50 protein-coding genes and 1 pseudogene (2 of these 51 running past the window's edge) are annotated in these 57,319 nt (G+C 60.0%); 17 read left to right on the top strand and 34 right to left on the bottom strand.

Annotated elements, in window-relative coordinates; genetic code table 11:
• Positions 1-1,123 carry the 5' portion of an AAA family ATPase gene (locus tag ACIQY3_RS24390; RefSeq protein WP_403024659.1) on the bottom strand. 38 nt of this gene lie to the left of the window's left edge, so 1,123 of the gene's 1,161 nt are visible here — the first part of the coding sequence; the start codon lies at positions 1,121-1,123; its stop codon lies off the left edge, out of view.
• Between the two features lie 243 nt (positions 1,124-1,366).
• On the opposite strand from ACIQY3_RS24390, the gene ACIQY3_RS24385 reads away from it, so the two are divergent.
• Genes ACIQY3_RS24385 through ACIQY3_RS24375 form a run of 3 tightly spaced genes read left to right on the top strand, consistent with a single transcriptional unit; the run spans position 1,367 to position 6,584 of the window.
• Complete coding sequence (locus ACIQY3_RS24385; RefSeq protein WP_403024656.1) at positions 1,367-2,470, top strand: efflux RND transporter periplasmic adaptor subunit; 1,104 nt, start codon at positions 1,367-1,369, stop codon at positions 2,468-2,470.
• Positions 2,467-3,534, top strand: a complete 1,068-nt coding sequence (locus ACIQY3_RS24380; protein ID WP_403024653.1) for an efflux RND transporter periplasmic adaptor subunit — start codon at positions 2,467-2,469, stop codon at positions 3,532-3,534. The genes ACIQY3_RS24385 and ACIQY3_RS24380 overlap by 4 nt, the downstream gene beginning before the upstream one ends.
• Complete coding sequence (locus ACIQY3_RS24375; RefSeq protein ID WP_403024650.1) at positions 3,531-6,584, top strand: efflux RND transporter permease subunit; 3,054 nt, start codon at positions 3,531-3,533, stop codon at positions 6,582-6,584. Before ACIQY3_RS24380 ends, ACIQY3_RS24375 begins: the two co-directional genes overlap by 4 nt.
• Positions 6,585-6,708: 124 nt before the next feature.
• Here ACIQY3_RS24375 and ACIQY3_RS24370 read toward each other — a convergent pair whose 3' ends face one another.
• Entirely contained in the window at positions 6,709-7,338 is a 630-nt protein-coding gene (locus tag ACIQY3_RS24370) for a class I SAM-dependent methyltransferase (RefSeq protein ID WP_403024647.1), read from the bottom strand.
• Between the two features lie 150 nt (positions 7,339-7,488).
• Positions 7,489-7,831, bottom strand: a pseudogene (locus ACIQY3_RS24365) (DUF6124 family protein).
• A 459-nt stretch (positions 7,832-8,290) separates the two neighbouring features.
• Between ACIQY3_RS24365 and ACIQY3_RS24360 the strand changes: the two are divergent.
• Positions 8,291-9,013, top strand: coding sequence for a hypothetical protein (locus ACIQY3_RS24360; RefSeq protein WP_403024644.1), 723 nt, complete (start codon positions 8,291-8,293; stop codon positions 9,011-9,013).
• Between the two features lie 114 nt (positions 9,014-9,127).
• Complete coding sequence (locus ACIQY3_RS24355; protein ID WP_403024641.1) at positions 9,128-11,062, top strand: RHS repeat domain-containing protein; 1,935 nt, start codon at positions 9,128-9,130, stop codon at positions 11,060-11,062.
• 147 nt (positions 11,063-11,209) lie between these two features.
• Here ACIQY3_RS24355 and ACIQY3_RS24350 read toward each other — a convergent pair whose 3' ends face one another.
• The 11 genes from ACIQY3_RS24350 to ACIQY3_RS24300 all read right to left on the bottom strand — a co-directional run bounded on the left by ACIQY3_RS24350 (position 11,210) and on the right by ACIQY3_RS24300 (position 22,884).
• Entirely contained in the window at positions 11,210-11,854 is a 645-nt protein-coding gene (locus ACIQY3_RS24350; protein ID WP_054047844.1) for a methionine ABC transporter permease, read from the bottom strand.
• A complete protein-coding gene (locus ACIQY3_RS24345; protein WP_403024637.1) occupies positions 11,844-12,965 on the bottom strand; it encodes a methionine ABC transporter ATP-binding protein in 1,122 nt (373 codons plus the stop codon). Before ACIQY3_RS24345 ends, ACIQY3_RS24350 begins: the two co-directional genes overlap by 11 nt.
• A 2-nt stretch (positions 12,966-12,967) precedes the next feature.
• Complete coding sequence (locus tag ACIQY3_RS24340; RefSeq protein WP_403024634.1) at positions 12,968-13,777, bottom strand: MetQ/NlpA family ABC transporter substrate-binding protein; 810 nt, start codon at positions 13,775-13,777, stop codon at positions 12,968-12,970.
• Positions 13,778-13,896: 119 nt separating this feature from the next.
• Positions 13,897-15,255, bottom strand: coding sequence for an LLM class flavin-dependent oxidoreductase (locus ACIQY3_RS24335; protein ID WP_403024632.1), 1,359 nt, complete (start codon positions 15,253-15,255; stop codon positions 13,897-13,899).
• Complete coding sequence (locus ACIQY3_RS24330; RefSeq protein ID WP_403024629.1) at positions 15,255-16,448, bottom strand: SfnB family sulfur acquisition oxidoreductase; 1,194 nt, start codon at positions 16,446-16,448, stop codon at positions 15,255-15,257. The genes ACIQY3_RS24335 and ACIQY3_RS24330 overlap by 1 nt, the downstream gene beginning before the upstream one ends.
• 23 nt (positions 16,449-16,471) lie before the next feature.
• The gene (locus ACIQY3_RS24325) at positions 16,472-17,713 is read right to left on the bottom strand and encodes an SfnB family sulfur acquisition oxidoreductase (protein ID WP_403024626.1); all 1,242 of its coding nucleotides are present in this window, start codon (positions 17,711-17,713) and stop codon (positions 16,472-16,474) included.
• Positions 17,714-18,104: 391 nt separating this feature from the next.
• Positions 18,105-18,869, bottom strand: a complete 765-nt coding sequence (locus ACIQY3_RS24320; RefSeq protein ID WP_403024624.1) for a hypothetical protein — start codon at positions 18,867-18,869, stop codon at positions 18,105-18,107.
• A 477-nt stretch (positions 18,870-19,346) separates the two neighbouring features.
• Positions 19,347-20,102: an L-cystine ABC transporter ATP-binding protein TcyN gene (gene tcyN / locus ACIQY3_RS24315; RefSeq protein ID WP_403024622.1), complete on the bottom strand. Its 756-nt coding sequence runs from the start codon at positions 20,100-20,102 to the stop codon at positions 19,347-19,349.
• 4 nt (positions 20,103-20,106) lie between these two features.
• Complete coding sequence (gene tcyL / locus ACIQY3_RS24310; protein WP_403024619.1) at positions 20,107-20,772, bottom strand: cystine ABC transporter permease; 666 nt, start codon at positions 20,770-20,772, stop codon at positions 20,107-20,109.
• Positions 20,772-21,572, bottom strand: coding sequence for a cystine ABC transporter substrate-binding protein (tcyJ, locus tag ACIQY3_RS24305; protein WP_403024616.1), 801 nt, complete (start codon positions 21,570-21,572; stop codon positions 20,772-20,774). The genes tcyL and tcyJ overlap by 1 nt, the downstream gene beginning before the upstream one ends.
• A gap of 319 nt (positions 21,573-21,891) precedes the next feature.
• Positions 21,892-22,884: a D-cysteine desulfhydrase gene (locus ACIQY3_RS24300; protein ID WP_403024613.1), complete on the bottom strand. Its 993-nt coding sequence runs from the start codon at positions 22,882-22,884 to the stop codon at positions 21,892-21,894.
• A gap of 190 nt (positions 22,885-23,074) precedes the next feature.
• On the opposite strand from ACIQY3_RS24300, the gene epsC reads away from it, so the two are divergent.
• Positions 23,075-24,001: a serine O-acetyltransferase EpsC gene (epsC, locus tag ACIQY3_RS24295; RefSeq protein WP_403024610.1), complete on the top strand. Its 927-nt coding sequence runs from the start codon at positions 23,075-23,077 to the stop codon at positions 23,999-24,001.
• Between the two features lie 410 nt (positions 24,002-24,411).
• Entirely contained in the window at positions 24,412-26,367 is a 1,956-nt protein-coding gene (gene betT, locus ACIQY3_RS24290; protein WP_403024715.1) for a choline transporter BetT, read from the top strand.
• A gap of 17 nt (positions 26,368-26,384) precedes the next feature.
• On the opposite strand, the gene ACIQY3_RS24285 is transcribed toward betT, so the two are convergent.
• Genes ACIQY3_RS24285 through ACIQY3_RS24275 form a run of 3 tightly spaced genes read right to left on the bottom strand, consistent with a single transcriptional unit; the run spans position 26,385 to position 28,328 of the window.
• Positions 26,385-26,642, bottom strand: coding sequence for a hypothetical protein (locus ACIQY3_RS24285; protein ID WP_403024605.1), 258 nt, complete (start codon positions 26,640-26,642; stop codon positions 26,385-26,387).
• Between the two features lie 34 nt (positions 26,643-26,676).
• Positions 26,677-27,564 carry an SDR family oxidoreductase gene (locus ACIQY3_RS24280; protein WP_403024600.1) on the bottom strand — a complete coding sequence of 296 codons (888 nt, stop codon included), beginning with the start codon at positions 27,562-27,564 and terminating at the stop codon, positions 26,677-26,679.
• A gap of 23 nt (positions 27,565-27,587) precedes the next feature.
• Complete coding sequence (locus ACIQY3_RS24275; RefSeq protein WP_403024598.1) at positions 27,588-28,328, bottom strand: SDR family oxidoreductase; 741 nt, start codon at positions 28,326-28,328, stop codon at positions 27,588-27,590.
• 128 nt (positions 28,329-28,456) lie between these two features.
• Between ACIQY3_RS24275 and ACIQY3_RS24270 the strand changes: the two genes are divergently transcribed.
• Positions 28,457-29,347 (top strand): LysR family transcriptional regulator, encoded by an 891-nt coding sequence (locus ACIQY3_RS24270; protein ID WP_403024595.1) that lies wholly within the window; start codon positions 28,457-28,459, stop codon positions 29,345-29,347.
• A gap of 136 nt (positions 29,348-29,483) precedes the next feature.
• Here the strand turns inward: ACIQY3_RS24270 and ACIQY3_RS24265 are convergent, their stop codons facing one another.
• Entirely contained in the window at positions 29,484-30,524 is a 1,041-nt protein-coding gene (locus tag ACIQY3_RS24265) for a LacI family DNA-binding transcriptional regulator (protein ID WP_403024592.1), read from the bottom strand.
• Between the two features lie 206 nt (positions 30,525-30,730).
• Between ACIQY3_RS24265 and ACIQY3_RS24260 the strand changes: the two genes are divergently transcribed.
• The 3 genes from ACIQY3_RS24260 (at position 30,731) to mgrA (ending at position 35,446) form a co-directional block, all read left to right on the top strand.
• Complete coding sequence (locus tag ACIQY3_RS24260; RefSeq protein WP_403024589.1) at positions 30,731-32,977, top strand: TonB-dependent receptor; 2,247 nt, start codon at positions 30,731-30,733, stop codon at positions 32,975-32,977.
• 2 nt (positions 32,978-32,979) lie between these two features.
• Positions 32,980-34,299: an LLM class flavin-dependent oxidoreductase gene (locus tag ACIQY3_RS24255; protein WP_403024586.1), complete on the top strand. Its 1,320-nt coding sequence runs from the start codon at positions 32,980-32,982 to the stop codon at positions 34,297-34,299.
• Between the two features lie 109 nt (positions 34,300-34,408).
• Complete coding sequence (gene mgrA / locus ACIQY3_RS24250) at positions 34,409-35,446, top strand: L-glyceraldehyde 3-phosphate reductase (RefSeq protein ID WP_054047800.1); 1,038 nt, start codon at positions 34,409-34,411, stop codon at positions 35,444-35,446.
• Between the two features lie 136 nt (positions 35,447-35,582).
• On the opposite strand, the gene tauD is transcribed toward mgrA, so the two are convergent.
• From tauD to ACIQY3_RS24215, 7 genes are all read right to left on the bottom strand, one after another.
• A complete protein-coding gene (gene tauD, locus ACIQY3_RS24245) occupies positions 35,583-36,425 on the bottom strand; it encodes a taurine dioxygenase (protein ID WP_403024582.1) in 843 nt (280 codons plus the stop codon).
• 55 nt (positions 36,426-36,480) lie between these two features.
• On the bottom strand, positions 36,481-37,314 hold the full coding sequence (gene tauC / locus ACIQY3_RS24240) for a taurine ABC transporter permease TauC (protein WP_403024579.1): 834 nt from the start codon (positions 37,312-37,314) through the stop codon (positions 36,481-36,483).
• On the bottom strand, positions 37,311-38,105 hold the full coding sequence (tauB, locus tag ACIQY3_RS24235) for a taurine ABC transporter ATP-binding subunit (RefSeq protein WP_403024576.1): 795 nt from the start codon (positions 38,103-38,105) through the stop codon (positions 37,311-37,313). Before tauB ends, tauC begins: the two co-directional genes overlap by 4 nt.
• A 15-nt stretch (positions 38,106-38,120) precedes the next feature.
• The gene (tauA, locus tag ACIQY3_RS24230; protein ID WP_403024573.1) at positions 38,121-39,098 is read right to left on the bottom strand and encodes a taurine ABC transporter substrate-binding protein; all 978 of its coding nucleotides are present in this window, start codon (positions 39,096-39,098) and stop codon (positions 38,121-38,123) included.
• A gap of 246 nt (positions 39,099-39,344) precedes the next feature.
• Complete coding sequence (gshA, locus tag ACIQY3_RS24225; protein WP_403024570.1) at positions 39,345-40,928, bottom strand: glutamate--cysteine ligase; 1,584 nt, start codon at positions 40,926-40,928, stop codon at positions 39,345-39,347.
• Positions 40,929-41,186: 258 nt separating this feature from the next.
• The gene (locus tag ACIQY3_RS24220; RefSeq protein WP_123498192.1) at positions 41,187-41,570 is read right to left on the bottom strand and encodes a PaaI family thioesterase; all 384 of its coding nucleotides are present in this window, start codon (positions 41,568-41,570) and stop codon (positions 41,187-41,189) included.
• Positions 41,570-43,894 (bottom strand): Tex family protein, encoded by a 2,325-nt coding sequence (locus ACIQY3_RS24215; protein ID WP_403024566.1) that lies wholly within the window; start codon positions 43,892-43,894, stop codon positions 41,570-41,572. Before ACIQY3_RS24215 ends, ACIQY3_RS24220 begins: the two co-directional genes overlap by 1 nt.
• Before the next feature lie 360 nt (positions 43,895-44,254).
• Between ACIQY3_RS24215 and ompR the strand changes: the two genes are divergently transcribed.
• Positions 44,255-44,995, top strand: a complete 741-nt coding sequence (gene ompR / locus ACIQY3_RS24210; RefSeq protein WP_064675389.1) for a two-component system response regulator OmpR — start codon at positions 44,255-44,257, stop codon at positions 44,993-44,995.
• Positions 44,996-45,098: 103 nt separating this feature from the next.
• Complete coding sequence (locus ACIQY3_RS24205; protein WP_054047782.1) at positions 45,099-46,412, top strand: ATP-binding protein; 1,314 nt, start codon at positions 45,099-45,101, stop codon at positions 46,410-46,412.
• Positions 46,413-46,597: 185 nt separating this feature from the next.
• Here the strand turns inward: ACIQY3_RS24205 and rimK are convergent, their stop codons facing one another.
• Genes rimK through ACIQY3_RS24190 form a run of 3 tightly spaced genes read right to left on the bottom strand, consistent with a single transcriptional unit; the run spans position 46,598 to position 48,775 of the window.
• A complete protein-coding gene (gene rimK / locus ACIQY3_RS24200) occupies positions 46,598-47,503 on the bottom strand; it encodes a 30S ribosomal protein S6--L-glutamate ligase (protein ID WP_054047778.1) in 906 nt (301 codons plus the stop codon).
• Complete coding sequence (locus ACIQY3_RS24195) at positions 47,500-47,961, bottom strand: ATP-dependent zinc protease (RefSeq protein WP_177331474.1); 462 nt, start codon at positions 47,959-47,961, stop codon at positions 47,500-47,502. The genes rimK and ACIQY3_RS24195 overlap by 4 nt, the downstream gene beginning before the upstream one ends.
• A 34-nt stretch (positions 47,962-47,995) precedes the next feature.
• On the bottom strand, positions 47,996-48,775 hold the full coding sequence (locus ACIQY3_RS24190; protein WP_403024710.1) for an EAL domain-containing protein: 780 nt from the start codon (positions 48,773-48,775) through the stop codon (positions 47,996-47,998).
• Positions 48,776-48,891: 116 nt separating this feature from the next.
• Between ACIQY3_RS24190 and ACIQY3_RS24185 the strand changes: the two genes are divergently transcribed.
• A complete protein-coding gene (locus ACIQY3_RS24185; RefSeq protein WP_403024556.1) occupies positions 48,892-49,299 on the top strand; it encodes an RNA-binding S4 domain-containing protein in 408 nt (135 codons plus the stop codon).
• 106 nt (positions 49,300-49,405) lie between these two features.
• Here the strand turns inward: ACIQY3_RS24185 and ACIQY3_RS24180 are convergent, their stop codons facing one another.
• Positions 49,406-50,209 (bottom strand): phosphatase PAP2 family protein, encoded by an 804-nt coding sequence (locus tag ACIQY3_RS24180; RefSeq protein ID WP_403024553.1) that lies wholly within the window; start codon positions 50,207-50,209, stop codon positions 49,406-49,408.
• 103 nt (positions 50,210-50,312) lie between these two features.
• Here ACIQY3_RS24180 and hslO point away from each other — a divergent pair, with 103 nt between their 5' ends.
• Positions 50,313-51,215 (top strand): Hsp33 family molecular chaperone HslO, encoded by a 903-nt coding sequence (gene hslO / locus ACIQY3_RS24175; protein ID WP_403024550.1) that lies wholly within the window; start codon positions 50,313-50,315, stop codon positions 51,213-51,215.
• 182 nt (positions 51,216-51,397) lie between these two features.
• Positions 51,398-52,939, top strand: a complete 1,542-nt coding sequence (locus ACIQY3_RS24170) for a phosphoenolpyruvate carboxykinase (RefSeq protein WP_403024547.1) — start codon at positions 51,398-51,400, stop codon at positions 52,937-52,939.
• A gap of 192 nt (positions 52,940-53,131) precedes the next feature.
• Here the strand turns inward: ACIQY3_RS24170 and ACIQY3_RS24165 are convergent, their stop codons facing one another.
• From ACIQY3_RS24165 to ACIQY3_RS24145, 5 genes are all read right to left on the bottom strand, one after another.
• Positions 53,132-53,986 carry an EamA family transporter gene (locus ACIQY3_RS24165; RefSeq protein WP_403024707.1) on the bottom strand — a complete coding sequence of 285 codons (855 nt, stop codon included), beginning with the start codon at positions 53,984-53,986 and terminating at the stop codon, positions 53,132-53,134.
• A gap of 44 nt (positions 53,987-54,030) precedes the next feature.
• Entirely contained in the window at positions 54,031-54,384 is a 354-nt protein-coding gene (locus tag ACIQY3_RS24160; RefSeq protein WP_403024544.1) for a DUF1493 family protein, read from the bottom strand.
• Positions 54,385-54,633: 249 nt separating this feature from the next.
• Positions 54,634-54,951, bottom strand: coding sequence for a hypothetical protein (locus tag ACIQY3_RS24155; RefSeq protein ID WP_403024705.1), 318 nt, complete (start codon positions 54,949-54,951; stop codon positions 54,634-54,636).
• A 77-nt stretch (positions 54,952-55,028) separates the two neighbouring features.
• Positions 55,029-55,322 carry a hypothetical protein gene (locus ACIQY3_RS24150; RefSeq protein WP_403024541.1) on the bottom strand — a complete coding sequence of 98 codons (294 nt, stop codon included), beginning with the start codon at positions 55,320-55,322 and terminating at the stop codon, positions 55,029-55,031.
• A 372-nt stretch (positions 55,323-55,694) separates the two neighbouring features.
• Positions 55,695-55,820 carry a hypothetical protein gene (locus ACIQY3_RS24145; protein ID WP_403024539.1) on the bottom strand — a complete coding sequence of 42 codons (126 nt, stop codon included), beginning with the start codon at positions 55,818-55,820 and terminating at the stop codon, positions 55,695-55,697.
• Positions 55,821-56,086: 266 nt separating this feature from the next.
• On the opposite strand from ACIQY3_RS24145, the gene ACIQY3_RS24140 reads away from it, so the two are divergent.
• Positions 56,087-57,319, top strand: the 5' portion of a protein-coding gene (locus tag ACIQY3_RS24140; protein ID WP_403024536.1) for an ATP-dependent DNA helicase RecQ. 702 nt of this gene lie beyond the right edge of the window; the window shows 1,233 of its 1,935 coding nt (coding positions 1-1,233); its start codon is at positions 56,087-56,089; its stop codon lies off the right edge, out of view.

Below are 57,319 nucleotides of genomic sequence, written 5' to 3'. Positions count from 1 at the left end.
GCTGCCCGACGATCCCGGTCTGGCCCAGGGTCTTCTCCAGCACAATGCAATTGCACTCCGGGTCTTCCTGCAACGCCGAGATCAACCGCCGGGCATGGGACACCACCCATACCTGACACTGCCCGGACACACGGATAATCAACCGCGCCAATGCCGGCAACAGGTCCGGGTGCAGGCTGGTTTCCGGCTCGTTCAGCACCATCAGCGACGGTGGCCGCGGCGTCAGCAGCGCGGCGACCAACAGCAGATAACGCAACGTACCGTCCGACAACTCCGCCGCCGACAACGGCCGCAACAACCCTTCCTGATAAAACTCGATGGCAAACCGTCCACCCTGCAACGGCGCAATGTTCAGTCGTGCGCCGGGAAACGCATCGGTGATCGCCGCTTGCAAAGCTTCTGGATCGCCGATTTCACGAATCGTCTGCAACGCCGCCGCCAGGTCGCGGCCGTCGTGGTGCAGCACCGGCGTGCGCGTACCCAGTTGCGGCTGACGCACCGGGGCATCGGCGTCGCTGCGAAAGTGATCGTAGAAGCGCCAGCGGCGGATGAATTCGCGCAGGTGCATGACTTCCGGCGAGGTGCGAAAACTGCCAACCTGATCGAACAGACTGTCGAAATTCGGCGTGTGCTGGGCCAGCACGTCCCAGTTGCGCCCCTCGCGAGCACGAATCATCGGGCCTTCGCGGTCCACCAGCAGGCTGGCCGGGCGATAGAGCGGTCCGGCCCAGATGCATTCCTTTTTGATTTCCGGATCGAGGGCAAAGTAAGACTGCGTCGGCGCAGGCAACCCCAGGGCAATCGAATAGCTGAAGTCTTCCCCGGCAAATCCCAGGCGCAGACGTTTGACGCCGTGGCGCACGGTAGACTCGATCGGCACTTCACCGCTGCGCATGCGCCGGGTGTTGTTTTCCGGTCCGGCCCAGAACGTCGAATCCAGCCCGCCCTCACGGGCCAGCGCATTGACCACGCCACCCTGGGCGGTTTCCGCCAACAGGCGCAACGCGCGATAGAGGTTGGACTTTCCGCTGCCGTTGGGGCCGGTGATCAGGTTCAGCCGGCCCAGCGGGATCACCAATTTATTGATCGAGCGGTAATTGGCCACCGCGAGGGTTTTGAGCATAAGCGCTTCCTGCTGCATAGGCGGCCAGTTTGCCTTATTGTCGGCCACATGGAGATCCCTTGTGGGGGCGGGCTTGCTCGCGAAGGCGGTCTGTCAGTCGCATCGACATTGACTGACCCGGCCCCCTTCGCGAGCAAGCCCGCTCCCACAGGGTTTGCAGCAAACCCGTGCATGCGTGGAACCCTGTTCTAAGCTCACAGTCGTATCGTCACTTGCACGTTCGTACAACGAAAAGGAGTCTGCATGGCGGGTACCGGATTGAAAATTGTGGTGGGGCTGGGCGTGTTCGCGCTGCTGACCGCTTGCGGCGATAAGAAACCGGTCGAGAAAGACCTGCCGCGTGTCTTCGTGCAAGCGGTCAAACCCGCGGATTACGCCGCTTCGGTGACCCTCACCGGCGATGTCCAGGCCCGGGTGCAGACCGAGTTGTCGTTCCGCGTCGGCGGCAAGATCATCCAGCGCATGGTCGATGTCGGTGACCGGGTGTCCGCCAAACAGGTACTCGCCAAGCTCGATCCAAAGGATTTGCAGACCAACGTCGATTCGGCCCAGGCCCAGGTCGTCGCTGAACAAGCGCGGGTCAAGCAGACTGCCGCCGCGTTCGTGCGCCAGCAAAAACTCCTGCCCAAGGGCTACACCAGCCAAAGCGAATACGATGCGGCCCAGGCCGCATTGCGCAGCAGCCAGAGCGCCCTGACCGCCGCCCAGGCGCAACTGGCCAATGCCCGTGAACAACTGAGCTACACCTCGCTGATCTCCGAAGCACCGGGCGTGATTACCGCGCGCCAGGCCGAAGTCGGGCAGGTGGTACAAGCCACGGTGCCGATCTTCAGCCTGGCCCGGGACGGCGAGCGCGATGCGGTGTTCAACGTCTACGAGTCGCTGCTGGCCGAACCGCCCTCGGACAAATCTGTAGTGGTCAGCCTGCTCGACAACCCCGCGATCAAAACCACCGGCACCGTTCGGGAAATAACCCCGGCTGTGTCTGCGCAAACCGGCACCGTGCAAGTCAAAGTCACCCTCCATGGCCTGCCCGACGGCATGCAACTCGGCTCGGTGGTCAGCGCCACGGCGAAGACACCGGGCAAATCCGCAGTGGAACTACCCTGGTCAGCCCTGACCAAAAACCTCAGCGACCCGGCCGTGTGGCTGGTGGACGCCGACGGCAAGGCGCAACTGCACACCGTCACCGTCGGCCGTTACCTGACCGGCAAAGTCATCATCAGCGGCGGCCTGGACGGTGGCGAAAAAGTCATCATCGCTGGCGGCCAGTTACTGCACCCGGGAATGAAAGTGGAAATCGCCGAAAACACCTACAAGGATTTGGCACCGGGAGCCGACCAATGAAGCGCCTGATGCTGTTGTCCGCCGGCCTGCTGCTGGTCGCCTGCTCGAAAAAAGAACCACCGCCGGAGCCGGTGCGCCCGGTGCTGTCCATCGAGGTCAAATCCCTGAGTCAGGAAGACCTCGGGCGCTTCGCCGGTAGCATCCAGGCCCGCTACGAAAGCAATATCGGTTTCCGTGTGCCGGGCCGTATCGCCAGCCGTAATGTCGATGTCGGCGCCGAAGTCGAGAAGGGCGCCTTACTCGCGACCCTCGACCCCACCGATCAGCAGAACCAGTTGCGTTCCGCCGAGGGCGATCTGGCGCGCATTCAGGCGCAATTCATCAACGCCCAGGCCAACGCCCGCCGTCAGCAAGCCTTGTTTGATCGCGGGGTCGGCGCTCAGGCGCAACTGGACATTGCCCAGACCGACCTGAAAACCACCCAGGCGTCCCTTGATCAAGCCAAGGCGGCGGTCGATCAGTCCAAGGACCAACTCAACTACGTGCAATTACGCACCGATCACAAAGCCATCGTCACCGCGTGGAACGCCGAGGCCGGGCAAGTCGTCACCGCCGGCCAGCAAGTGGTGACCCTGGCGCAACCGGACATCAAGGAAGCGGTGATCGACCTGCCGGACACCCTGGTCGATCAACTGCCGACGGACGTGGTGTTCCAGGTCGCCTCGCAGCTGGACCCGAGCATCACCAGCACCGCGATCATCCGCGAAATCGAACCCCAGGCCCAAAGCGCAACCCGCACCCGTCGCGCCCGCCTGACTTTGACCGACACGCCGCCAGGCTTTCGCCTCGGCACAGCGATCAGCGTGACCCTCAGTTCGGCGATCAAACCGCGCCTGGAACTGCCGGTCAGCGCCCTGCAAGAGGTCGATGGCAAAACCCGTATCTGGGTGATCGATCCGCAAAACCAGACCGTTTCCCCACGGGACGTCAGCCTGATTAGCCGTACCGACGCAACGGTGGTGCTGGCCGACGGCGTGAAGTCCGGTGAGCGTGTGGTCAGCGCCGGTGTGAACAGCCTGAAACCCGGGCAAAAAGTCAAAATCGACGAGGAAAGCCCGCGATGAAAGGGAGTTTCAACTTATCCGACTGGGCCCTCAAACATCAGTCGTTCGTCTGGTATTTGATGTTCGTCGCGCTGCTGATGGGCGTGTTCTCGTACATGAACCTGGGCCGCGAGGAAGACCCTTCGTTCACCATCAAGACCATGGTGATCCAGACCCGCTGGCCGGGTGCGACCCAGGAAGAAACCCTCAAGCAGGTCACGGATCGTATCGAGAAAAAGCTCGAAGAACTCGATTCCCTCGACTACGTAAAAAGCTACACCCGGCCCGGCGAATCCACGGTGTTCGTCTACCTGCGCGACACCACCAGTGCCAAGGACATCCCGGAAATCTGGTACCAGGTGCGCAAGAAGATCAACGACATTCGCGGCGACTTCCCCAAAGGCCTGCAAGGGCCTGGGTTCAACGACGAATTCGGTGATGTGTTCGGCTCGGTGTATGCCTTTACCGCCGACGGCTTGTCGATGCGCCAGTTGCGCGATTACGTGGAGCAAGTGCGGGCGGCGATTCGCGAGGTGCCGGGGCTGGGCAAGGTCGAGATGGTCGGCGAGCAGGACGAAGTTCTGTACCTGAACTTCTCCACACGCAAACTCGCCGCGCTGGGCATTGATCAGCGCCAAGTGGTGCAGAGCCTGCAATCGCAGAACGCCGTGACCCCAGCGGGTGTGATCGAGGCCGGGCCAGAGCGGATTTCCGTGCGTACTTCCGGGCAGTTTGCCTCCGAGAAAGACCTGGCCAACGTCAACCTGCGGCTCAACGACCGCTTCTATCGCTTGGCCGACATCGCCGAAATCAGCCGTGGTTACGTCGACCCGGCCACCCCGGAGTTCCGCTTCAACGGTCACCCGGCCATCGGCCTCGCGATTGCGATGAAGAAGGGCGGCAACATCCAGGAATTCGGCAAGGCCCTGCACCAGCGCATGACCGACCTGACCGCCGACCTGCCGGTGGGCGTCGGCGTGCACAACGTGTCCGACCAGGCCGACGTGGTGGAAAAAGCCGTCGGCGGCTTCACCAGTGCATTGTTCGAAGCGGTGGTGATCGTGCTGATTGTCAGCTTCATCAGTCTCGGCGTGCGCGCCGGCCTGGTGGTGGCGTGCTCGATTCCGCTGGTGTTGGCGATGGTCTTCGTGTTCATGGAATACAGCGGCATCACCATGCAGCGGATTTCCCTCGGCGCACTGATCATCGCCCTCGGCCTGTTGGTGGACGACGCGATGATCACCGTCGAGATGATGGTCACGCGCCTGGAAATGGGCGAAACCAAGGAGCAGGCGGCCACATTCGCCTACACCTCCACCGCGTTCCCGATGCTCACGGGTACGCTGGTGACCGTGGCCGGGTTTGTGCCGATTGGCTTGAACGCCAGTTCCGCCGGTGAGTACACCTTCACGCTGTTTGCGGTAATCGCCGTGGCGATGCTGGTGTCGTGGGTGGTCGCGGTGCTGTTCGCCCCGGTGATCGCCGTACACATCCTCAGCACCAATGTGAAACCGCATTCCGCCGAGCCGGGTCGCATCGGCCGCGCGTTCAATGGTGGCATGTTCTGGGCCATGCGCAATCGCTGGTGGGCGATCGGCATCACCATCGCGTTGTTCGTGGCGTCGGTGTTTTCCATGCAGTTTGTGCAGAACCAATTCTTCCCGTCCTCGGACCGCCCGGAAATCCTCGTCGACCTCAACCTGCCGCAAAACGCCTCGATCGACGAAACCCGCAAAGCCGTGGACAAGCTCGAAGCGACGTTCAAGGACGACCCCGACATCGTGCGCTGGAGCACCTACATCGGCGAGGGCGCGATCCGTTTCTACCTGCCCCTCGACCAGCAATTGCAGAACCCGTACTACGCGCAATTGGTGATCGTCAGCAAAGGCCTGGAATCGCGCACCGCGCTCAGCCAGCGCTTGCGTGAGCGGCTGCGCAAGGATTTTGTCGGCATCGGCAGCTACGTCCAGGCGCTGGAAATGGGCCCGCCCGTGGGGCGGCCGATCCAGTACCGGGTCAGCGGCAAGGACATCGATCAGGTGCGCAAACACGCGATCGAACTGGCCACCGAACTCGACAAGAACTCACACATCGGCGAGATCATTTACGACTGGAACGAGCCGGGCAAAGTCCTGCGTATCGACATCGCCCAGGACAAGGCGCGACAACTGGGGCTGTCGTCCGAAGACGTGGCCAACCTGATGAACAGCATCGTCGTCGGTTCGCCGATTACTCAGGTGGACGATGATATTTACCTGATCAACGTTGTTGGCCGCGCCGAAGATGCAGAGCGCGGTACGCCGGAAACCTTGCAGAACCTGCAGATCGTCACGCCGGGCGGTACGTCGATTCCGTTGCTGGCCTTCGCCACGGTTCGGTATGAGCTTGAGCAACCGCTGGTGTGGCGCCGCGACCGCAAACCGACCATCACCATTAAGGCGGCGGTGCGCGACGAGATTCAGCCGACTGACCTGGTGAAACAGCTGCAACCGACCATCGACAAATTCGCTGCCGGTTTGCCGGTGGGTTACAAGGTCGCCACTGGCGGCACCGTCGAGGAAAGCGGCAAGGCCCAAGGGCCGATTGCCAAAGTTGTGCCGCTGATGCTGTTCTTGATGGCGACGTTCCTGATGATCCAGTTGCACAGCGTGCAGAAGCTGTTCCTGGTGGCCAGCGTCGCGCCGCTCGGCTTGATCGGCGTGGTGCTGGCGCTGATCCCGACCGGTACGCCGATGGGCTTCGTGGCGATCCTCGGGATCCTGGCGCTGATCGGCATCATCATTCGCAACTCGGTGATCCTGGTGACGCAGATCGATGCCTTGGAGAAAGAAGGGCTTGAACCGTGGGATGCGGTGGCGCAGGCGACGGAACATCGGCGTCGGCCGATCCTGCTGACGGCTGCGGCGGCGAGTCTGGGCATGATCCCGATTGCGAGGGAAGTGTTCTGGGGGCCGATGGCCTACGCGATGATTGGCGGGATTATCATCGCGACGCTGCTGACGTTGCTATTTTTGCCGGCGCTTTACGTCGCCTGGTACAAAATCCGCGAGCCGAAGAAAGAAGCACGGTAAAGCACAAACCCTGTAATGATCGTTCCCACGCTCTGCGTGGGAATGCCTCTCGGGACGCTCCGCGTCCCTTAGGCTGTGACGCAGAGCGTCACTGGCTGCATTCCCACGCAGAGCGTGGGAACGATCAGTCGGCGCGACGCCAAACACTCGCCAACCAAGGCTGCTGCTCCCGCGGCAACCCCGCCGGCCGGTAGTAATGCTCCAACTCGACAAACCCCGCCTCGGTCAGCAACGCCTGCCAAGCCTGCAAATCGTGATAAGCCCCATACCGCGGCCCATTCCAGCCTTCCTGATTCTCCCCGCGCGGATTGGAACTGAACAACACCCCGCCGGGCTTCAACGCCCCACGCAACTCCTTCAACACCCGAGGCAATTCCTGGCGCGGGATATGAAACAGCACTGCATTGGCAAAAATCCCGTCAAAGCGTTCAGCCGGCAAGTCCAGCTTCAGGAAATCCTGCTGCCAGACCTCGCAACCACTGTCCTCCCGGGCCATCTGTGCAAACTTCTCCGAGCCATCAAGGCCGACGGCGATGTGGCCCATGCGCGTGAACGTCTGCAAATCCCGCCCCGGCCCACAGCCGAAGTCGAGAATGCTGAACGGCGCGTCACCCCGGATATGCCGCATCAACGCATCAATATTCTGGCTGACATCGTGGTCACGAGTGCCTTCACGAAAACCTTCGGCCACCGAGTTGTAATGGCCCAGGGTGGTGGCGGTGATCTGCTGGAGGTCGTCGGGGGTTTGTTTCATGGCGGGCTGCGCAGGCAATGGGGATTTGCCGAATATACGCCATCAACCTTGGGGCTGCTTCGCAGCCATTCGCGAGCAAGCTCGCTCCCACAGGGGAATGCGGTCCACTGTGGGAGCGAGCTTGCTCGCGATGGCGGTGTCCCTGACGACTCAGGTTTGTTTCATCCCCAGACAATCAATGGAACGATCCACCATGGCTTTGGCAATCTCCAGCAAATGCCACACCGAAAACACCATGGCGCGCTCCGCCCCTTTGAGCTGGTCGCCGCACTGATATGCGGTGACTGAGGCGCAACGCAGCAAGCCAGCCACGTAGAGTTGCGTGTCTTCGAAGCTCATCGTCGCTGACGTTGTAGAACCGCAGTTCATCGGGGGCCGAAGGTTGTTCGCCAGTGAGGTAGAAATCGATTGCACGATAGAGCGCGGATCGGTCTCTGTGCGGGGCGTCGGTTTCAGGGGTGTTGGAGGGTGGATCGGGAACGGATCTTTTCATGGGCGTTGCTCCTATTGCTGCATTGGAGCCGTCACTCTTCGCCTACTAAACGTTGGGTGGCGGCTGTGCGCAGGTTAGTAGGCCGGTCAATAGGAAAACCGGTGCACCCGAAGATGCCCCACGCACAGCCACCATATTCAGCATCCAACAAAGTGCCGGACATGAGCATGAATGCTATGCGCCTATTGATCCGGGCTACTAAACCCGATCACGGATAAGCAGTGACGGGCCGAAGACTAGCCACCGGATTTGGCAGGCGCAAGCGAGCGAAATGATCTAGGAAATGTCCTGTAAATGAAAGGGAACGGGCCTGCTGGCACTCTGATTTTCTTGTGGGAAAACTTCCCTGTGCGTCGAAGAATTCACTGCGGTTAGCATCGCACCTGTTAGTTCTTACAGTTTCGAACCGACAAAAAAGCGCTCAGTCTTTACCTTCCAGTGCGAAGGACGCTCGTAACCATGAATCCCCGCCACGACACCGCCACACCCACCCTGTCGGTCATGGACCCGCGCATGCAGGTGATTCGCAACGTTGCTTATTACCGGCACCCGGACCAACCCGCCATCGAACCGCGTATCACTCGGCGGGCTTTCGATGCCGCGGGGCGTTTGGTTGAATCGTGGGACCCACGCTTGTGGGGAGCGGCACCCAAACCGAACCTGGGCACAATTTATGGTTTGAGCGATCAGGCTTTGCTGACGGATAGCGTGGACGCCGGTTGGCAACTCAGTCTGTTGGATCAGGCTGGTTCGTTGTGTTGGTTTTGGGACAGTCGCGGCAGTCAGCGCCAATGCGAGTATGACGATCAACAGCGCCCGATTACGGTGACGGAGCAGGCCCGAGGCGAGCCGCCAAACGTGGTCGAACGATTGACCTACGCGGGCGCTGATAAAGCCTTCGCGCGTCACAATCAGTGCGGCCAACTGATCCGGCATGACGACCCTGCCGGTAATCAAGTATTCAACGACTATGGTCTTGCCGGCACTGTGCTGGTGGAGTCCCGACGCTTCCTGAGCGACCTCGAAACACCCGACTGGCCGCTCGATCTCAATGCCCGAGACGAGCTTCTGGAGGCGCACTCGTTCGTCACCCGCCACAGATTCAACCCAACAGGCGAACTCCGGCGCCAGACCGATGCCATGGGCAATGTCCGGACCTTCCATCACGACGTGGCCGGTTAACCCTGTGAAACTTGGCTTCTTCAGTCAGGCACAGGCAAAAAACTGCAATGCCTGATCAGTGACATCCGTTACAACGCTTACGATCAGATCGAAAGCGAAACCGCCGGTAACGGGGTGATTACCCTCGCGGAGTACGGTGCCGACGACGCTCGGTTGCTGAGGCTGGTGGCCGGCGTCCCCAATCAAAGACCCTTGCAGGATCTGAATTACGTCTACGACCCGGTGGGTAATATTGTCGAGCTGGAAGACAAATCCCAAGCCGTCATTCATTTCAACAGTCAACGCATCGAACCGATCAACTGTTATCGCTACGACAGCCTGTATCAACTGGTCGAAGCCAAAGGTTGGGAAGTTGCCACGCCGAGTCACGGTCCAGCGTTGCCGGGGTTTTTGCACCTACCGCTGGACCCCAACCAAAGGCGCAACTACACCCAGACATTTGACTACGACCCGGCGGGCAATCTGATCACCCGGCGCCACAGCGGAGCGCCGGGGTTTTCGATGTTTACGTCAATCCACAGCAACCGAAGCCTGGCTCAGCAGGAGGACGGCTCTTTGCCAGAAGAATCCCATATCTCACTGGGATTCGACGCAGCTGGCAATCAGTTGGAATTGCAACGCGGGCAAGCAATGACGTGGGACATTCGTAATCAGCTGAGCCGGGTGATCTTGGTCAAGCGTGAGAGCGCGCCTGACGACTACCAATGTTACGTCTACGACCGACCTGGCCATCGTTTGCAAAAAGTGTCTTTTATTCAAACCAGTGGGCAAACGCTTTGCACTGAAGTCCGCTACCTGCCAGGCCTGGAAATCCATCGTGCCTGCGACGGCGACGAGCGCCATGTAATCAGCGTTGACGCCGGGCGTGATGCTGTCCGAGCACTGCATTGGCCACATGACACCAGGAGCGATCATCTGCGTTACAGCCTAAGTGACCACTTGGGCTCATGCGCGCTGGAACTGGATGATGAAGCTGGCGTGTTAACCCTTGAACACTATTACCCGTTCGGTGGCACGGCATGCTGGGCGGGTAAAGGTGCATTGGTGGCGAAGTACAAAACAATTCGCTACTCGGGGAAAGAGCGGGATGCGACGGGGCTTTATTACTATGGGTATCGCTATTACGCACCTTGGCTGCAACGGTGGCTAAATACCGATCCAGCGAAATCTGCTGATGGTTTAAATTATTTTTTGTTTGTTAAAAATGAGCCGATTTCCCATAGAGATCCTGTTGGTTTGATGAGACGGGGTGATGCCGCTTTCAACATGCGAAAAGCGGAGGATGCTAGTATTGATGCAGACAGAGCAAGCATGTCATTGAGGGTATTAAGTGCATTAACGACTTCCCGAGATGAAGTTCATTCGGCGGAGAAATTCAAAGCGCTCGTCAATATTGTGATTGCTCGAAATAAAGAGTTGAAAGCGTTGGGTGAGTTTGTGTTTAGTGCCAACATTGAAACGCCAGTCGACAGATCATATTTTTGGAGTGGTGACACCATTGATTCCACGGGGAAAGTTGTTTACAGCGCAATGCTGACAGCGCAGTTCCTTGCTCGTAAGACGAGGGGCATGACAGTAGAAATGACACCGGGAGGAGAAAAACTGAACGTTTACAAAAATCTTAATTATGTTGGTTCGAATAGTGCCAAGATTGGATTTATGTATTTGAAGGAGCGGTTTAAGTATATGGACTCACCAACGGCAAGAGGGGATTTGCTAGCCGGCAGTGCACTTCGTGCGGGGGTCGGGGTAAGGGCTGTTCTGGGAGATAAGTTTTTTGATTCTGATGAAAACCCATTAAATGACTCGGAGCGCGGGGTTGCGGGGACTTTGTGGGATGTACTGTCTATTCGGTATGCCCGTGGGGCAAAAGGAACTGTAAATGTGATTCATGCCGCCTCAGTAAATGATGCGTATTTTTACGGTGATATATATTCTAAAAGCACGTGGCTGACGCGTGAGAAAGTAGCTCTTGAAGCGGAAAATAAAACAAAAATATTTGAGCGTTTTTATGAGGATTTAACTGCACTGCAATTAAAAGGCTACTGATGTTAATGGTGTGACAGGGACATAGAGCTAATCTTTGTTGAGAGAGGATAAGTTAAGATTTTCGTGAAAAATACCTAATAAGAGTCAAGGAAGTTCCTCGCCTGCTGAGAACGGTGGGTCCTTCCTTTTCTGTGCTTATATCAAAGATCAGCGTTTGTTCAGCCCCCGAGCCAACCGATCCCCACCCAGTTGAATAATCGCCACCAACACCACCAGCAACACAATCACCGTCAACATGATTTGGCTGTCAAAGCGCTGATACCCATACCGATACGCGATGTCCCCCAACCCGCCGGCACCGATCGCCCCGGCCATGGCCGAGGAGTTGATCATCGTCACGAGCGTGATGGTGAACCCCCCGACAATCCCTGGCAGCGCCTCAGGCAACAGCACATGCCAGACGATATGCCAGCGCCGGCAGCCCATCGCCTGCGCGGCTTCGATCAAGCCGTGATCGACTTCGCGCAAACTGACTTCGGCAATTCGCGCAAAGAACGGCGTGGCGGCGATGGTCAGCGGAACGACAGCCGCCCACACACCATAAGTGGTGCCGACGATCAACCGGGTAAACGGAATCAGCGCCACCATCAAAATCAAAAACGGGATCGAGCGAAACAGGTTCACAAACGCGCCCAGCACGCGATTCAACGCGGGCGCCTGGTAAATGCCACCCTTGTCGCTGGTAACCAGGATCACCGCCATCGGGATCCCCGCCAGCAGCGCGATCAGCGACGACACGCCGACCATCAGGAAGGTGTCAATAAAGCCTTGAAGCAAGCGATCAAACCACATAACCCAGCACCTCCACCTGTTGCGCCCAGTTTGCCGCGCGTTGACGCAGTTCCTCAGCGCTCAACGATGATCCGGTCACCGCTAACAGCAGTTGCCCCAGCGCGTGCCCCTGAATCCGTTCCACGCCGCCCTGAAGCAAACGCACGCGGCCACCGAGGGCAGCGAACAGTGCGGCCAGGTCCGGTTCGTCGGTCGCGCTGCCAGTGAATTGCAAACGCAGCACAACGGCAGCGTCCGACGATTGCGGTTGGGCGTGCAGGCGACTTTGCAACTCCTGCGGCAAGGCGTGTTGCAGCGGCGCGAGCAAGGTCTTGCTGACCTCATGCTGCGGATTGCCGAACACTTCCCACACCGGCCCTTGCTCGACGACACGTCCGTGTTCGAGCACCACGACGCGGTCGCAGATGTCGCGGATCACCGCCATCTCGTGGGTGATGAGCACGATGGTCAAACCGAGGCGCTGATTGATCTCGCGCAGCAGGCCGAGGATCGATTGCGTTGTTTCGGGATCCAGCGCCGACGTCGCCTCATCGCACAGCAGAATCTCCGGGTCATGCACCAATGCGCGGGCGATGCCGACACGTTGTTTCTGCCCGCCGGACAGCTGCGCCGGGTAAGCCTTGTGCTTCTCTTGCAGACCCACCAGTTCCAGCAGTTCGCGGACTTTCTGCTCGCGTTTGTCCTTGGGCACACCGGCGACTTTCAACGGCAACTCAACGTTCTGCCAAACGGTCTTGGCCGACATCAGGTTGAAGTGCTGGAAGATCATGCCGATCCTTCGACGCAGCGCGACTAAACGGTCTTCATCGAACTCGCCGATGTCGATCTGATCGATCAGCACGCGCCCGGTGCTCGGTTGCTCCAGGCGATTGATGGTGCGGATCAACGATGACTTGCCGGCGCCGCTGCGGCCGATGATGCCAAACACTTCACCGCGCTGGATCGCGAGGTCGATACCGTGCAACGCCGCCACCGGACCTTGCTGACCGTTGTAGGTTTTGCCCAGGCCGATGAAGCGCACGTGGGCGCGGTTCAGGTCCGGGCGCAATTCAGTCTGTGCGGCTTTATGGGGCTCTGGAGTATCCAGTCGCCGTTGGATCGCGGCCGTCATTTTCAGCTTTCCCAACCGGCTTGATACAGCTTGCCGTGGGCCTTATCCAACGCGGCACGCACGGCTGGCGAATGCTGGTAGATGTCGACGAATTTGATCAGGCGCGGGTCGGTCTTGCTTTTTGGCTGGATCACGAACTGGATCACGTATTCCTTGTGATCGAGGCCGTCGAACAGCAGCGCCGAGCCGGCATCGAAGGTCTTCGCCAGGCGAATGTAGGCCGGGTAGCCCTGGACCAGATCGGCGTCGTCATAGGCGCGCACCAGTTGCACGGCTTCAACCTGGAGGATCTTGATCTTCTTCGGGTTGGCGATGATGTCTTCTTCGGTGGCCTTGTAGCCGACCCCCGGTTTGAGGGTGATCAGCCCGGCCTTGGCAAGCAGTTGCAGACCGCGACCGCTGTTGATCGGGTCGTTGGCGATGGCGACGCTGGCGCCTTCTGGCAACTCGTCGAAGCTTTTGTATTTCTTCGAGTAGAGGCCGACGTTGTTGATGATCCCCGGCGCGAATGGCACCAGGTCAAAACCGGCGGCAGCCTTGGCGTTTTCCAGGAACGGCACGTGCTGGAAGTAGTTCACGTCGATATCGCCGGCGGCGAGGCTGACATTCGGCGCAATCCAGTCGGTGAACTCAACGAGTTCGACTTTCAGGCCTTGTTTGGAGGCCTCTTCGACGGCGGCTTCCAGCGGAATGGCGAACGCGGCGGTGGTGCCGACTTTCAGCGGCGCGTCGGCGGCGAAGGTGATGGAGCTGAAGAGGCCGAGGGCCAGGGCCAGTGCTTTGACTGGGTGAGAGAGGTAGTGCTTGGTCATGATGGTTATTCCAGTCAGTGCATTAAATTTTGGGTGTTTGGGCGGGCCTCTTCGCGGGCAAGCCCGCTCCCACAGGGGAGCGCATTCCAAATGTGGGAGCGGGCTTGCTCGCGAAGCTTTTAGCGGCGAAACGTGGAGCCGGTATGTTGCTCAGGCAAATGCGCCTCGCCGTGAAACAGCTTCTCCCGCAGGCTGCCGCTGTCGTAGGCGGTTTTGTACGAGCCACGACGCTGCAACTCCGGAATCACCAGATCGATGAAATCCACATAGCTTTCCGGCGTGACGATGCGTGTCAGGTTGAAGCCGTCGAGGCCGGTTTCGGCGATCCACGATTCCAGCTCATCGGCCACCTGCTCCGGCGAGCCGACCACGGTGATGTAGCGGCCACCGAGGGCGTGTTGTTCGAGCAATTTGCGTCGGGTCCAGTCGTTGTTTTGCAGGTTCTTGGTCGCCGACTGGATCGCGTTGCTCTTCACGTACTGGATCGGTTCGTCGATCTCGTACTGGGAAAAATCGATCGCGGTGGACGCCGAGAAATGCGCCACGCCGGCCTCGGCACTGGCGTAGCTCAGGTACTCGGCGTGCTTGGCCCAGGCCAGTTCTTCGGTGGCGCCGACGATCACGTTCAGACCCATGAACACCTTGATGTCTTCAGGGTTGCGACCTGCTTCAACCGCGCTGGCGCGGACCTTGTCCACTTGCACCTTGGTCGACGGCTTGTTCTGGCCGCTGATAAACACGCACTCGGCGTGGCGTCCGGCGAACAGCAACCCGCGATCCGAACTGCCGGCCTGGAACAGCACCGGCGTGCGCTGCGGCGATGGCTCGCAGAGGTGATAACCCTCGACCTGATAGAACTCGCCCTTGTGCTCGACCTTGTGCACTTTCTCCGGCTGCGCGTAGATCCGCTGCTTGGGATCGTTAAGTACCGCGCCGTTTTCCCAACTGCCTTCCCAGAGTTTGTAGAGCACCTGCAAGTACTCGTCGGCCTGGTCGTAGCGGCGATCGTGCTCGACCTGTTCGCTCAGGCCCATGGCCTTGGCGGCGCTGTCGAGGTAGCCGGTGACGATGTTCCAGCCCACGCGACCGCGACTCAAATGGTCGAGGGTCGACATGCGGCGGGCGAACAGATATGGCGGCTCGTAAGTCAGGTTGGCGGTGAGACCGAAACCCAGGTTTTTAGTCACCGCAGCCATGGCCGAGACCAGTAGCAACGGGTCGTTGACCGGCAGCTGGATCGACTCTTTCAGCGGCACGTCCACCGAGTTCTGGTAGACGTCGTATACGCCGACGATGTCCGCAATGAACAAACCGTCGAACAGTCCGCGCTCCAGCAGTTGCGCCAGTTCGGTCCAGTATTCGATGGTTTTGTATTGGGTCGAAGTGTCCCGTGGATGCGTCCACAGGCCATGGTTGATGTGCCCGATGCAGTTCATGTTGAACGCGTTGAGCAGAATTTTCTTTTTGGCGTCGGCCATCAGATGGTCCCCCGCAGCGGCGGGTTTTCATCGTTGAGGTAGTAATTGCCGACCGCGTGATACTTCCAGCGCACCGGGTCGTGCAGGGTGTGCACGCGAGCGTTGCGCCAGTGGCGATCCAGACCGTGTTCGATCAGGGTTGCCTGGCTGCCGGCCAGTTCAAACAGCGTAGTGCCGGCGGCGAGGGAGATTTCGGTGCTGATGGCCCGGGCTTCGGCGACGGCAATCGAAGCGGCTGCCACGGTTTCGGCGTTCATCTCGGCCTGGGCCTTGTCGAGAAATTCGCCGGAGCGTTCCAGCAAGGCTTCGGTGGCGTGAAGACGAATAGCCAAGTGGCCGAAGCTCTTGATGGTCAGCGGGTCTTCGATGGCTTTTTCATGGGTCGCGTCGATCCACGGCCGGGTCTTGGTGCGCACGAAATGCAGGGCATCTTCGTAAGCTGCGCGGGCGATGCCGGTGTCGATGGCGGCGTGAAGAATTTGCGCCAAGGGGCCAACGGTGGTCGGGCGTTCGAAAGCGCTTTGGAACGGGATCACGTCTTCGGCGGCGACGTACACGTCCTCGAACACCACCGAACCGCTGCCGGTGGTGCGCTGGCCGAAACCGCTCCAGTCGTCGATCACCGTCAGGCCTTTGCTGTCGCGAGGCACGAAGGCCAATTGCTGCACGCCGTTTTCATCCACGACTGACGTCGGAATGCGCTGGGCGTAAATCGCGCCCGTGGCGTAGAACTTGCGGCCGTTGATGCGATAGCCGTCACCGTCGCGGGTGAGGCTGGTGACGCGGTCATGGGCCGTCTTGGTGCCGAGCTCGGCGAGGGCATTGCCGAAGCGCTGTCCGGCCAAGACTTCAGCGTACAGGCGTTTCTTCTGCGCATCGCTGCCGTTAACCCGCAGCACTTCGAGGGCGTAGAAATGGTTCTGCGGGATTTGCCCGAGGGAGCCGTCGGCCTGGGCGATCAGGGCAATGACTTTGGCCAGGGTGACGTTGGACACGCCAGCGCCGCCGTATTCTTTTGGCGCGCTGATGCCCCAGAGACCCGAACGGGAAAACACTTCCAGTTCCGGGTGCGGCAAACGGCGTTCGCGGTCGCGCAGGGCGCTGTCGCGTTTGAAATCTTCGGCCAGGTCACTGGCGACGATCAGGGCTTGCTCATCGCTGGTTATGACCGCGACGTGGTGAGAAAGAGTCATGTGTTTCTCCAGAGGTCTGGTCGTTAAATCCAGGAGTGGCGAGCGGGTAGCGTGCCGTTGAGGTGATAGGTGCCGACGGCGTAATACTTCCAGCGAACGGGGTCGTGCAGGGTGTGCACGCGGGCGTTGCGCCAGTGACGGTCGAGGTTGAATTCGGCGAGGGTGGCGCGGCTGCCGGCCAGTTCGAAGAGTTTTTCGCTGGCGAGCAACGCGATTTCGGTGGTCAGCACTTTGGCTTCGGCCACGGCGATCGAAGCGCGGGCGGCGGACTCGGCGGTGAGCGGCGCGGCGTTGACCTGGTCGAGCACTTGCCCGGCCTTGCGCAGCAGCGCTTCGGCGGCGTGCAGTTCGATTTTCAGTTTGCCGATGTCGGCGATCACGTACAGGTCATCGCTGGCCCGTTCGACCTTGGCGTCGATCCATGGACGGGCGCGGGTTTTGACGAATTCGATGGCGTCATCGATGGCACCGCGAGCGATACCGGCGTCGATGGCTGCTTGAATCAATTGCGACACGGCGCCCTGAATGTTCGGGCTGTCGTTGATCTTCCAGTTATCCACCACCAGCTCGGCGTCGACCCGCACGTTGTTGAGCAAAATGGTGCCGCTGGCGGTGGTGCGCTGGCCGAAACCCGACCAGTCATCGACGATGCGCAGGCCCGGCGTGCCACGGCGGACGAAGGCCAGCACTTGCTTGCCGTCATCGTTCAACGCCTTGACCGCTACCCAGTGGGCGAACAGCGCACCGGTGGAATAAAACTTCTGGCCGCTGATGACGAAGCCGTCACCGTCAGCGGTGATCCGTGCCTTGAGTTCAAGGGTGTTCTTGGTGCCGCGTTCCGGCCCGGCATTGCCGATGCGCCAGCCTTCGAGGACACTTTTGAATAGCTGTTTTTTCTGCGATTCCGTGGCGCTGCCGAGTACCAGGTTCAGGATGCCGAACTGGTTCTGCGGGATCTGCCCGAGTGCCGGATCCGCCGCGGAAATGATCGCGAACACATCCGCGATGGTGACGAACGAAACCTGCGGGCCACCGTACTCGCGCGGGATGGCAATGCTGCCCAGGCCGCTGCGGGTGAACTGTTCGATTTCCGACCACGGCAACTTACGCTGCTGGTCACGTTTGGCCGCTTGCAGGCGGGCGGTTTGCGCCAGCTCATGGGCAGCCTTGATGGCTTGTGCGTCGTTGCGCAAAACCTGCGCGGGCAACAACAGGGGGGCGATATCCAGATCACTCTGGATGGTGGCTTCTGCCAGACTGGACATCAGTGCCGCTCCTTGGCTGCACGCAATGCCCTGGCGATCTGCACTGGGGTGATTGTGTTGTGGACCATACCTACCTCACATCTCATGGAAACGCCGCGCTGGTGGCGGCGAACGAATATCAAGAATGTCCGGTGGTCCGGTGCATATACCCTAAGCGCGTATAAATAATTAATAAACTAACTTTTGGGAATATGCATAGAAGGGCGTCTGTCCGCAGGGCAACAGTTGTTTGTGGAGCAACAGTCGGCGCGGGGATTCGACTCCTCTGTAGTCGGAAAACCCCTGTGGGAGCGAGCCTGCTCGCGAAGGCGGTGGGTCAGGCAACAGGGATGTTGACTGATAGGGCCTCTTCGCGAGCAGGCTCGCTCCCACAGGGGAGATAGTGGTGTTTTCACTTTTTGCGGGGTTCTGCTGCCTTCAGTTCTTCCTTCAGCGGCACTTTCAGGTAGGGATTGGCACAGCCGATCTTCAACATTCGCGGCGGCGCCCAGCGGGAGTTATTGCCCACCCGGTCGAGGATGCAGTAGGTCACTTCCAGACGAAGGTCTTCGCCCGCTTCGAGAATGATCGCCGGCGGCACCCAGACCTGGATCGGCTCGCCGATATCGCTCGCCTTGAGCTTCGGCAAGTCCATGCGCACATCGCCCCATTGCAGGGTGATTTCGTCGTCGATGGCCATGTTCAGGTAAGGCTCGATGGTCAGCGGTACGCCGCGTTTGATCTGGTTCGGGTTGACCCCTTGGCGGCGAATGGTTTCAGGGAGGTTCACCGGGGCCAGTCCCTGGTTTTCATCGCCGGACAACGCAGGCGCCTGGCCGCCGGGGCAATCGAGCTTGATCTGCACCCGCGTCGTTCGCGACAACGCCGGTTCCTGCCCGATTTGCATGACGCGGTAGTGGACGTGGGAGGTGCCATTGATGACGAAGCTCTCGGGCACCCGCAGTTGCACGGGTTGATTGACGTCGTCGTCGATCAGGGCTTTTGAAGCCACGTAGCAGTCGTCCCAGTAGAGTTCGATCAGATCGCCTTCGTCCATGCCGGGGTAGGGCGCTACCGCGATCAGCAAGTGGGCGGCCGAGGTGATGTTGATACCGCTGCGGTGGGATTGCGCCAGGGTCGGGGCCGCAAGTTCGGTTTTGTTTGAGGTGCTTGTCATGGGTTTTCTCCTTGAAGCCTTGCAGCGAAGTCCGTTTCTGGAAGTTCAAGAGGCGTGAATTACCGGGCAACAAAAAGCTCGTTATGTGTACGTGTTAATAACGATTGAGTTGGGTGGTTGACGCCTGTTGCAGACTAGATAAGAGTGCGCCGGAATAGGTGTCAATAGAGTTTGTTAGTTGGATGGTGAATTCGGTGTTATTCAGAAATCTCCTACGGGGCGGAGTTAATAAACGCCATTGATCCGTCGAACTTTACCCCGGTTTTCTCCCGATTTACGCATCGGGTACGGCAATGCTTTGAGGGGCTGCTGTCCGGGTCATGACTGATTTTAGGTCGGCCGATTCTGTTGCAGGACATACATATGTACCGCATTTTGAGAGGCGAACTTGTATAAGTGGAGGGAGTAGTGAAGTGATTGAGTCGGCGGGTAAATGTCACTTCCTTCCATGGAAGTTAACAAGTTTAAATCAGTGTTTCAGTTGTGCGCGTTATTCAGAAACTTGCTCAAGAACTGCTTCGTCCGTTCTTCTTTCGGGTTGGCAAACAACGCCTTGGATTCGCCCTGCTCGACGATCACACCTTTATCGAAAAACACCACGCGGTTCGCCACGTCCCGGGCAAAACCCATTTCGTGGGTGACGATGACCATGGTGCGATTCTCTTCAGCCAGGCTGCGGATGGTCGCCAGCACTTCACCGACCAATTCCGGGTCGAGTGCCGAGGTGGGTTCATCGAACAGAATCACTTCCGGCTCCATCGCCAGCGCCCGGGCGATCGCCACACGCTGTTGCTGGCCACCGGAAAGGCGTCGCGGGTAAGCGTCTTCCTTGCCTGCCAGGCCAACCCTGGCCAACAGTTTTTTACCCAGGGCCACGGCATCGGCATGCGGGATCTTCTTCACGATGATCGGGCCTTCGATGACGTTTTCCAACGCCGTGCGATGCGGGAACAAGTTGAAGTTCTGGAACACGAAGCCCACGTGCTGGCGCAGACGTCGCACCAGGCCTTGCTGCTGGTTCAGCGGGCGACTGCCATCGATTTCGATGTCGCCGACCTTGATCCGGCCGCTGGTGGGTTCCTCGAGGAAGTTCAGGCAACGCAGGAACGTGGTCTTGCCCGAGCCGCTCGGCCCGATAATCGCCACGACCTCGCCTTCCTTCACTTCCAGATCGATGCCGTTGAGCACCACTTGACCCTTGAACTGCTTTGTCAGTTTTTCCACGACAATCATTGGGTCAGGACTCCTGGTCGTGCCGATTGACCCGCTCTTCCAACTTGTTCTGCAGGTGCGAGAGCACCGTGGCCAGAATCCAGTAGATCAGGGCGGCGGCCAGATACATGGTGAAGATTTCGAAGGTGCGGGCGGTGATCAATTGCGCCTGGCGGAACAACTCCGGCACCTGGATGGTGGCGGCCAGCGCCGTGTCCTTGACCAGCGAGATAAAGCTGTTGCCCAGCGGCGGCAGGGCCGTGCGCATCGCTTGCGGCAGGATGGCCCGGCGCAAGGTCTGCGCGCGGGTCATGCCGATGCTCGCGGCGGCTTCCCACTGGCCACGCTCGATGGAGCTGATCGCGGCACGCAGGATTTCACAGGCGTAGGCCGCCATGTTCAGCGAGAAGCCGATCAGGGCCGCCGGCAGTGGATCGAGTTCGATGCCCAATTGCGGCAAGCCGTAATAGATCACGAACAACTGCACCAGCAACGGCGTGCCGCGAAAGAACGACACGTAGATGCGGGCCAGCCAACTCACCAGTTTGAAGCGCGACAAGCGCATCAACGCCAAGCCGAAACCCATCACCAGGCCGAAGAACATTCCGCCGAGGCTCAGGATGACCGTGTAGTACGCGCCCTTCAGCAGGAAGGGCGCGGAATCCAGCGCAAGTTGGAAAGCTTCTTCCATTATTGAGTGACGTCAGCGCTGAAGTATTTTTCCGAAAGCTTTTTCAGCGTACCGTCGGCACGCAGCTTGTCGATGGCCTTGTTCACGGCAGCCAGCAGCTCAGGCTCGCCTTTGCGCAGGGCAACACCGGCTTCCTGGCGGGAGAAGGCTTCGCCGGCAGCGGAGGTGTCCTTGGCTTTCTTGGCGTATTCGAGGGCGGCGAGGCGGTCGATCAGAATGGCGTCGGTGCGGCCGTTACGCAGGTCTGCGAACTTGCTCGGATCATCTTCATAGGTGCGCACGTCAGCGGTCGGCACGTTGGCTTTCACCCATTGCTCGTAGTTGGTGCCCAGGCCTACGCCGACTTTCTTGCCACCCAGGTCAGCAGCGGTCTTGATGTTCAGTTCCGCAGCCTTCTTGGTCAGCACCAGCGCCTGAATCCCGGAAACGGTGTACGGCTCGGAGAAGTCATACTTCTTCTTGCGCTCTTCGGAGATGGTCACCTGGTTGATCACCGCGTCCAGACGCTTGGATTCCAGCGCCGCGAGGATGCCATCCCATTTGGTCGGTTGCAGTTTGACCTTCACGCCCAGCTCTTTGGCCAGGGCTTCGGAGAACTCGACTTCGAAGCCGGCCAGTTTGCCGTCGGCGTCGACGAAACTGAACGGTGGGTAAGTGCCTTCCAGGCCGACGTTGATCACGCCTGCGTCCTTGATTTTTTGCAACTGCTCACCGGCAACCGCTTGCCCCAACAGGCCGGCGCTCAGTGCCAGGCCCAGCGAACCAACCAGCAGGTTTCGACGTAGTGCGGAAAAATTCATGACAAGCCCCTGTGTTTTCTTATGGAAGACGCTATTAGGAATGTTGGCAAAATCGGGATTTGAACGATTGCGATATCCTGCCCTAAAGCAGCTTATGCGTCTCGCGCCAAATTCGCCTGCGGCGCGACTATATGACGGTGTTAATAGATAGGAAAATACTAAATATTCAGTTTGTTATTCTTTTTATGTATATGTACGTTCCTACGCTGATCGTTCCCATGCTCTGCGTGGGAATGCCTCAAGGGACGCTTCGCGTCCAGTGACGCGGAGCGTCACGGGCTGCATTCCCACGCAGAGCGTGGGAACGATCGATCATCGCTTACAGAAAATCCTTATAGGCAAACAACGCCGGCGCCCCACCGGTGTGCAGGAAGATGATCGGGCCATCATCAAAACGCCCACGACCGATGCCATCCAGCAACCCGGCCATGGCCTTGCCGGTGTACACCGGATCGAGCAGCAAACCTTCCTGACCCGCCACCAGTTTCACCGCCGACAACGTCCCGGCATTCGGCTCGCCATAGCGCGGGCCGAAGTATTCGTCCCACAGTTCAACCTTGAAATTCTTCGGCAGGCTCACGCCCAGCAGTTCCGCCGTGCGTTCGGCCAGGCCCTGGACTTTCGGTCGTTGATCTTCTTCGCTGCGGGACACCGTCACGCCAATCACTGGCAAATCCGGGAGTGCTTCGCTCAAGGCCAGCGCCAGACCACTGTGGGTCCCGGCACTGCCCGACGCCAGGACTACGGCGGCGAACTTCAGGCCGGTGTCCTTGATCTGCTCGGCCAATTCCAGGCCCGCACGCACATAACCCAAAGCGCCCAACGCATTGGAGCCACCAATCGGCACCACATACGGCGTCTTGCCGTTGTTGCGCAGGCGATCGGCCAGGGCTTGCAATTGGTCGTCGGCGTTGTCGAGATTCTCCACCAGTTCGACCTTGGCCTCGAAGAGGTCCAGCAACAGCCGATTGCCGTTGCCGACATAGTTGGCGTCGTCGGTGCCCAACGGGTTTTCCAGCAGTGCCACACAACCCAGGCCCAGTTTGGCGGCGATGGCGGCGGTCTGGCGCACGTGGTTGGATTGCAGCGCGCCGGCGGTGATCAAGGTATCGGCGCCCTGGGCCAGTGCATCGGCGGCCAGGTATTCGAGTTTGCGCAGCTTGTTGCCGCCCATGGCCAACGGCGTCAGGTCATCGCGCTTGACGTACACATCGCGGCCCAGCCAGGTCGACAGTCGTTCGAGTTTTTCCAGGGCGGTGGGATGGCCGAGCAGGTCGAGGCGGTTAAAGCGGGCAAGCGATTGTTTGATCATGGGTCCGTACTGGCGGGAAGAGATGTCAGGACTATAGGCACGCCTATTTGTACGGGCAACCGCCAATCGCTTATATCCGAATGTATTGAACACAGCACAATTGGTTCTTAATTCGGCTTCGAGCCCTTGCCGTAAAGTAATCGCCGTCAGTGCGGCCAGACAGTCCGGCCGCCCGTGAGGAGTTTTTACCGTGAGCGAGCGTTCCAGCCATTGGCAATTGCAGACCATCGTCAGTCAACTGCGCACCGCGCGTGATCAATGGCGTGCACAAAATGGTCGCGCCAGCGGCGAGCAGGGTGGTCGCGAGTTGCCGTCCCGAGCGGCGATGGCAGAGATTCTCGAAGCCCTGTGCGGTGCGTTGTTCCCGATGCGCCTGGGGCCGGTGGATTTGCGTGAAGAGAGTGAAGACTTCTACGTCGGCCACACCCTCGATGTCGCGCTGAATGCGTTGCTGGCCCAGGCGCGGCTGGAGTTGCGTTACGCGGCTCGCCACAGCGACCAGGCCGACACCGAAGTCGAAGCCAAGACGATCCAGATCATCCAGGACTTTGCCCTCGCGCTGCCGGGGCTGCGCAGTCTGTTGGACACCGACGTGCTGGCGGCCTATCACGGCGACCCGGCGGCCCGCAGCGTCGATGAAGTATTGCTGTGCTATCCGGGGATTCTGGCGGTGATTCACCATCGCCTCGCCCATCATTTGTACCGCGCCGGGTTGCCGTTGCTGGCGCGGATCAGCGCGGAAATCGCTCACTCCGCCACCGGCATCGACATTCATCCGGGGGCGCAGATCGGTCGCAGCTTCTTTATCGATCACGGGACGGGCGCGGTGATCGGCGAGACGGCGATCATTGGCGAGCGGGTGCGGATTTATCAGGCGGTGACCCTGGGCGCCAAGCGTTTCCCGTCGGATGAGGACGGTCAATTGCAGAAGGGCCATCCACGGCATCCGATTGTCGAAGACGATGTGGTGATTTATGCCGGGGCGACGATTTTGGGGCGGATTACCATCGGCAAGGGTTCGACCATTGGCGGCAATGTGTGGCTGACCCGCAGCGTGCCGGCGGGGTGCAACCTGACCCAGGCGAATTTGCAGCATGATGATGGGACGCAGAAGTAAACCTCGAATTCTCGATTGATTGATCTGGCCTCTTCGCGAGCAAGCCCGCTCCCACATTGGTTTTGTGTTCGGCGCGAATCCACTGTGGGAGCGGGCTTGCTCGCGAATGGTTTCAAGCCGAACCGCGATACTGGCAATTAGCTCCTTTCCCACTGAACGAATCCTCCAAACTCCGCGTCATACCCTTCCTTGAGCTAGCGTAGGAAAGCGACCGCCGAGCCCTGCGATTAGTCCTTAGCACGCTATTCATGTTTAACTTGAACGCTCATTCAAGTTAAACCGCCGGTTTGCTGCCCGCTCACAACAGGAGGCTTGCCCTTGCCGAGTCCGTTATTGATTGCCCTGTTTCACCCCCTTGAGGTGCACTGTTCATGAGTGCACCGTCCACCTCTCCCAGCGGCCAGGTCCGCATGAATCCGCCAGTGTTCTACTTTGCGGCGGGTTTCATTCTGTTGTTCGGCGTTGTCGTCATGGCCATGCCCGAACAGGCCGGTGCCTGGTTACTGGAAGCGCAAAACTGGGCGGCCAACACGGTCGGCTGGTATTACATGCTCGCGATGACCCTGTATCTGGTCTTCGTGGTGGTCACCGCGTTGTCTGGCTACGGCAAGATCAAGCTCGGTGCCGACCACGACGAGCCCGAATTCAGCTACCTGTCCTGGGCCGGTATGCTGTTCGCCGCCGGAATCAGCATTACGCTGTTTTTCTTTTGCGTGTCCGAACCGCTGACGCACCTGGCGCAACCGCCCCAAGGCACCGCCGGTACGCCGGAAGCGGCGCGGCAGGCGATGCAGATTCTGTTTCTGCATTGGGGCCTGCATGGCTGGGGCGTGTTCGCTTTCGTCGGCATGGCGCTGGCCTACTTTGCCTATCGCCATAACCTGCCGCTGGCCCTGCGTTCGGCGCTGTACCCGCTGATTGGCAAACGCATCAACGGCCCGATCGGTTACGCGGTGGACGGCTTCGGCATCATCGCCACGGTGTTCGGCCTCGGTGCGGACATGGGCTTCGGGGTGTTGCACCTCAACTCGGGGCTCGACTACCTGTTCGGCATCGCCCACACCCACTGGATTCAGGTCGGCCTGATCACCTTGATGATGGGCGCGGCGATCATTGTCGCGGTGTCCGGCGTCGATAAAGGCGTGCGGGTGATGTCCGACATCAACATGCTGCTGGCCTGCGCGCTGCTGCTGTTCGTGTTGTTCGCCGGCCCGACGCAACACCTGCTCAACACTTTGATCCAGAACATCGGTGACTACCTCGGCGCATTGCCGATGAAGAGTTTCGATCTCTACGCCTACGACAAACCCAGCGACTGGCTGGGCGGCTGGACGGTGTTCTACTGGGCCTGGTGGATTGCATGGTCGCCTTTCGTGGGCCTGTTTATCGCACGGATTTCCCGTGGCCGGACCATCCGCGAATTCGTCTTTGGTGTGTTGCTGATTCCGCTCGGTTTTACCCTGGCGTGGATGTCGATCTTCGGCAACAGCGCCATCGACCAAGTGCTCAACCACGGCATGACGGCACTCGGTATGTCGGCCATCGATAACCCGTCGATGACCTTGTACCTGTTGTTGGAAACCTACCCGTGGAGCAAAACCGTAATCGCGGTGACGGTGTTTATCAGCTTCGTGTTCTTCGTCACGTCCGCCGACTCAGGCACTGTGGTGTTGTCGACGCTCTCTGCGAAGGGCGGCAACCCGGATGAAGACGGGCCGAAATGGCTGCGGGTGTTCTGGGGTGCGATGACTGCGCTGGTGACCAGTGCGCTGCTGTTCTCCGGCAGCATCGATGCGTTGAAATCAGCGGTGGTGCTGACCTCGTTGCCGTTCTCGATGATCCTGCTGCTGATGATGTGGGGGCTGCACAAAGCGTTCTACCTGGAATCCCAGAAGCAGATTGCGCAGATGCATTCCCTGGCGCCGGTCTCCGGTTCCAAGCGGGGCGGCTGGCGTCAGCGCTTGAGTCAGGCGGTGCATTTCCCGTCGCGGGATGAGGTCTATCGTTTCCTCGAAACCACGGTGCGTCCGGCGATTGAAGAAGTGACGGCGGTGTTTGTCGAGAAGGGGTTGAACGTGGTCGCTCAGCCGGACCCGGCAAATGACAGCGTCAGCCTGGAAATCGGGCATGGCGAGCAGCATCCGTTCATCTATCAGGTGCAGATGCGTGGCTACTTCACGCCGTCCTTCGCTCGTGGCGGCATGGGTTCCAAGCAACTCAACAACCGTCGCTATTACCGGGCCGAAGTGCATTTGAGCGAGGGCAGTCAGGACTACGATCTGGTGGGTTACACCAAGGAGCAGATCATCAACGACATCCTCGACCAGTACGAACGGCACATGCAGTTCCTGCATCTGGTTCGTTGATCGGGCGCCGGTGGCGTCTAGGTTTTGCTCAGCACCATGAACAGAACCAGCGCCGCCACCGGCACGCTGAACACCACCGTGCCGACTACCAGTTCCGAACTCAAGGATTGGCCGGCGGTGACCACGCCGACTGCGCCGTTGATCACCGTCAACGCCAGCCACAGGACGACGAAGCTGTAAGTCAGCGTCTGGCGGCTGAAGCCGACTCGCTCGCCGATGTAGAGCATCAGCGCCAGCAGAACCAGGCCGAAGAAGATGATGATGGTGGTGTGCATGGTGTTCTCCTGATAAATGATCGGTGGCTGGCGCTTACAGATTCACGTGAAGCAAATCATCAATCCCGATCCGCTTGGCAAAGCTGATCCGCACTCGCTCCGAAACTTCCAGCACCTCAGCCGCTCCATCCCCGACAAAATCGATCACCGAGCGCGCCGGCCGGCAGTCTTGAGGCAAGCCGACAATCCGCACGATTTCGTCGGCCACCGCTTGCGGATCGGCATCGTCCGGGGTCAATGCGCTCAATCGCTCACCGACTTTATCCATTACCCCGTCATATCGAGCATAGGCGGCGTTGCGCGCGACGTCGGCCGGTTTGCCGGAGCTGGGGAAATGATCGGTGCCACGGGTGAATGCACCGGGTACCACGATCGAAGTTTCGATGCCGAAGCGGGTCAGTTCGTAGGACATGCTCACCGCCAGGGAATCCATCGCTGCTTTCGCGGCGGCATAAGGCCCCATGAACGGTGGGAAGCCGCCCTTGGTCGTAGAGCTGCTGATCCACAACACCAAGCCCGAGGCCCGAGCGCGCATCTGCGGCAATACCGCGCGGCTGACTCGATGGGCACCGTAGAAATTGGTGTCGAAGACCTTCATGATTTCTTCGGCGGTGAAGGCTTCGGTCGGGCCGATCACCAGGTGCCCGGCGTTCTGAATCACCACGTCGATACGCCCTTGCTGTTTGACGATGGTGGCGACCGCAGCGTCGGCTGAATCCTGGGACAACACGTCCAGTTCCAGTGGATGCAACTCGACGTTCTGGTCCTTGGCCCATTGGCGAAAACCATCGGCTCGTGAGGCGTTGCGCCCGTTTACGTCACGCATGCTGGCGTAAACGATGTGCCCGGCGCGGGCGAGGGATTCGGCAGCGAGTTTGCCGATACCGGTACCGGCGCCAGTGATGAGAATGACGTTTGTCATAAGGTTCTCCTTGATTCGGCTGCTCAGACCAGACCACCGTTGACCCGCAGGATTTGCCCGTTGACCCAGCCCGATTCAGGGCCGACCAGGAAAGACACGACGCGGGAGATATCTTCTGGCTGGGCCAGGCGTTCCAGCGGCGCCATCTTGGCGAAGGCCTGGATCTGTTCTTCGCTCTTGCCGTGCAGGAACAGGTCGGTAGCGACCGGGCCCGGCGCGACGGCGTTGACGGTGATGTTGCGACCGCGCATTTCCTTGGCGAACACTTGGGTCAGAGATTCCACCGCCGCTTTGCTGGCGATGTACACCGCGTAGCCCGGCAGGTTCAGGCCGACGGTGCTGCTGGAGAAGTTGATGATCCGCCCGCCGCTGTTCAGGCGAGTGGCGGCTTCACGCAGGGCGTTGAACGTGCCGCGGGTGTGGATGTTGAAGTTCTGGTCGAACAGTTCGTCGCTGTGCTGCGCCAGTGGCAGCACCTTGAGGATGCCGGCGTTGTTGACCAGCACATCGACCTTGCCCAGTTGCGCTTCGGTTTCGTCGAACAAACGGCGAACGTCGTCGGCGCTGGAAACGTCGGCCTTGATCGCTACGGCCTGGTGGCCGGCCTGATGCAATTCGACCACCAGTTTTGAGGCTTCGGTGGCGCTGCTGGCGTAGTTGATGGCGACGGCGAAACCTTCGCTGGCCAGTTGTTTGGCGATCACTGCGCCGATGCCGCGGGAGGCGCCGGTGACGATGGCTACTTTCGAGGTTTGAGTGGTCATGGCGGTGGTTCCTGTGAAGTTGTTGGCTTGGGGTGGAGCCAATTTCACATGTTTACTCAGGGCGATAAATGCACGAGAGTTGCCTTGACTGTTCAATAATCGCCAACAATCGAGTCTCGGAGACGCATATGGATCAAGTCAAAGCGATGAAGGTGTTCGTTCGGATTTACGAGCGCAGCAGCTTCACCCTGGCCGCCGATGACCTGAACCTGCCACGGGCTACGCTGACCCATACGTTGAACCAGTTCGAAGCCTGGCTCGGCACGCGACTGCTGGAGCGCAGCACACGTAAAGTGCGCCCGACCCTGGATGGCGAGGCGTACTACTTGCGTTGCATGCAGTTGTTGGCAGAGCTGGAAGAGGCCGAGCTGGCGTTTCGCGGTGTGGCACCGAAAGGGCGGTTGCGCGTGGATTTGCATGGCACGCTGGCCAAACACTTTGTGATCCCGGCGCTGCCGCAATTCATGGCGCGTTATCCGGATATCGAATTGTCGATCAGCGAAGCCGACCGCTTTGTCGACCTGATCGCTGAAGGTGTCGATTGCGTCCTGCGCGCCGGCACCCTGAGCGACTCGGCATTGATCGGCAAACGCGTGGCCAACCTGCGCCAGATCACCTGCGCCAGCCCCGCGTACCTGCGCAAATACGGCGAACCGAAAAGCCTCGAAGACCTGAAAAATCACCGCGCGGTGAACTACGTGTCGCGCACCACCGCCAAGCAGTTTCCATTTGAATTCATGGTCGATGGCGAACTGCAGGAAGTGACCATCGATGGCGCGCTGTCGGTGTTCGGCGCCGAGATCTACGCCGCCTCGGCAATTGCCGGGCTCGGCATCATCCAGTGCCCGCACTACCGGATGGAAACGCAGATAGCCCAGGGGCTGGTGCAGGAAATCCTCACCACCACACCACCGCCACCGATGCCGGTTTCAGTGCTGTACCCGCATAACCGCCACATGTCGCCACGGGTACGGGTGTTTGTGGATTGGTTGGGGGAAGTGTTTGCCGGGGCTCGGTAGCCACGACTATCGAGTCAGGCAAATAAACCTGTGGGAGCGGGCTTGCTCGCGAAAGCGGTGTGTCAGGCGACTTCAGTGTTGAATGTCAGACCGCTTTCGCGAGCAAGCCCGCTCCCACAGGTATTTTGCAATTCCGTCAGGCGCTTTCGCGCTCGATCACATGGCACTCCAGCAGGTTCAACCGCCGCACCTCATCCTCCACCGGCAACACTCCCAGGCTCTCCAGCACTCGCGTCGCCGCGAGTACGCCGATCTCCAGTGCCGGTGGCTTGATGGTGCTCAGGCTTGGCAGCAGCATTTCGGCGAATGGGTAATCGCCAAAGCCGAGGACCGCGCAGTCTTCGGGGATTTTCAGCCCCGCCCGCTGCCCGGCCAGCAAGCCGCCGGCGGCGAGGTTGTCGTTGGCGAAGATGATGGCGTCGGGGCTAGGGGAGGCGTTCATGAGGGTTTCCATCGCCTGTTTGCCGGCCTCGAACGGCGCGCGATCCGCATCCGGGGCGAACACCCACGGTTCCAGCCCCAGCTCGCGAACGGTCGCCGCGTAACCATCCCGTCGCTCCAGCGCACTGAGGTCTCCCGGTGCGCTGTTCTGCACAAACGCTATCCGCCGATAGCCTTTGCCATGCAGGTACCGTGCGGCTGTCACGCCCACTTCAAAATGCGAAAAACCGATTTGCAGCGGCTCGCGTTCGGGTTGGTAATCCCAGGTTTCGATCACCGGGATATCCGCTTCGGCAATCATCTTTTCGGTGCCGGCGCTGTGAAAGTGACTGGTCAGCACCAACGCCGCCGGCGACCAGCCGAGAAACGCCCGCACGGCGCTTTCTTCCTGCTCGGCGCTGAAGTAACTCGAGGCCAACAACAGTTGGTAACCGTGGCGGCTGAGGGTGTCGCTGAAACCTTGAATCGTGTTGGCGAAGATCGGCCCGGAGATGTTCGGGATCACCATGCCGACAATCTTGCCGCGCGCCGACGCCAGCCCACCGGCCACCAGATTCGGCACGTAACCCAACTCGGCCACCACCGCCGCAATGCGTTCGCGCCGCTCCGGCGAAACCTGTTCCGGTTGATTGAAATAGCGCGACACGGTGATCGCTGAAACCCCGGCCTGTCGCGCCACGGTATTGAGCGTTACTCGGCCGGCGCCACGGCGTTTGCGGGGTTTTTCTTCACTCAACGGGTGATCCCTCTTCAAAACCAAAACGCATATAAAAGTAATTTTTCAGTATTGGACGGTCTATGTCCGGCTTGCTGATACTGGCGATGTTAGCGCTAACAAAGCGTTCTGTCTGCTACTCGCTCGAGCGAATGCCCAAGACACATTCACAGGCGCTGTCTTCGCAGAAGGGCAGCGGTTCAGGGCAATTTTCGAGCGGGCAGACCATGCAAAGCATTCCTGGGGAAACACAAAAACTGGCGCGATCGATTCGCGCCGCCACACCACGCCGGCCGCATCTGGGCTGGCTGCTCGCCGGGTTGAACGCGTTGCCTGTGCCCGGCGCTTTCGCCGCCGACAGCGCAGACCAGGAACCCACACTTAAGTCCGTCACGGTGACCGCTACTCGCCGCGAAGAGTCGTTGCAGAAAGTCCCGGTGGCGGTGTCCGTACTGGATGGCGAGCAGCTTGAGCGTGACAACCGCAACGGCGTGGCCAGCATCGTGCAGCAGGTGCCGTCGCTGAATTTCCGGACCGGTGCTTCGAACAAGGACACCTCGCTGTTCGTTCGCGGAGTGGGGACGATTTCCACGTCACCAGGCGTCGAGCCGACCGTGGCCACGGTGATCGACGGCGTGGTCTACGCCCGTCCGGGGCAGGCGACCCTTGACCTGCTGGACCTGGAGCGCATCGAAGTCCTGCGCGGCCCTCAAGGCACGCTGTTCGGCAAGAACGCCTCGGCCGGTGTGCTCAACATCACCAGCAAAGCGCCGACCGCCGAGACCCATGGCTTCATCGATCAGTCGTACTACAGCGGCAACGAAAGTCGCACCCGATTCGGCATTGGCGGCAGCCTGATTCCGGACACGCTGAAGGGTTCGATCACCACGCTGTTCGGCAGCTACGACGGTAACGTCGACAATGAGCACAACGGCCAGGAGGTCAACGGCTACAACCACAAAGGCGTGCGCGGCAAACTGGAGTTCACCCCGAATGACGACCTCAAGTTCACCCTGATTGCCGATTACATGCAGTCCCACGACGACGCGCCCAATGGCGTGGTCAGCAAATCCCTGACCCCGGCGTTCGCCAATGCCTTGAACCCGGTGCGAGCGTCCAGCGATAACCGCGATATCAACACCGACACCCGCACCCACGTCGATGACATCAACAAGGGCCTGTCCGGCCAGCTCGACTGGAACCTCGGCGATTACACCCTGACCTCGATCACCGCGTGGCGCGGTTGGGACAACACGCAGTATCAGGACGGCGATCGCCTCGGCACCGTGACCGCGGCGTTCCCTGGCACGGCTGACAAGGGCGATCTGGCGTTTGATCAGTACTCCCAGGAACTGCGGCTGGCTTCACCGAAAGGCGAATTCATGGAGTACGTCGGCGGCCTGTTCTACATGCACGGCAAGGATGAGGAAACGTACCAGCGCACCTTGACCACCCCGACCGCCATCAACCGTGGCGTCGCCGATTACAGCACCACCAGCGACAGCTACGCGGTGTTCGGCGAAAGCACCCTCAACTTCACCTCGAACTTCCGTGGTATCGCCGGCCTGCGCTGGACCCATGACGATCTGGAATACGATCACCGCCGGGTCTCCACCTCGGCCACCACCGTCAGCGGCATTCAGCCGGGCACCAGCAGCTCCGGTTCGGTGGACGAGGACGGCTGGTCCGGGCGACTCGGCGTGCAGTACGACTTGAGCGATGCGGTCACCACGTATTTGACCTATTCGCGCGGCTACAAAGGCCCGGCCTACAACGTGTTCTTCAACATGCAGCCACGGGACACCGAGGCGCTGAAACCGGAGACGTCCAACACCTGGGAGGCGGGGATCAAAGCCACCTCGTGGAACAATCGCCTGACCACCAACCTGGCGGTATTCCACAGCGATTACGACAACTATCAAGCGAACTTCTTCGACACCGTCGCCGGGCAAGTGGTGACGCGTTTGATCAACGCCGGCAGCGTCAGCACCGAAGGCGTAGAGCTTGATTACGCCTTGCAGGCGACCCAGCAACTGAAGTTCTCCGGCGCCCTGGCTTACACCCGCGCGCGTATCGACGAGTTCGCCTGCCCGGCCGGCGCGGCGGCGTCGTGCAACGTCAACGGCAAGCCGTTGCCCTTCAGTCCTGACTGGAAAAGCTACGTGCGTGCCGACTACACGATCCCGCTGGATAACGGCCTGGATATCGAACTCGGCACCGACTACAGCTGGCAGAGCGAAGTGCAGTACGACATCAGCCAGAACGCTGACACCAAGCAGGGCGCTTACGGTTTGTGGAATGCGAGCGTGGCCCTGGCGGATTACAGCAACGGCTGGCGCGTGGCGCTGCTGGGCAAGAACCTCGCCGACAAGTCCTACTCCCCGCTGCTGGCCAGCGGCGGCAACTACATCTACCGCGCCGTGCCACGGGACGACGAGCGCTACTTCGGCGTGCAACTGCGCAAGGACTTCTGACCATGACCCGACAGCTCAAGCTCGGCGCGTTCCTCATGGCCACCGGGCATCACGTCGCTGCCTGGCGCCACCCCGACGTGCCAGCCGACGCCGGACTCGACTTCGCCCACTACAAGCACCTGGCGCAGATTGCCGAAGCGGCGAAGTTTGACGCGTTGTTCATCGCCGACAGCCTGGCGGCTCCAACCGGAGCGATTGCCAGCCGCATGGCGCGCTCAGACCACTTTGAACCCCTGACTTTGCTCGCTGCATTGAGCGCTGTGACCGAGCGTATCGGGCTGATTGCCACGGCCACAACCAGCTATAACGAGCCGTACCACGTAGCACGAAAGTTCGCTTCCCTGGACCATCTTTCCGGGGGGCGCTCAGGGTGGAATCTGGTGACTTCCGACAATGCCGCCGAAGCGCAGAATTTCGGTCGCGACGAGCATATCGGCCACGCCGACCGCTACAGCCGGGCTCGGGAGTTTCATCAGGTGGTCACCGGATTGTGGGACAGTTGGGCAGACGACGCCTTTGTACGCGACAAAGCCAGCGGTACGTACTACCGCCCGGAAAAAGTACACGTGCTGGATCATGTCGGGGAACACTTCCGCGTTAAAGGTCCGCTGAATGTGGCGCGCTCACCCCAGGGTCAACCGGTGATTGTGCAGGCGGGTTCTTCCGAACTCGGTCGTGAATTGGCAGCGCAAACCGCTGAGGTGGTGTTCACCGCGCAGACGTCCCTGGCCAATGCCCAGGCGTTTTATGCCGACCTCAAGGGACGCTTGAGTCGCTACGGTCGCAGTGCCGACTCGCTGAAAATCATGCCCGGTGTTTTTGTGGTCGTCGGGCAGACCGAAAGCGAAGCCCGGGAGAAATATGAAACGTTTCAGCAATTAGTCGAACCTGAGGTTGGCGTCGCATTACTTGGGCGTATGCTGGGCAACTTCGACTTGTCGAAGTACCCGTTGGAAGGACCGCTGCCGGAGTTGCCGTTGACCGAAAGCGGTCAGCAAAGCCGACAGAAACTGCTGACCGAGCTGGCAGGCCGGGAAAACCTCAGCCTTGCCGAACTGGGCCGCAAGATTGCCGGCGGTCGCGGGCATTACAGCCTGGTGGGCACGTCGGTACAAATTGCCGACCGCTTGCAGGAATGGTTCGAACAGGGCGCGGCGGATGGTTTCAATGTGCTGGTGCCGCACCTGCCGGGCGGGTTGCAAGACTTTGCCAGCGGCGTGGTTCCGGAACTGCAACGCCGAGGCTTGTTCAGAACAGAGTACGAAGGCCGGACCTTGCGCCAGAACCTTGGGCTCGCCAGGCCAGGCAATCGATTTGTGTAACACCGTTCGCGAGCAGGCTCGCTCCCACAGGAGAATGCTTTCCAAATGTGGGAGCGAGCCTGCTCGCGAAGAAGTCGACACCATTTCAAGACAGACAAGAGAGGATTCGATGACTTACACCGCTGCCGAAAACCGCTATGACTCCATCCCTTACCGCCGCGTAGGCCGCAGCGGGCTGGTGCTGCCAGCACTGTCCCTGGGGCTGTGGCACAACTTCGGCGACAGCACGCCGATCGACACCCAGCGCTCGCTGTTGCGTACTGCGTTCGACCTGGGCATCAACCACTTCGACCTGGCCAACAACTACGGCCCGCCGTACGGCAGCGCCGAGATCAACTTCGGTCGCCTGCTGCGTGAAGACTTCAAGCAGTACCGCGACGAGCTGATCATCTCCAGCAAGGCTGGTTGGGACATGTGGCCAGGCCCTTATGGCCAGGGCGGCGGCTCGCGCAAATACGTGCTGGCCAGCCTCGACCAGAGCCTGCAACGCCTGGGCCTCGATTACGTGGACATCTTTTATTCCCACCGCTTCGACCCGGACACCCCGCTGGAAGAAACCGCCAGCGCATTGGCCACTGCGGTGCAGCAAGGCAAGGCGCTGTACATCGGTATCTCGTCGTATTCCGGGGTGAAAACCCGCGAAATCGCCGCGCTGTTGCAAGAGTGGAAAGTACCGCTGCTGATTCACCAGCCGGCCTACAACCTGCTCAACCGCTGGGTGGAAAAAGATCTGCTGGACGTCACCGACGAACTCGGTGCTGGGGTGATTGCCTTCACACCGTTGGCGCAGGGCTTGTTGACCGACAAATACCTCAACGGCATTCCGAAGGATGCGCGGGTCAACCGTCCGGGTGGTGGTTCGTTGCAGGAATCGCACTTGTCCGAAGCCAACATTGCCCATGTGCGCGGGCTCAACGAAATCGCCAAGCGTCGCGGCCAGAGCCTGGCGCAATTGGCGTTGGCCTGGACCCTGCGCGACCCACGCGTGACTTCAGCACTGATCGGCGCGAGCCGGCCAGAGCAGATCATCGAGAACGTCGGGGCGTTGAAGAATCTGAGCTTTAGCGCGGAAGAGTTGGCGGAGATCGATCGGTTTGCCCAGGAAGGCGGGATCAATCTTTGGGAGAAGCCTTCGACGGCTGAGTAAGTGTTCGGCGCCGGATCTTTCGGCGCCAGTAATATCGCCTTCGCGAGCAAGCCCGCTCCCACATTGGAACGCATTCCAACTGTGGGAGCGGGCTTGCTCGCGAAGGGGCCAGATCAATCAACGATTCAATCAGGGTTCACTTGAAAAACGGTACATCCCCCAACACGGTAGCCCGCTGCATCACGCGCCGCGCCGGGCGGTAGTCGTCCACCGCGTAATGCTGGGTCACGCGGTTATCCCAGAACGCCACGTCGTCCTTCTGCCAGCGCCAGCGAATGGTGAATTCCGGCCGGGTCGCGTGGGCGAACAGCAGCTTCAGAATCGCCTCGCTTTCCGTCTCCGACAATTCATTGATCTTCGACGTGAACCCTTCATTGACGAACAACGAACGGCGCCCGCTCACCGGGTGCGTGCGGATTACCGGATGCGACAACGGCGGATTCTTGCGCCGGGCTTCTTCCCACTGCGCCAGCGCCTCAGGCGTATTGCCATAGCGTTCCAGCGGAAATGAGCGAGTGAAATCGTGAGTCGCGGTCAGCCCTTCAAGCAAGGTCTTCATCGGCGCCGACAGCGCCTCATACGCCGCAATCCCGCTGGCCCACAAGGTGTCGCCGCCGAACTCCGGCAGTAACTTGGCGCTGAGTACCGCGCCCAAGGCCGGGGTTGGCAGGAAGGTGACGTCGGTGTGCCAGATCGCGTTATCGCGTACGTCGGTGACGGCGGTGTCGAGGATCAGCACTTCCGGTTGTTCCGGCACATTCGGGTAGATCGGATGGATGTGCAGATCGCCGAAATTCGCAGCGAAACGCGCTTGCTGCTGCGGCGTGATTGGCTGGTCGCGGAAGAACAGCACTTGGTGCTTGAGCAGCGCCTGTTCGATGGCGTCGCGCTGTTCCTGGTCCAGCGGCTGGCTGATGTCGATGCCGCTGATTTGCGCGCCGAGGGCCGAACTCAGGGGGACGATGGTCAAGTTGCTCATGGTGGTTCTCTTCAATCTTGGGTGCCAAGCTGTTGGCATGGTCAATGACAAATCTTCAGTGCGCCTGGCCGTGCCACGGCACCAGTTTGCGTTGCAGTGCGCGCAGGCCCATTTCCATGGCGAAGGCGATCAGCGCGATCACCAGAATCCCCAGCACCACCACATCGGTGACCAGGAACTGGGCCGCCGACTGCACCATAAAGCCCAGCCCGCTGGTGGCGGCGATCAACTCGGCGGCAACCAGCGTCGACCAACCCACGCCCAGACCAATGCGCACGCCGGTCAAAATATCCGGCAGCGCACTCGGCAGAATCACATGCCGAATCAACTGCGCCCGAGTCGCGCCCAAGGACTGCGCGGCGCGTAACTTGGCCGGATCGACCGTGCGCACGCCCGTCGCGGTGGCGATGGCAATCGGGGCGAAGATCGCCAGGTAGATCAGCAAGACTTTCGACAGCTCACCGATGCCGCACCAGATCACGATCAGCGGCAGATACGCCAACGGTGGAATCGGACGGTAGAACTCGATCAGCGGATCGAGAATCCCGCGCGCGATGCGGTTATGGCCGATGGCAATCCCGACCGGCACGGCGGTCAGCACCGCGAAGCCGAGGCCCAGGCCGATACGGCTCAAGCTCGCGCCCAAGTGCTGCCACAAGGTTGAATCCATGTAGCCCGTGGTCGCCAGCAGCCAGCCTTTTTGCAGCACGGCGGACGGTGGAGGCAGGAACAGCGGTTCGATCATCCCCGTGGCGGTGACGGCCCACCAGATGAACACCAAGGCGAACAGCGTCAGCACACTGATCCAACGCGTACTGAAACTGCGACGCACCGGAATCACCGTCGAACCGGGTTTCACCGTCACGGCCGGAATTTCATAGCTGCTCATGCGCGCTCCTGCCGCGTGGCGGCGCTGCGTTGGGAGAACACTTTGGAGAGTACGTGTTCGCGTGTTTCGATAAAGCGCGGGTCGGATTTGATCGCCCGCGCCGACTCGCCGGCGGCGTAACGCTGACCGAAATCCAGGCTCAGGCGCTCGACGATTTGCCCGGGGTTCGGCGCTAGCAGAATCAGGTCAGTGGCGAGGAACACCGCTTCTTCGATGTCGTGGGTAATCAGGAATACCGGTTTGGCGGTGCGCTGCCAGACTTGCAGCAGCAGCTCCTGCATCTGTTCGCGGGTAAAGGCGTCGAGGGCGCCGAAGGGTTCGTCCATCAGCAATACGCGCGGGTCGGCGGCGAGCGCACGGGCGAGGCCGACGCGTTGCTTCTGGCCGCCCGAGAGCTGCCAGATGCGGCGATTTTCGAAACCGGAAAGGTCCACCAGCGCGAGCATTTCCCTCGCGCGGATTTCCCGTTTGTCTTTGGCAATGCCGGCCAGTTCCAGGCCGAAACCGACGTTGGCCAGCACGTCCTGCCAGGGCAGCAGGGCGTCGTCCTGGAACACCACGCCGCGCTCGGCGCTCGGGCCTTTGACCGGCACGCCGTCAAGGGTGATGCGCCCGGCGCTGGGCTCGACGAAACCTGCAATCAGGTTCAACAGCGAAGTCTTGCCACTGCCGGACGGGCCGAGGGCCACCAGCAATTGCTGGGGCCCCAGGCTCAAGGAAATATCCGTCAGTACCGGTTCCGGACTGCCGGGGTACTGTGCGCTGATGCGCTCCAGCTGTAGCAAAGCCATCGCGGTTAACTCCGATCAGTTGGTGATGTATTTGGCGCTGACATACGGGGCGTAGTCCGGCAGCACGGCCTCGACCTTGCCTTGTTCTTTCAGGAACACGGCGGTGTCGGTGATGGCCTTGGTGGTCGGCACGCCGAGGGTGATCACTTGATCAGCCGCCAGCGGGTAGACGTTGCCTTGCAGCAGCAATGGAATGTCAGAAGCCTTGGCGCCGGAGAGCTTCACCAGTTTGTCGACGTTGCTTTGGTTGGCGAGCCAGGTTTTCGGGTCCTTGCGGTACTCGGCGTAGGCGTCGAGGGTCACTTTGGCGAATGCGGTGACGATTTCCGGGTGCTTCTCGGCGAAGTCTTTACGCACGATCCAGGCATCGAAAGTCGGTGCGCCGAACTTGGCCAGTTCGCCGGAGGTGATCAGTACCTTGCCGTTTTCCTTGGCCACACCGAGGGCTGGGTCCCATACGTACGTGGCGTCGATATCACCGCGTTTCCACGCAGCGACGATGGCTGGCGGCGCGAGGTTGAGGATGGTGACTTTCGACGGATCGATGTTCCAGTGCTTCAGCGCGGCCAACAGGCTGTAGTGGCCGGTGGAAACGAATGGCACGGCGATTTTCTTGCCGATCAGGTCTTGTGGGGTCTTGATCCCGGAACCGTCGCGGGCAACCAGCGCTTCAGCGGCGCCAATCTGGGTGGCGATGAGGAAAGTTTCAACCGGGACTTTGCGGGTGATCGCAGCGGTCAACGGGCTGGAACCGAGGTAGCCGATCTGCACGTCGCCGGAAGCGATGGCGGCGATGATGTCGGCACCGTTGTCGAATTTGCGCCAGTCGATCTTGGCGTTGGTGGCTTTTTCGTAAGCACCGTCGGCCTGGGCGACTTTGGCCGGGTCCACGGTGGTCTGGTAGGCGACGGTGACGTCAGCCGCCTGGGCAAAGAAACTCGCCGCAGCCAAAGACGCGGCCGCCAGGAGGCGAAGTGGGAAATTCAGTTTCATTGGAGAAGCTCCTTGTCAGGCGACCGAGGATCGGCGTGAAAAGGAGACTAAAGGATATAAGAATCCGAAAATAAATAACTTTTTCGAATGAGCTTATGAGCGGAAAATTCTAAGGGAGAGTAGTTGATCGCAATTTAATGTGGGAGCGGGCTTGCTCGCGAAGAGGGAGTGTCAGCCGACATTAATGTTGACTGGCGCACCGCCTTCGCGAGCAAGCCCTCTCCCACAGGGAACCTGCTTTGCAGGTTAATTACTGATCGCCAGAATACTCGCCTGATACGACCCGACAAACACATCGAAATCGCCGACTTCGTTCTGCTCCAGCTCCGCTTGTTCAGCGAGGGACGAACGCGCGCGCTCTTCAAACTTCGCCTGGTCTTCAGCACTCAGCGGCTCACTGCGGAAGTACTCGGCATGCACCCGGCTCTGACGCAGGGAGAACTGGGCAAAGCTTTCCTTATGCTCGGCCATCGCCGCCAGCACTTGGGCCGATGGGGTCCGGGACGAATCCTTGACCTTCTCCAGCTGCACGTCCAGCGCCTTGCTATGCGCATCGCCGCCGTGGCTTTGATCGAGCAGTGCGGCGAGCGGGGCGATGTTCTCCAGCAGTTCGGTGGCCCATTCCTTCATGTCCACCGGCTGACCGTCACGCTGCAATTGCAAGCCCGGGCGACGACCTTCCTTGACCACGCTGAGGAAGTTCAAGGTGGCGTTATTGCAGGTGGTGTTGGCCAGCAGCGGGCTGTCGTTGAGCGCGCAGTACAGCAGGAACGCGTCGAGGAACCGCGATTCCGTCAGATCGATGCCCATCGGCAGGAACGGGTTGATGTCCAGGCAACGCACTTCGACGTACTGAATGCCACGGGCCACCAACGCCTGGATCGGCCGTTCGCCGGTGTAGGTCACGCGTTTCGGGCGGATGTTGGAGTAGTACTCGTTTTCGATCTGCAGGATGTTGGTGTTGAGCTGAACCCACTCACCGTCCTTGTGCGTGCCGACTTCCACGTACGGCGCGTAAGGCGTGGCCACGGCTTTGCGCAGGCTGTCGGTGTAGCTCGCCAGATCGTTGTAGCACGGCGTCAGGCCGGCCTGGGCGTTGCTCTGGTAACCGAGGTCGCTCATGCGCAGGCTGGTGGCGTACGGCAGGTACAAGGTGTCCGGGTCCAGTTGTTCCAACTGGTGCGAACGACCGCGCAGGAAACCGGCGTCCAGGGCTGGGGAGGCACCGAACAGGTACATCAGCAGCCAGCTGTAGCGACGGAAATTGCGGATCAGCGCAATGTAGGCCGACGACTGATAGTCGCGGTCGGTGCCGACAAAGCCTTCAGCCTCTTTGAGCAGCGGCCAGAGCTTTTCAGGCAGGGAAAAGTTGTAGTGAATCCCGGCGATGCACTGCATGGTCTTGCCATAACGCAGGGCCAGGCCCTTGCGGTAGACGTACTTGAGCTGACCGATGTTGGACGTGCCGTAATAGGCAATCGGGATGTCTTCCTCGGCCGGCAACGGGCACGGCATCGATGGACTCCACAGAAACTCGCTACCGAGCTTGCTGTAGGCAAAGCGGTGAATGCTGTCGAGGCTCGCCAGGGTATCCGCCGGGTCGGGCAGGGCAGGCGTGATGAACTCCAGCAGCGATTCGGAATAATCGGTGGTGATCTGTTCGTTGGTCAGCGCGGAACCCAATTCTTCCGGGTGCGGCGTTTGCGCCAGGCGACCTTCGCCGGTCACGCGCAGGCATTCACGTTCGATGCCGTGAAGGCACTGTTCGAGCAGAGAGAGGTTAGCGCGCTCGCCGAGCAGAGCCAGGCGGCGGTTGAGAAGTTCGCTCAAGTTGGATTCCTTCACGCGTCAGTCGCCCCAATATGGGGGTGGGCAAGACGGTCTACAAGGGTGAAGTTAAAACTGGCGTTTTCGCCTGGTTTTGGAACGAGCCGCAATCGATGTTGGAGCGGGCTTGCCCGCGGAGAGGGAGTGTCAGTCAACAAATAAATTGCCTGATACATCGCCTTCGCGAGCAAGCCCGCTCCCACAGGAAATTTCGGCGCTGCGGTCACAGCGCCGAAATTAACTCAAATCGATGACATCTAGCTACAGGACAGCGAACGTGCCTTGTGCTTTTGCGACCAGTTTGTCGCCCTGCATCACGTCGGCCTCGACCACCAGCGTACGCCGGCCCGGGTGGATGACCCGCGCCGTGCACATGACTTCGCCGTCGGAAACCGCGCGAATGTAGTTGATCTTGCACTCGATGGTCGCGCTCTGCTGGTCAAAGCCGTGGGTGCTGGAACAAGCCAGCCCCATGGCGATGTCCACCAGGCTGAACAACGCCCCGCCGTGCAGCTTGCCGCCGCGATTGCGCAGCTCTGGCTCAAGGCCCAGGGCGACTTGCGCCACCCCGGTTTCCAGGCTGTGCAAGCGGCACCCCAGCAGCTTGAAAAAAGCGCTTTCGGTCAGGCCGGCAGGGATTTCCATCAGCGTTTCTTCAACTGCTTGGCGTTGGCGAACAGCGAAGCCATGGCGTTGTTGGCCGGGGCCGCTGCCGTGGTTTCCTTGCGCGGTGCGTTGTTCTGGGACTGGCGCGGGGCCGAACCCGGACGCGCACCACGGGCACCGTCGATTTTCTCGCCCGGGGTGTCGCTCATGCGCATCGACAGGCCCACGCGTTTGCGCGGGATGTCGACTTCCATGACCTTCACTTTCACCACATCACCAGCCTTCACCGCTTCGCGCGGATCCTTGATGAACTTCTCCGAAAGCGCAGAGATGTGCACCAAACCATCCTGATGCACGCCGATATCGACGAATGCGCCGAAGTTGGTCACGTTGGTCACCACGCCTTCCAGGATCATACCCAGTTGCAGGTCCTTGAGGTCTTCGACGCCTTCCTGGAACTCGGCGGTCTTGAACTCGGGACGCGGATCGCGACCGGGCTTTTCCAGCTCTTGCAGGATGTCGGTGACCGTTGGCAGACCGAACGTCTCGTCGGTGTACTTCTTCGGATCGAGGCGCTTGAGGAAGCTCGCGTCGCCGATCAGCGAACGGATATCGCGGTCGGTTTCAGCGGCAATGCGCTGCACCAGCGGATAGGCTTCCGGGTGAACTGCCGACGAATCCAGCGGGTTGTCGCCATTCATGACGCGTAGGAAACCGGCGGCTTGTTCGAAGGTTTTTTCGCCCAGACGCGCGACTTTCTTCAGCGCGGCACGGGTTTTGAACGCACCGTGCTCGTCGCGGTGGCTAACGATGTTCTGCGCCAGAGTCGCGTTGAGGCCGGAGATACGCGCCAGCAGCGCCACGGAAGCCGTGTTCACGTCCACGCCCACGGCGTTTACGCAGTCCTCGACCACAGCGTCCAGGCCACGCGCCAGTTTCAGCTGCGACACATCGTGCTGGTACTGGCCGACGCCGATGGATTTCGGATCGATCTTCACCAGTTCGGCCAGTGGATCCTGCAGGCGACGCGCGATGGACACCGCGCCACGGATCGACACGTCCAGATCCGGGAATTCCTTGGAAGCCAGTTCCGACGCCGAGTAAACCGATGCACCGGCCTCGGAGACCATGACTTTGGTCATCTTCATCGCTGGATATTTTTTGATCAGCTCTGCGGCCAGTTTGTCGGTTTCGCGGCTGGCGGTGCCGTTGCCGATGGCGATCAGGTCTACCGCGTGCTTGGCACACAGGGCGGCAAGGATCGCGATGGTTTGGTCCCACTTGTTGTGCGGCACGTGCGGGTAAACCGTGGCGTGATCCAGCAGCTTGCCGGTGGAATCGACCACGGCGACCTTGCAACCGGTGCGAAGGCCCGGGTCGAGACCCAGCGTGGCGCGCGGGCCGGCCGGGGCCGACAGCAGCAAGTCGTGCAGGTTGTGCGCGAACACGTTGATCGCTTCGGTTTCCGCGCCATCGCGCAGTTCGCCTAGCAGGTCGGTTTCCAGGTGGGTGTAAAGCTTGACCTTCCAGGTCCAGCGCACCACTTCGCCCAGCCATTTGTCGGCGGCACGGTTCTGGTTCTGGATGCCGAATTGCTGGCCGATCATGCCTTCGCAGGGGTGCATGGTGCCCGGCAGTTCGTCGCCGACTTTCAGCGCGGTGCTGAGAATGCCTTCGTTGCGGCCACGGAAAATCGCCAGCGCGCGGTGCGACGGCATGCTTTTCAGCGGTTCATCGTGTTCGAAATAGTCGCGGAACTTGGCGCCTTCCTCTTCCTTGCCGGCGATCACGCGGGCACTTAGGGTGGCTTCCTGCTTGAGGTAGCTGCGCAGCTTGTCCAACAGGCCGGCGTCTTCGGCGAAGCGCTCCATCAGGATGTATTTGGCGCCTTCGAGGGCAGCCTTCACGTCAGCCACGCCTTTTTCGGCATCGACAAAGCGTGCGGCTTCGGCGTCCGGGGTCAGGCTCGGGTCGTTGAACAGGCCGTCGGCCAAGTCGCCGAGGCCGGCTTCCAGGGCAATCTGGCCCTTGGTGCGGCGCTTCTGCTTGTACGGCAGGTACAAGTCTTCGAGGCGGGTCTTGGTGTCGGCGAGTTTGATGTCGCGCTCGAGTTGCGGGGTCAGCTTGCCTTGCTCCTGGATGCTGGCGAGGATGCTGATGCGCCGTTCGTCGAGTTCTCGCAGGTAGCGCAGACGCTCTTCCAGATGCCGCAACTGGATGTCATCGAGGCTGCCGGTCACTTCTTTCCGGTAGCGGGCGATGAAGGGAACGGTAGAGCCTTCATCGAGTAGCGCGACGGCCGCTTCGACCTGTTGTGGGCGTACACCGAGTTCCTCGGCGATGCGGCTGTTGATGCTGTCCATAAAACCACCTGACAAATTGTGAAAGCAGGCTCGCAGGCGCAGGGATAAAGGCTCGGCGAGACTGGTTGAGCGGCCTGGCCTGCGCCGCTACCTGGGTCAACAGGCATCCCGTTGACCCGTGAAATCGAACAATTACTGCGCGTGCCATGAAAATAAAAAGGGCCGTTTACAGTAACGATCAGACGTTGCCTGACACAAAACGCCGCGCATTATAACCAGCGTTCTGTCATTCGGGGGCATTGCGCTCTGTAGGCAAAAAGGCCGGTTTTCTGGCGGTGAAGGAAAAATCTGCTAACAATGCACACGGTGCGTATAACGGCAGCTACGCCATAATGCGCGCCGAGCTAAAAGGAGCATCTAATGAGCAGCACTGCAAACATTGCTGAAGGCGAAAAAATTCTTATTGTTGATGACGATCCAGGGCTGAGCAGCCTGCTGGAACGCTTTTTCGTCAGCAAGGGCTACCGTGCCCGCGCCGTACCGAACACGGAACAGATGGACCGCCTGCTGGCGCGTGAAGTGTTCAACCTGGTCGTCCTCGACCTGATGCTGCCCGGTGAAGACGGTTTGACCGCCTGCCGCCGCCTGCGCGGCGCGAACAATCAGATTCCGATCATCATGCTCACCGCCAAGGGCGACGAGCTGAGCCGCATCAAGGGCCTGGAACTGGGCGCCGACGATTACCTGGCCAAGCCGTTCAACCCGGACGAGCTAATGGCCCGGGTCAAAGCGGTCCTGCGTCGTCAGGCTGCGCCAGTGCCGGGTGCACCGGGCAGCGAAGACGAAAGTGTGACCTTCGGTGACTACGAACTGTCCCTGGCCACCCGCGAACTGAAGCGCGGCGATGAAGTGCACATGCTCACCACCGGTGAGTTCGCGGTGCTCAAGGCCCTGGTCATGAACGCCCGTCAGCCGCTGACCCGCGACAAGCTGATGAACCTGGCCCGTGGCCGCGAGTGGGATGCCCTGGAGCGTTCCATCGACGTGCAGATCTCCCGTCTGCGCCGGATGATCGAACCTGATCCATCCAAACCGCGTTACATCCAGACCGTTTGGGGTGTGGGTTACGTGTTCGTTCCGGATGGCGCCGCCACCAAGTGATCGGCGATTTGTAGGAGCGGGTCTTGCGGACGAAGTTGTCCGCAGACTCGCGATCCGCAATATGCGAGCATCGCTCGCTCCTGCAAGTGTGTAGCGGTTATCCATGAAAACCCCCGTTTGGTTCCCCCAGAGTTTCTTCTCCCGCACCCTGTGGCTGGTGCTGATCGTCGTCCTGTTCTCGAAAGCGCTGACCCTGGTTTATCTGTTGATGAACGAAGACGTGCTGGTGGACCGCCAGTACAGCCACGGCGTCGCCCTGACACTGCGCGCGTATTGGGCCGCCGATGAAGAAAACCGTACGAAAATCGCGGATGCCGCGACCCTGATTCGGGTGGTCGGCGCCGGTGTGCCGGAAGGCGAACAACACTGGCCGTACAGCGAGATCTACCAGCGGCAAATGCAGGCGGAGCTGGGCGCCGACACCGAAGTCCGATTACGCATGCACTCGCCGCCGGCGCTGTGGGTCCGGGCGCCCAGCCTGGGCGATGGCTGGCTGAAGGTGCCGTTGTATCCGCATCCGTTGCGTGGCCAGAAAATCTGGAACGTACTCGGCTGGTTCCTCGCCATCGGCTTGCTGTCCACCGCCTCGGCATGGATTTTTGTCAGCCAGCTCAATCAACCTTTGAAACGTCTGGTCTATGCCGCAAGGCAACTTGGTCAGGGCCGCAGCGTGCGCCTGCCGATCAGCGACACGCCGAGTGAAATGGCCGAAGTTTACCGCGCGTTCAACCAGATGGCCGAAGACGTCGAACAGGCCGGTCGCGAGCGTGAGTTGATGCTGGCCGGGGTGTCCCACGATTTGCGCACACCGCTGACCCGCTTGCGCTTGTCCCTGGAATTGATGGGCGATCACAGCGACCTGTCGGACGACATGGTGCGCGACATCGAAGACATGGACGCGATTCTCGACCAGTTCCTGGCGTTCATTCGCGACGGGCGTGACGAGTCGGTGGAAGAGGTGGACCTGAGTGACCTGGTGCGCGAGGTCGCCGCGCCGTACAACCAGAACGAAGAGAAAGTGCGTTTACGTCTGGAACCGATCCAGCCGTTCCCGCTGCGTCGGGTGTCGATGAAGCGCTTGCTGAATAACCTGATTGGCAACGCCTTGCACCATGCGGGCAGTGGCGTTGAGGTGGCGGCCTATGTGTCCGGAGATACCAGCGCGCCGTATGTAGTGCTGAGCGTGATGGACCGTGGGGCGGGGATTGATCCGTCGGAACTGGAGGCGATCTTCAATCCGTTTACCCGTGGCGATCGGGCGCGGGGCGGGAAAGGCACCGGGTTGGGCCTGGCGATCGTGAAGCGGATTGCTTCGATGCATGGCGGGAATGTTGAGTTGCGTAACCGGTCGGGTGGCGGGCTTGAGGCGCGGGTGCGGTTGCCGCTTGGGTTGATGCTTCCTAGAGACGCAGTCTGACCCGATCGTTCCCACGCTCCGCGTGGGAATGCAGCCCGGGACGCTCCGCGTCCCCATTCAAAGCCGAACGCAGAGCGTCCGTAGAGGCATTCCCACGCAGAGCGTGGGAACGATCAAGCAGATCCTGCGCGGAACTGCCGTTGTTTTTCACTTGAGGCTTGTAGCTTGCTGCTCGAGGCTGGGCGTCAGCCCTTGCCTTTGGTCCGCGTCATATTCGGCCCACCATTCTTCTCCAGGTGCTCGATGATGATCCCCGCCACGTTCTTCCCGGTGGTGGTTTCAATCCCTTCCAGCCCCGGCGACGAGTTCACTTCCATCACCAGCGGCCCGTGATTGGAACGCAGGATATCCACCCCCGCCACCGCCAGACCCATCACCTTGGCTGCCCGCAACGCCGTCATGCGTTCTTCCGGGGTGATCTTGATCAGGCTCGCGCTGCCGCCGCGATGCAGGTTGGAGCGGAACTCCCCTGGCTTGGCCTGGCGCTTCATCGCCGCGATCACCTTGTCGCCGACCACGAAACAGCGAATGTCCGCGCCGCCGGCTTCCTTGATGTATTCCTGAACCATGATGTTCTGCTTCAGGCCCATGAACGCTTCGATCACCGACTCCGCCGCAGTGGCCGTTTCGCACAGCACTACGCCGATACCCTGGGTGCCTTCCAGCACCTTGATCACCAGCGGGGCGCCGTTGACCATGTCAATCAGGTCGGGAATGTCATCCGGCGAGTGGGCAAACCCGGTGACCGGCAAACCGATCCCCCGGCGTGACAGCAATTGCAACGAGCGCAACTTGTCCCGCGAACGGGCGATGGCCACCGACTCGTTGAGCGGGAACACCCCCATCATTTCAAACTGGCGCAACACCGCGCAGCCGTAAAACGTCACCGAGGCACCGATCCGGGGGATCACCGCATCGAAACCTTCCAGCGGTTTGCCGCGGTAGTGAATCTGCGGCTTGTGGCTGGCAATGTTCATGTAGGCGCGCAAGGTGTCGATCACCACCATTTCATGGCCACGCTCGATACCGGCTTCGACCAGACGACGGGTGGAATACAGACGCGGGTTCCGCGACAGCACAGCGATCTTCATGCAACACCTGTGGAAGAGGTAGATACCGGGAACACCGGCTTGTCTTGTACATATTTAATGCCCGGATTGACCACCAACTGGCCGTCGATCAGGGCTTTGGAACCGAGTAACAGGCGATAACGCATGGACTTGCGGCAGGCGAGGGTGAACTCGACCCGCCAGACCCGATCACCGAGGGCCAGGGTGGTGCTGACCACATAACGCATCTGCGCGTGGCCGTTGGAGCTTTTAATGGTTTTCATCGTCACCAGCGGTGCCTCGCAGCGGCGGTGGCGCAATTGCACCACCGTGCCCAGGTGCGCGGTGAAGCGCACCCATTCCTGCCCGTCGCGCTCGAATGTCTCGATGTCGGTGGCGTGCAGGCTGGAGGTGCTGGCGCCGGTGTCGATTTTTGCCCGAAGGCCTGCGACTCCCAAATCCGGGAGCGCCACCCACTCGCGCAGACCGACAACGGTCAAATGGTCAAATGTCTTCAATAGGAAAAACCGGCGATTAACGCGTCCAGGCTTCAGGTGTTACCTGGGCCAACGCTTTGAATGCAGGTTTGGCGAACCAGTAACCCTGCATCAGAAATATTCCACAGTCCGCCAGGAAATCCCGTTCACCGGCGCTCTCAATGCCTTCGGCAATGACTGTAACGTTCAACTCCGCACAGATTGTGACAATCCCCCGGACGATAGCCTGACGAACACGGTCGCGATCGACATCGCGGATCAGCGCCATGTCGAGTTTGATCAGGTCCGGTTGGAAATCAGCCAGCAGATTGAGCCCCGAATAACCGGCACCGAAATCATCGATGGCGGTCTTGAAGCCGAATTCGCGGTATTCACGCAGAATATTGGTCAAATGGCGATAGTTATCTACGTGCTCGCTTTCCAGGGTTTCGAAAATCAGTCGGTCGATCGGGAAATTATGTTTTTTCGCTGCCTCCAGGGTGCTGCGAATGCACAGCTCTGGACGATAGACGGCGTTGGGCATGAAGTTGATCGACAAGTGTGTCTGCATATTTAGATTCGCCGCACCTTCAATGGCCCGGGTCCGGCAGAGCTGGTCGAAGCGGTAGCGGTTCTCTTCTGTAACCTGATCTAACACGGACAACGCGCCTTCACCGGCCAGCCCACGGACCAGCGCTTCGTGGGCGAAAATCGATTGGTCGCGCAGGTCGACGATGGGTTGGTAGGCGAAAGCAAAATCGAAACCCAGCGCCTCGCTTTGCTGGCAGCCCTGGCAGCCGGTTTTGGGTGAGGTCAAAGAAGAGGGGAATATAGTCACTCGATCACTCCATGCCGGTGAACCGGCCAAGATCACAGTTTATCTGGAGGGCCGAGTTCTTGCGCCCGACAGAAACGGTAGTACAGTTCCGACTACTGGCGGAAAGAGGAATTCATATGGCGCAAAAACAGGAAGAGGACGACAAGGTTCGTCTCGATAAATGGTTGTGGGCCGCGCGTTTTTACAAAACCCGTGCCTTGGCCAAAACGGCGATCGAGAGTGGCAAGGTGCACTGTCGGGGCGAGCGATGCAAACCGGGCAAGGAACCGCGCATCGGCGATGAGTTTCAGATCCGCGTAGGGTTTGAGGAAAAGACTGTCGTAGTCCAGGCGCTGTCGATCGTGCGCCGAGGCGCGCCCGAGGCGCAGACGTTGTATGCGGAGACCGAAGCGAGCGTCGCCAAGCGCGAAGCGGCCGCGGCGATGCGCAAGGCCGGCTCGTTGGGCGTGAGCACCGATGGCAAGCCGAGCAAGAAACAGCGGCGGGATTTGTTCAAGTTTCGCGGCAGTAGCAACGACGAGTGATCCAAAGATCGTTCCCACGCTCTGCGTGGGAATGCCTCAATGGACGCTCTGCGTCCCGGGCTGCATTCCCACGCAGAGCGTGGGAACGATCAATTGCATCAAGGCACTAGCTTGCAGCACGCACCACACTCATCCGCGAAACCACCGGCAGTTTCCCCAACAGCCCAAACACCGGTGCCGTCACTTTCAGGAAAAACTCCGAAACGTGATACGCAAACGGCGTGTAGTAACCCCAGCCCAACGCCCACACCGCCAGCAGCACGCCGCCGATGTAATCGTCCTGGCCCCAATGCGCGCCCGCCACCAGCCGCGGCATCATGAATAGCAGCGACAGGCCCCAGATGATCAGGGTCTGCCTGGTGCCGCGGCTGAACACCGTCATGAACATCGCCCAGATCAACAGCACGGAAGCATGGTCGCCGGGGAAGCTCTGGCTCGAGCGATCCTTGAGTTGCCACGTCCTCTCAAGCTCGGGGAAGTAGTCGCTCATGTGCACGGCGCCGTTGATCATCATCGACGGGCTGCTGTGCTGCCAGTCCATGTAATCGGCGTATTTCGAGAACAGCATGCGGATAAACAGCAGTAACAGCAGAATCGCGAGGAAGCCGAAAAACGCCCGGCGTACATCGATGGCGTCAAACACCCAGTCGCCCTTGATCAGCAGCATCAGCAGAATCACCCCGACCACCGCATCAAATGGGCGAAGACTTGCAATTGCCCATATGTGGAGCCATATCGGGTTGCTGGCCAACGGAGCATTGAGCAGGTGAAACAGCCACTCGTCGAAAAACACGCACAACATCTGACCCGTAGGCCATAACCAGAATGCCAACAGCGCCAGAGGCACCAGATTGCACAATACCAACCGGCGGAGGTTCCACCTTGCTTGGAACAAACCCGGATTGTTCATAAAATGCCTCCAATGGCTGAACATCGCGCACCAAAGCGGTGCCGCAAAGACGTAATTGTCACTACTTGTAACTAAATTGTCATCACTTCAGATACCCAGACCTATGACCGATCTACCGGATTCCGACTTCACCCAACGCTTCATCTTCGATGACAGCGACACCCGCGGCGAGCTGGTGGCGTTGGAACGTAGCTATGCCGAAGTGCTGGCCAAACACCCCTACCCAGAGCCGGTCGCGCAACTGCTGGGCGAATTGATGGCCGCCGCCGCGTTGCTGGTCGGCACCCTTAAGTTCGATGGACTGCTGATCCTGCAAGCTCGTTCCGATGGACCGATCCCGTTGCTGATGATCGAGTGCTCCAGCGAGCGCGAAATCCGTGGCCTGGCCCGTTACGAAGCCGACCGGATCGCCCCTGACGCGACCCTTGCCGACCTCATGCCCAACGGCGTGCTGGCGCTGACCGTCGACCCGACCCAGGGCCAGCGTTACCAGGGCATCGTCGACCTCGACGGCGAAACCCTGTCCGAGTGTTTCACCAACTATTTCGTCATGTCCCAACAGGTCGGCACCCGCTTCTGGCTGTACGCCGATGGCCGTCGTGCCCGTGGCTTGCTGCTGCAGCAATTGCCTGCCGACCGTCTGAAAGACGAAGAAGAACGCGCCGCCAGTTGGCAGCACATCACTGCGCTGGCCAGCACCCTGACCGCCGACGAACTGCTGAGCCTGGACAACGAAACCGTGCTCCATCGCCTCTACCACGAAGAGCAAGTGCGTCTGTTCGATGTGCAGAAACTGCGCTTCCGTTGCAGTTGCTCCCGCGAACGATCTGCCAATGCGCTGGTCAGCTTGGGTCTGGAAGATGCCCAGTCGCTGGTGATCGAACACGGCGGCCACATCGAGATCGATTGCCAGTTTTGCAACCAGCGCTACCTGTTCGATGCAGCGGATATCACTCAATTGTTCGCTGGCGCGGGTGTCGATACGCCGTCAGATACCCGGCACTAAAACGGTTCAGCGCAGGTAAATTCACTGGTTAGCGCCGGAATAACGCCGTTACGACGGGAGGGCCCTACTCTTTTTGGGCTTTTCTGGCATAATCCGGCCCACTTTTTGTCGCGGTAGTAGTGCACGACTTTCTACTACAAAACGTTTGGAGCACACTCGGCCACTGGCCGACGGGGAATCTCATGACGCAAGCCAATAACGCCGTGTACACCGATCTGAGTGTTGATGATCTGGTAAAAGAAGCCTTGAGTCGCGGTGAAGGCGAGCTTGCCGATACCGGCGCGCTGGTTGTTCGCACTGGTCACCGCACCGGCCGCTCGCCAGTCGATCGTTTCATCGTTGACGAGCCGTCCACTTCGGCTTCCATCGCCTGGGGCCCGATCAACCGCAAGTTCCCGGCCGACAAGTTCGATGCCCTGTGGGACCGCGTCGAGGCGTTCAACAACGCGCAAGAGCATTTCGTTTCCCACGTGCATGTAGGTGCGGCTGAAGACCACTACCTGGCCGTGAAGATGACCACCCAGACTGCCTGGCAAAACCTGTTCGGTCGTTGCCTGTTCATCAACCCGGAAAAGTACAACCCGGCTGGCCGTGATGAGTGGCAAGTGCTCAACGTTGCCAACTTCGAATGCGTGCCTGAGCGTGACGGCACCAACTCCGACGGTTGCGTGATCCTCAACTTCGCACAGAAGAAAGTGCTGATCGCCGGCATGCGTTACGCCGGTGAAATGAAAAAAGCCATGTTCTCCGTGCAAAACTTCCTGCTGCCGGCCGCTGACGTGCTGCCGATGCACTGCGCCGCCAACATCGGCGAAGCAGGCGACGTGACCCTGTTCTTCGGTCTGTCCGGCACCGGTAAAACCACCCTGTCCGCCGACGAAAGCCGTTACCTGATCGGTGACGACGAACACGGCTGGGGCGAAGGCGTTGTCTTCAACATCGAAGGCGGCTGCTACGCCAAGTGCATCGACCTGTCCGAGAAGAACGAGCCGGTCATCTGGAAAGCCATCAAGCACGGCGCAGTCCTGGAAAACGTCGTCATCGACGACGCCAAGCACGCCGACTACGCCGATGTCAGCCTGACCCAGAACAGCCGTGCCGCCTACCCGCTGGAGCACGTTGCCAAACGCTCCGAGAAGAACCTCGGTGGCGAGCCAAACGCTGTGATCTTCCTGACCTGCGACCTGACCGGCGTCCTGCCGCCAGTGTCCATCCTCAGCGAAGAACAAGCGGCCTACCACTTCCTGTCCGGCTACACCGCACTGGTGGGCTCGACCGAAATGGGTTCCGGCAGCGGCATCAAATCGACCTTCTCCACCTGCTTCGGCGCACCGTTCTTCCCGCGTCCGGCTGGCGAATACGCAGAACTGCTGATCAAACGCATCCGCGGCTTCGGCTCCAAGGTCTACCTGGTCAACACCGGTTGGACCGGCGGCGGCTACGGCGTCGGCAAACGCTTCAATATCCCGACCACTCGTGGCGTGATTGCAGCGATCCAGAGCGGTGCGTTGATCGGTGCTAAGACTGAGCACTTGGACACCATCAACCTGGATGTGCCGTTGGCTGTTCCTGGTGTTGAGACTGGCCTGTTGAACCCGCGTAATACCTGGGCTGACAAGGCCGCCTACGACGAAGCGGCTAAAGCGTTGGCTGGGTTGTTTGTTGAGAACTTCAAGAAGTTTGAAGTGAGTGATGCGATCAAGGCTGCTGGGCCTAAGCTGTAAGGCTTGGTCTGACGCAATGAAAGAGCCGCCCTCAGGGGCGGCTTTTTTGTGGGCGCTGTTTGGTCCTGAAGGTAACGGAGATCATTTGTGGGAGCGGGCTTGCTCGCGAATGCGGTCATTCATTCAACATTGATGCTGACGGCTCCACCGCTTTCGCGAGCAAGCCCGCTCCCACGGGGATTGGCATGCGTTTCAGGTTTTCAGGTGCAGAACTAATGCGCCAACCAAGACCAAAACAACGCCCAGCACTTGTACCTTGGCCAACCGCTCCTTGAAAAACACATAGCCCAAAATTGCCGCAATTCCGCCCGACAATGTGCTGATCACGGTCACTACCGATACTGATCCGGCCACCGCACCCCAAGCAAATGACGAAAAGCCACCCAGGTTCATCAGGCTCGCACCCGTCAGCGTCATGCAGTTTTTCAGGGGCGGGATTTTCAAGCCGTCCTTTATTTTGATCACGATGAGCACCAGCACGATCAGCCCAACCAGATAAGCGAGCCAGAGCATCGTCACCGGCCCAAGAACAGGAAGGACGAAGTGTCCTTGCAACCAAAAACTGGTGCCGTAGAACACTGCCGCCAACAATGCGTAGGCAATCGAACTGCTGGCTTGTATGGTGTGTGGAATCTTCGGGTCAGAGTGGATGCTGGAAAGAATCACCCCGAGCACGCACAGGCCAATGCATAGCAGCTGAATCAAGCCGATCTGCTCACCGCCAGCCCAGGACAGCAACGTCGTGACCACGCCGTAGGACGTCACCAACGGCGCGACAATGGAGGCTTTGCCGAGGGCGAAGGCTTTGGACAGCGCCAGGGCACCGGACACGGTCAGGATGGCGGCACCGATGCCGATCAACCAGACGTTGAGTGGTGCAGCCATGGATTTGAAGATGAAGCTGGGAACGGCGATCAGCAACAGGCTCATGATCGTGAAACCCAACGCCTGCCCGAAATAAACAGCCCGTTTGACGCCGACTGCACGGGCATTCAGGCCCACGAGAAAATCTGTACCACCCCAGAGCAGGGCGGCGAGTAAACCCATCAGTACGTCCACGCTATGTCCTTATAGGTGTTCGCTGCGCACGTTTAGAGGCGTTCCAGCTCTTGAGTGTCCCAGCGTTGGGCCTTGATGGCCTGGTAGAGCATGCCGATAGTCAGCGGGACTTTGTCGCCGCGACCTTTGGCCCTGCGTTTGAGGAACACATCGTAGCCTTCGGGTTGGAAGTAGCGATAGGCGTCGTAGTCGATGAGGTCGATTCCAAACTGTTCTTCCAGCGCCTCCATCAGTTGTCGCGCATCGGCGCCGTCGCAGCCCAGGTCGAAATTGATCGAGGTGGTGAGGCTGATGGTTTTGCGTTCGGGCAGGCCGAGTTCTTCGTGCAGCAGCTGCATGAGCAGGTGCATGGCGTGGTCGTCGAGGAAGTTGGGGGCGAGGTTCATGGGGCGTGTTCCGTCAGGGGCATTTCGATGAGGTGGATTAAGCCTGATTTCGCGGCGTGTTGGATGTTGATCAACGCAGCGAACCTGATATTCGCGGGAAGGCTGGCGTTCACCGCTTAGGATTTCGTTTGATCGTTCCTACGCTCCGCGTGGGAATGCAGCCCGGGACGCTCTGCGTCCCAAGAGCCGAACGCGGAGCATCCTTTGAAGCATTCCCACGTGGAGCGTGGGAACGATCTTCGCTCGGTGTCAGGTGGGTGCTTTCCAGCCCATCATGCGTTGCTGGGCGACTTTCAATAGGTCGCAGCCGTCCTGGTTCAGCAAGTAGAGCGCGTGGGTGATATGGGGGATGTCTTCGACGTCGCCGTTTTTGCAGCAGGCGCAGTGCAGGGTTTTGAGGTGGTCGCTGGAGGCTCGGATGCGCTGGAGGGCGGCTTCGAGGATGTCTTGGCGGTTGGCTTCTGTGTCGATGATCAGGGGCGGGGAATCCGTGAGGCTGGCTTGTACCTGGGCTTTGAACCAGGCGTCATAGGCTTCTTTTTCGAGCAGTTGTTGGGTGCCGGGCATTTTGGTTTTCATCAGGTGCGCCGTGTCATCGTTCATCGCGGGTAAGCCCGGCTCCCACAGGGATCTTTGTTCATGCATCAGATCGCCGAGATTTTCGGCAAGCGCTGCCGGGCAACTTCCAAGAGTTCGTGGCCGTCATGGGTAAGCAAGTACAGGGCGTTGATTATGTTTGGGATGTCACTCGGGTCGGCTTCTTTGAAACTTTGGCAATAAAGCGTCTCAAGCAAATCGCTGGCGGCGCGGATGCGTTGGCGGGCGGCGTCGAGGATTTCGTGTGGATCGGCTTCGGTGTCGATGACCAGCACGGGGGTGTCGCTGTAACTGGACTTGAGTGGGTGAAAGCGATTTGTCAGCGTGCAAGGTGTGTCCATCGAGGTTTCTCCTGTATGAAATCACGGCAGGCCGAGACACCGTTTCAGCCGCGCCGCAGACTATAGAAGGGCCTGGAACGGCGCGGCAATATGGCCACGATGGACAGGATTCGTAGGGGTTTTACCTGTGCAATCAGACCGTGCCTACGCGTTCGCCGAGGGTTTTTCAGGGCGAAACCCTTGCAGGTCAAATTTCCTACACGATTGTCAGGCGTTACGCGGCAAACCCCTGTTTCGGGTGCGCCAGATCCTGTAGGGCGTTTCCAAACGTCTGACCCACGCTTAACAGGAAACAGCCCGACCCATGCCGCGTGGGCGAGCAAGAGTCGGGTGTTTTATGAGTTGTTGCGAAGGGCGATGCTGCAGTCGGTATCAACCGGCAACGGTGGGCTGCGCAGTGGAATGCGTGGCGAGCATCGGCAGATCGTCAGGGATTTTCCCGCATCCGCTGAGCAGCAGGGCGGCAAGAAGCAGAGGAAGAAGAGAAGTGTGGGGCATGGTCGTTCCTTCGTGAAAAATCCGCGCCCATCAGGCGTCCTGCCGTGATGTGAAATACGCGAATAGTGGTTTTGAGGAGGTGAACCTTACCTTCTGACCGAGCGGCCCCGTGAGCAAGAAAGTGTTTCGTTTGTTTCATCCTGTGGCAAAGGCACAGGGCCGCAAGGCTGTATCATTCCGTATCGTTTTGGTCCCGACCTTTTCTCGACTCGCTGCGATCGCCGGCTAGGCTTTTGGCATCGCAGCAGTCAACGGAGTGACAGCTTATGCACAACACCCTGGAACAGGTTTTCGGTTATCCGCAGTTTCGGCCCGGCCAGGAGGCGGCGGTCAGCGCGGTGTTGGCCGGACGCTCGGCGGCGGCGATTTTGCCCACTGGCTCGGGCAAGTCACTGTGTTATCAATTGCCGGCGCTGTTGCTGCCGCACCTGACGTTGGTGGTGTCGCCGCTGCTGGCGCTGATGCAGGATCAGTTGGCGTTCCTGCAACGCCACGGCATTTCGGCGGGCAGTATCGATTCCGCGCAAAGCCGCGATGACGCCAGTGACGTGATGGCCCGGGCCAAGTCTGGCGAATTGAAGATCTTGATGATTTCAGTAGAGCGCCTGAAGAACGAGCGCTTCCGCAATTTTTTGCAGCAAGTGCCGATCTCGCTGTTGGTGGTGGACGAGGCGCACTGCATCTCGGAATGGGGCCACAACTTCCGACCCGACTACCTAAAGCTTCCGGACTACCAGCGCCAGTTCAATATCCCACAAGCTTTGCTGCTGACCGCCACCGCGACGCCGAAAGTGATCGCGGACATGGAAGCGAAATTCGCCATCGCTCCCGAAGACGTGGTGACCACCGGTTTCTATCGGCCGAACCTCAATTTGTTGGTGGAACCGGTGCGCGGCCAGGACAAGCGCCGACGTCTTGTCGAGTGGATGAGCCAGCGCCCGAACCAGCCGAGCATCGTCTACGTCACCCTGCAGAAAACCGCCGAGCATATTGCCGAGCACCTGGGTCGCAACGGCATTCAGGCCGAGGCTTATCACGCCGGTTTGCCCCACGAACAACGGGAAGCGATTCAAAAGCGCTTCATGGGCGGGCAGTCCAATTGCATCGTCGCGACCATCGCTTTCGGCATGGGCATCGATAAAAGCGACATCCGTAACGTCGTGCATTTCGACCTGCCCAAATCCATCGAAAACTACAGCCAGGAAATCGGCCGCGCCGGGCGTGACGGGCAGCCCTCCGACTGCCTTGTATTGGCCAACCGCGACAGCCTCAACGTGCTGGAAAACTTCGTCTACGGCGACACGCCGGAATTGGACGGCATCCGCTGCGTGCTCGACGAGTTGCAAGTCGCCGCACCGGAAGGGCAGTGGGAGTTTCTGCTGGGGCCTTTGGCGGATCAGAGCAACATTCGTCAGTTGCCGCTCAAGACCTTGCTGGTGCAGTTGGAGCTGCGCGGGATCATCGCGCCGCGTTATGCCTATTACGCGGAATACCGCTTC

It is taken from the genome of Pseudomonas sp. NPDC096950, from assembly GCF_044762525.1.
Classification (GTDB): Bacteria; Pseudomonadota; Gammaproteobacteria; order Pseudomonadales; family Pseudomonadaceae; genus Aquipseudomonas.
The sequence above is the reverse complement of the archived record's forward strand: the minus strand, read 5'-3'. Positions and strand labels throughout refer to the sequence as shown.

Coding starts and splice junctions, on each gene's coding strand:
- ACIQY3_RS24385 (WP_403024656.1), top strand. CDS start 1,367: ATGGCGGGTACCGGATTGAAAATTGTGGTGGGGCTGGGCGTGTTCGCG.
- ACIQY3_RS24380 (WP_403024653.1), top strand. CDS start 2,467: ATGAAGCGCCTGATGCTGTTGTCCGCCGGCCTGCTGCTGGTCGCCTGC.
- ACIQY3_RS24375 (WP_403024650.1), top strand. CDS start 3,531: ATGAAAGGGAGTTTCAACTTATCCGACTGGGCCCTCAAACATCAGTCG.
- ACIQY3_RS24370 (WP_403024647.1), bottom strand. CDS start 7,338: ATGAAACAAACCCCCGACGACCTCCAGCAGATCACCGCCACCACCCTG.
- ACIQY3_RS24360 (WP_403024644.1), top strand. CDS start 8,291: ATGAATCCCCGCCACGACACCGCCACACCCACCCTGTCGGTCATGGAC.
- ACIQY3_RS24350 (WP_054047844.1), bottom strand. CDS start 11,854: ATGTGGTTTGATCGCTTGCTTCAAGGCTTTATTGACACCTTCCTGATG.
- ACIQY3_RS24345 (WP_403024637.1), bottom strand. CDS start 12,965: ATGACGGCCGCGATCCAACGGCGACTGGATACTCCAGAGCCCCATAAA.
- ACIQY3_RS24340 (WP_403024634.1), bottom strand. CDS start 13,777: ATGACCAAGCACTACCTCTCTCACCCAGTCAAAGCACTGGCCCTGGCC.
- ACIQY3_RS24335 (WP_403024632.1), bottom strand. CDS start 15,255: ATGGCCGACGCCAAAAAGAAAATTCTGCTCAACGCGTTCAACATGAAC.
- ACIQY3_RS24330 (WP_403024629.1), bottom strand. CDS start 16,448: ATGACTCTTTCTCACCACGTCGCGGTCATAACCAGCGATGAGCAAGCC.
- ACIQY3_RS24325 (WP_403024626.1), bottom strand. CDS start 17,713: ATGTCCAGTCTGGCAGAAGCCACCATCCAGAGTGATCTGGATATCGCC.
- ACIQY3_RS24320 (WP_403024624.1), bottom strand. CDS start 18,869: ATGACAAGCACCTCAAACAAAACCGAACTTGCGGCCCCGACCCTGGCG.
- tcyN (WP_403024622.1), bottom strand. CDS start 20,102: ATGATTGTCGTGGAAAAACTGACAAAGCAGTTCAAGGGTCAAGTGGTG.
- tcyL (WP_403024619.1), bottom strand. CDS start 20,772: ATGGAAGAAGCTTTCCAACTTGCGCTGGATTCCGCGCCCTTCCTGCTG.
- tcyJ (WP_403024616.1), bottom strand. CDS start 21,572: ATGAATTTTTCCGCACTACGTCGAAACCTGCTGGTTGGTTCGCTGGGC.
- ACIQY3_RS24300 (WP_403024613.1), bottom strand. CDS start 22,884: ATGATCAAACAATCGCTTGCCCGCTTTAACCGCCTCGACCTGCTCGGC.
- betT (WP_403024715.1), top strand. CDS start 24,412: ATGAATCCGCCAGTGTTCTACTTTGCGGCGGGTTTCATTCTGTTGTTC.
- ACIQY3_RS24285 (WP_403024605.1), bottom strand. CDS start 26,642: ATGCACACCACCATCATCATCTTCTTCGGCCTGGTTCTGCTGGCGCTG.
- ACIQY3_RS24280 (WP_403024600.1), bottom strand. CDS start 27,564: ATGACAAACGTCATTCTCATCACTGGCGCCGGTACCGGTATCGGCAAA.
- ACIQY3_RS24275 (WP_403024598.1), bottom strand. CDS start 28,328: ATGACCACTCAAACCTCGAAAGTAGCCATCGTCACCGGCGCCTCCCGC.
- ACIQY3_RS24270 (WP_403024595.1), top strand. CDS start 28,457: ATGGATCAAGTCAAAGCGATGAAGGTGTTCGTTCGGATTTACGAGCGC.
- ACIQY3_RS24260 (WP_403024589.1), top strand. CDS start 30,731: ATGCAAAGCATTCCTGGGGAAACACAAAAACTGGCGCGATCGATTCGC.
- ACIQY3_RS24255 (WP_403024586.1), top strand. CDS start 32,980: ATGACCCGACAGCTCAAGCTCGGCGCGTTCCTCATGGCCACCGGGCAT.
- mgrA (WP_054047800.1), top strand. CDS start 34,409: ATGACTTACACCGCTGCCGAAAACCGCTATGACTCCATCCCTTACCGC.
- tauD (WP_403024582.1), bottom strand. CDS start 36,425: ATGAGCAACTTGACCATCGTCCCCCTGAGTTCGGCCCTCGGCGCGCAA.
- tauC (WP_403024579.1), bottom strand. CDS start 37,314: ATGAGCAGCTATGAAATTCCGGCCGTGACGGTGAAACCCGGTTCGACG.
- tauB (WP_403024576.1), bottom strand. CDS start 38,105: ATGGCTTTGCTACAGCTGGAGCGCATCAGCGCACAGTACCCCGGCAGT.
- tauA (WP_403024573.1), bottom strand. CDS start 39,098: ATGAAACTGAATTTCCCACTTCGCCTCCTGGCGGCCGCGTCTTTGGCT.
- ACIQY3_RS24220 (WP_123498192.1), bottom strand. CDS start 41,570: ATGGAAATCCCTGCCGGCCTGACCGAAAGCGCTTTTTTCAAGCTGCTG.
- ACIQY3_RS24215 (WP_403024566.1), bottom strand. CDS start 43,894: ATGGACAGCATCAACAGCCGCATCGCCGAGGAACTCGGTGTACGCCCA.
- ompR (WP_064675389.1), top strand. CDS start 44,255: ATGAGCAGCACTGCAAACATTGCTGAAGGCGAAAAAATTCTTATTGTT.
- ACIQY3_RS24205 (WP_054047782.1), top strand. CDS start 45,099: ATGAAAACCCCCGTTTGGTTCCCCCAGAGTTTCTTCTCCCGCACCCTG.
- rimK (WP_054047778.1), bottom strand. CDS start 47,503: ATGAAGATCGCTGTGCTGTCGCGGAACCCGCGTCTGTATTCCACCCGT.
- ACIQY3_RS24185 (WP_403024556.1), top strand. CDS start 48,892: ATGGCGCAAAAACAGGAAGAGGACGACAAGGTTCGTCTCGATAAATGG.
- ACIQY3_RS24180 (WP_403024553.1), bottom strand. CDS start 50,209: ATGAACAATCCGGGTTTGTTCCAAGCAAGGTGGAACCTCCGCCGGTTG.
- hslO (WP_403024550.1), top strand. CDS start 50,313: ATGACCGATCTACCGGATTCCGACTTCACCCAACGCTTCATCTTCGAT.
- ACIQY3_RS24170 (WP_403024547.1), top strand. CDS start 51,398: ATGACGCAAGCCAATAACGCCGTGTACACCGATCTGAGTGTTGATGAT.
- ACIQY3_RS24165 (WP_403024707.1), bottom strand. CDS start 53,986: ATGGGTTTACTCGCCGCCCTGCTCTGGGGTGGTACAGATTTTCTCGTG.
- ACIQY3_RS24160 (WP_403024544.1), bottom strand. CDS start 54,384: ATGAACCTCGCCCCCAACTTCCTCGACGACCACGCCATGCACCTGCTC.
- ACIQY3_RS24155 (WP_403024705.1), bottom strand. CDS start 54,951: ATGCCCGGCACCCAACAACTGCTCGAAAAAGAAGCCTATGACGCCTGG.
- ACIQY3_RS24150 (WP_403024541.1), bottom strand. CDS start 55,322: ATGGACACACCTTGCACGCTGACAAATCGCTTTCACCCACTCAAGTCC.
- ACIQY3_RS24145 (WP_403024539.1), bottom strand. CDS start 55,820: ATGCCCCACACTTCTCTTCTTCCTCTGCTTCTTGCCGCCCTGCTGCTC.